Here is a 57,671-nt window from a genome sequence, read left to right as displayed (position 1 = left end):
AAGAAAAAGAAATAAAAGCATTAAGCTCAAAGTTATATGACTTAATGAAGTTAGAAAAAAGAACTAATGAGTAGAAAAAATGTTCAACATATAAAATTAAAAACAAATAGTTTAAAATCTAAAATAGCTTTTAAACACGAAAAATTTGTTGCTGGAATTGCTCCTTTTTTACGTGGTCCCTATTCTACAATGTACGTTAGAAGACCTTGGACAATTAGACAATATGCAGGTTTTTCAACCGCTGAAGAAAGTAACGCTTTTTACAGAAGAAATTTAGAAGCTGGACAGAAAGGATTATCTGTTGCTTTTGATTTGGCTACACATAGAGGGTACGATTCAGATCATGAACGTGTTCAAGGAGATGTTGGTAAAGCTGGTGTTGCAATTGATTCTGTTGAAGATATGAAGATTTTGTTTGACCAAATTCCGTTAGATAAAATGTCTGTTTCTATGACAATGAATGGAGCCGTTTTACCCATTTTAGCTTTTTATATAGTTGCTGCTGAAGAACAAGGAGTATCTCCAGAACAACTTTCTGGAACGATTCAAAATGATATTTTAAAGGAATTTATGGTGCGTAATACGTATATTTATCCACCAAGTCCTTCTATGAAAATTATTGCTGATATATTTCAATATACCAGTAACAATATGCCAAAATACAATTCTATCTCTATCTCTGGCTACCACATGCAAGAAGCCGGTGCCACTGCAGAAATTGAATTAGCATACACACTTGCAGATGGATTAGAATACATTAAAAAAGGGTTAGAAACCGGAATGGATATTGACACGTTTGCGCCTCGTTTATCATTTTTCTGGGCAATTGGAATGGATCATTTTAATGAAATTGCAAAATTGCGAGCAGGAAGAATGTTATGGGCAAAAATTGTGAAAAAATTCAATCCTAAAAACCCAAAATCTTTAGCATTAAGAACCCATTGCCAAACAAGTGGCTGGAGCTTAACAGAACAAGATCCTTTTAACAATGTTGCCAGAACTACTATTGAAGCAATGGCTGCTGTTTTTGGAGGAACACAAAGTTTACACACAAATGCATTGGACGAAGCAATTGCTTTACCCACTGATTTTTCTGCAAGAATTGCCAGAAATACTCAAATATATTTGCAACAAGAAACTCATATTACTAAAACGGTAGACCCCTGGTCTGGAAGCTATTATGTTGAAAAACTGACGGAAGAAATTGCCAACAAAGCGTGGGAACTTATTAAAGAAGTAGATGAACTTGGTGGCATGACAAAGGCTATTGAAAAAGGAATTCCTAAAATGAGAATAGAGGAAGCTGCTGCAAAAAAACAAGCAAGAATAGATAGTGGAAAAGATATTATTGTTGGTGTAAATAAATTTCAACTAAAGAAAGAAGATCCTTTACATATTTTAGAAGTAGATAATGAAGCTGTTCGTTTATCTCAAATAGAAAGGTTGAATGCTGTTAAACTTAAAAGAAATTCTGAAAAAGTTTCTAAAACGTTAACAGATTTAACTGAAGTTGCAAAATCAGGTAATGGAAATTTATTAGATTTGGCAGTAAAAGCAGCAAGAGAAAGAGCTACCTTAGGTGAAATTTCTGATGCTTTAGAAACTGTTTTTGGCAGACATAAAGCAGTTCATAAAACCATTTCTGGCGTGTATAGTAAAGAAATAAAAGACGACAAATTATTTAAAGAAGCAAGTAAATTAGCTGATAAATTTGCAAAATTAGAAGGTAGAAGACCTAGAATTATGATTGCAAAATTAGGGCAAGATGGTCATGATCGTGGAGCAAAAGTTGTTGCTACAGGTTATGCAGATCTTGGTTTTGATGTAGATATTGGTCCGCTTTTTCAAACTCCAAAAGAAGCTGTAAAACAAGCAATAGAAAATGATGTTCACATTTTAGGAATTTCATCTTTAGCTGCAGGACATAAAACATTAGTTCCTCAAGTAATTGAAGAATTAAAAAAATATGGTAGAGAAGATATTATGGTAATTGTTGGTGGGGTAATTCCTGCACAAGATTATCAATTTTTATTTGATACCGGTGCTGTTGGTGTTTTTGGGCCTGGAACTAAAATTGCTCAAGCTGCCATTGATTTGATTACAATTTTAATAGATAGTATTGTAGATTAATCTAATTTTTCAATTTCATAAAAAAAATCCCAAGCTTTAACTTGGGATTTTATTTTATGGATTACAGCAATCTATTTCACTTTTATAGAACAACCAATTGCTCTTGTTGTGGTCTTTTCTATTTTTTTACCACTTAATAATGCATCTAAAGCATTTTCTACATACTTTTCTGTAACAGCATTAGGATTTCTAGAACTGTTATCTATTGCCCCAATATATTCAACTTTCATTGTTGATTTAGTTACAATATATACATGTGGGGTTTTTGTAGCTCCAAATTTTGGATATACCTGCTGTCCTTCATCAAATAAATAAGGAAAGGTAAATTCTTTTTCACTTGCTCTAACTTTCATTTTTTCAAAACTATCTCCAGAAATAGCCGCTAGATCATTTGGATTAATTGCAATTACAGGAAACCCTTTTGATTTATACTTTTGATCTAAAGCAATTATTCTATCTTCATTAGCTACAGAATATGGGCACGTATTACACGTAAAAATGATAACAAATCCTTTTGCTTCATCAAAACTTGATAAAGAAACCATTTTATCATCAATATTTTTCAGACTAAAATCTTCTACTCTGTCTCCAATATTGTACCCAGATGCAACAGTTTTTAATGTAAATGCTGTTGTTAAACCAACAACTACTGCTAATAAAATTATTTTAATTGCTTTCATTGATATGTGTTGTAAATTATAGTTTTAAGAATGTATTTAATTCCGATTCTAGTAAAGAATAACTAAATGATTGCTCATAAAATTTTCTTTTATTTTTATTATAAATTAATGTTGCAGGTATTGCTCCAGACCAATTTTTATCAATTTTCTGAATCCAAACATCTTCATTTACATCATCTAATAAAATAACTTCAGATTGTAGATTTTTCTTTTTGATAAAAGGTTTTAACCGCTTATCAACTTGCTTAGGAAAATCTAAACTCACTAAAATCACTTCAACATTTTTGTCTTTATACGCTTTATTTAATTTTTCAAAAGCAGGCATTTCTTCTACACAAGGTTTACACCACGTGGCCCAAAAATTAATAACATAAATTTTATCATCTTTTTTATTTAACAAAGGTGCTAACTGATTGTAATTATAGGTTTTTACAACAACATCAGAAATATCAATCTGTTGTTCTTTCTTAACTTTTGTTACTGGTTCTGATATTCCATTTGATTTTTTTTCTGATTTACAGCTTAAAGTCAATACTAAAATACACGTTATTAAAAATACTCTTTTAATCATCTTATAAAATTACGAATTAATAAATTTCAAAAACACTGTTTAACGAAATATTAACAATAAAAAGCCTCGTAAAAATAATTTTACGAGGCTTTAAATAGTTGTTATATAATTAATTAAGAAAAAATTTCATTCAATATTTTTGCCAATCTAACCCCTCCTTTTTGCAGTTGAGCTCTTACGGTTCCAAAATGATCATAAGAATATCTGTACTTTAAATTCTCGCCTACTTTTACAGATTTGTAAACTTCTTTTGTAATTTCATGCACTTCATCAACCCACTCTTCAACAGCTCCTTTTTGTAATTCTTTTATTTGATTTTTATTCAAATCTCTTGAATTAGCTGCCAATTCTAAGTAACTCATATTCCACTCTTCAATCATTTTTGTATCCCAAACGGAGTGTAAATTTGTTCCTTTACCAAACCATTGAACTTGTATTGTATTCCCTCCCTTGTCTTCTCTTTGCCCAATATGCATTGGTTGATGCAAGTCTCCAACAAAATGAACCAACATTTTTAGATAAAAAACTTTATCTTCTTCTTTACTATTTTTATCCTTTAAAATAGCAATACATTTATTTATCCCCGTAACTAAATCTCCTTTTGGATTTTTTTCTGCAGTTGCATATTTTTCATCCAAATTCATATTTATATAATGCCAAGAATAGAATTCACTATATTTTCTGTCAGATTTTATTTCATCTGCATACGTAGAAACAAATGCTAAACTTTCACCTTTTAGCAATTTATCAATTTGTCTTTTTGCTTTTTTTGTTAAATGCATTTCTGCAATTTTACCAGTTGTTCTATGGCCATTTTGTCCCCAGAAAAAAGTTTCATCAACACTAGCACTTGTTAAAAAGAATACACTAATCAATAATAGAAGTTTAATTTTCATCCGTTTTAAGTATAAATATTTATTCTGCTAATTTATAAAAATATACGCTATAAAATTTGGATTTATAAAAAATTAACCTATATCTTTGTGATATCATTTTAATATCACTTTAAAATCAATATAATGAAATCAGAAAAAATAATTAAACCAGCAAATGGTTATTTAATGGTGGCTGTTGCTTTAGTATTATTCTTTGGCGGAATTACCATCACTATTATAAAAGAAAACCCAATATTCCTACTAGTAACACTTATAGGTTTTATAGGTTTTTTCGGATTTATTCTAGTAAACCCAAACACTTCTAAGGTAATTTTACTTTTTGGAAAATATGTTGGTACTATAAAAGACAATGGATTGTATTGGGCAAATCCTCTTTTTAGAAAGAAAGCAATTTCTTTAAGAGCTAGTAATTTTGACAGTGAGCGATTAAAAGTAAATGACAAATTAGGGAACCCAGTAATGATTTCTACTATTTTAGTTTGGCGAGTTACAGATACTTATAAAGCTGCTTTTGATGTAGATAATTATGAAAATTTTGTTCGTGTACAAACAGACGCTGCTGTAAGAAAGTTAGCAAGTATGTATCCTTATGATAATTTTGCAGACGAAGGTCACACAGAAGATATTACACTTAGATCTAGTGTAAACGAAGTTAGTGAAGCTTTAGAAAAAGAAATTGACGAGCGTTTATCTATTGCTGGAATTGAAGTTTTAGAAGCTAGAATTGGTTATTTAGCCTACGCACAAGAAATAGCAAGTGCTATGTTAAAGAGACAGCAAGCCACTGCAATTGTTGCTGCAAGACATAAAATTGTAGAAGGTGCAGTAAGTATGGTAGAAATGGCCATTGAGCAGTTAGGCAAAAAGAATATTGTTGAATTAGATGACGAACGTAAAGCTGCAATGGTAAGTAACTTAATGGTTATTTTGTGTGGAGACAAAGAAGCTTCTCCTGTTGTTAATACAGGAACTTTAAGTCATTAAAATAAGAATTGATGAAAGAATATAAAGTAGAAATTCCAAGATTGGGATTGACAAGAAGACAAGAAAAAATGCAAGATCTTTTAAACCAATATGCAAGAGAAGGCTGGGTAGTTAAAGATATTGGTCAAAATTGGTCTAGTATTATTTTTGAAAGAGATAAAAACAGGTAATAATGAAAGTTTTTATAGAGGAACAAAAGTTTACACAAACTTGGTTGATCATCGTATTAGTTATTTGTACAATTATTCCAATAACAACGATTACACAAAAATACTTAAAAGCAAATGAAACTATATCTACCAAAGAGTTTATAGCGACGATTGTAGTTATTATAGTTTCAATTTCAGTACTTTTTTTCTTTAAACTAACAACAAAAATTGATGAAAAAGGAATTCATTATCAATTTTTTCCTTTTCATTTTTCAATGAAATTAATTCCTTGGAATGAAATTTCTAAAGCAGGAATTAGAACGTATTTCCCTATTAGTGAATTTGGTGGATGGGGATTAAGAGGTGGTTTTTTTTTCAATAAAGGAAAGGGAAAAGCAATTAATGTTTCTGGTGATATTGGCATTCAATTAATTCTAAAAAATGGTGACAAATTATTAATAGGAACAAAAAAAAAGGAAGAAGTTATTAGAGTTTTAGAAACCTATAAAAACAAATTAATATGATACGTATTATAACCTATTTAGTAATCTCTATTTTAGGAATTACAGTTTCTTTGGGGCAAGTAAAATCTGAACAAATTTTGTTAAAAAATGAAAATATTTCACTTACTGGTAAATTAACATACACACAAAAGGATTCTCATTATTTAAAAGCAGCGTTTACTTTAACAAAAAAAGGAATAGAAACCATCGTAAATTTTGTGAACCAATAATATATGGCTAAGAAAAAAGCATTTGCATTACGCATTAATGAAGATATGATAAAGTCTATTGAAAAATGGGCTTCAGACGAATTTAGATCTACCAATGGACAGATTGAATGGATGCTTATGCAAGCTCTTAAAAATGCAAACAGAGAACCAAAAAAGAAGGAAGAATAATCTTTTATTCTTTTCAGTCTTACTGTTTTTTATATACTATTTCCTATTCCACAGTTGCGTGTTAACATTTTTTTAAGAATTTTTCTAGTTGATTATTTGTAGTTTTATTGATTACAAATCTCTAATCAAAACCTAATGAAAAAATCACTTTCAATACTATTTATTTTAGCTTCCTCCCTACTCTTTTCGCAAGAATTTTCGATGGATTTAGTAAAGAATATGAAACCAAGAAATATTGGTCCTGGAGGAATGTCTGGACGAGTTACTACTATTGATGTTGTTGAATCAAATTCAGATATTATGTACGTAGGCACTGCTTCTGGTGGAATTTGGAAATCTACTTCTGGTGGAATAAAATGGGAACCACTTTTCGAAAAAGAGTTGACCGCCTCTATTGGTGCAATTGCTATACAGCAATCTAACCCAAGTGTCATTTGGGCCGGAACTGGAGAAGGAAATCCTAGAAATAGTTTAAATGGTGGTTTCGGAATTTACAAATCTCTAGATGCTGGAAAAACTTGGAAAGCAATGGGATTGGAAAAAACACGTCATATTCACAGAGTTATTATAGATCCTACAAACCCAAATACAGTTTATGTTGCCGCAATTGGTTCGCCTTGGGGAGAACATAAAGAACGTGGAGTTTACAAAACCACAGATGGAGGAAAATCTTGGAAACAAATTTTATATAATAATATAAGAACGGGTGCTGCAGATTTAATTATGGATCCATCAAATCCTAATAAATTAATAGCTACTATGTGGGAACACAAACGTGATCCTTGGTTTTTTAAATCTGGAGGAAAAGGGAGTGGACTATATATTACACATGATGGTGGAGAAAACTGGAAAGAAATCACTGAAAAAGAGGGTTTTCCAAAAGGAGAATTAGGAAGAATTGGTGTTGCAATTTCAAATAGCAACCCAGATGTAATTTATGCTTTAGTAGAAGCAAAGAAAAATGCGTTGTATAAAAGTGAAGATGGTGGTTTTAAATGGAACAAAGTAAATGATAAACCTGGTATTGGAAATAGACCTTTTTATTATTCAGAAATTTATGTAGACCCGCAAAATGAGAACAGAGTTTATTCTGTTTATACCTATATAAACGTTTCTCAAGATGGTGGAAAAAACTTTAAACAATTAATGCCTGCTTATGGTGTAGATAATGGAGTTCATCCAGATCATCATGCTTGGTGGATTCATCCAAGCAACGGAAAATTTATGATTGATGGAAATGATGGAGGATTAAACATCACTAAAGATGGAGGAAAAACATGGCGCTTTATTGGTAATTTACCGGTTGCTCAATTTTATCACATAAATGTGGATAATGAGTTTCCATATAATGTGTATGGAGGCATGCAAGACAATGGTTCTTGGAGAGGTCCTGCATATGTTTGGAAAGCTCAAGGAATTAGAAACTCTTATTGGCAAGAAATTAGTTTTGGTGATGGTTTTGACGTAGTTCCAGACAGAGATGATTCTCGCTATGGCTTTACAATGAGCCAACAAGGGTCTGTTTCTCGTTACGATTATTTAACAGGAAATAATTACGGAATAAAACCAACACATTCTGATGCAAATATTAAGTTACGTTTTAATTGGAATGCAGCAATAAACATGGATCCTTTTGACAATGCTACTTTATACTTCGGAAGTCAGTTTGTACATAAATCTACAGATAAAGGGTTGACTTGGAATGTTATTTCACCTGATTTATCAACAAACAATCCAGAAAAATTGAAGCAAGCAGAAAGTGGTGGTTTAACCATGGATGCAACCGGAGCAGAAAATCATTGTACAATTTTAGTTATTGAACCTTCTGTTTTAGAAAAAAACATGTTGTGGGCAGCTACAGATGATGGCCAAGTTCATATAACTCAAAACGGAGGAGCAACTTGGAGAAATGTTGCAAAAAACATAAAAGGTTTACCAGAAAATAGTTGGATTACCCAAATAAAAGCATCCAATAAAAATAAAGGTGAAGCTTTATTAATTGCTAATGATTACAGACGTTTTAATTACACACCTTATGCATACAGAACTAAAAATTATGGATTAACCTGGGAACGTATTGTAGATGAAAAAGATGTTAAAAGTTATGCGCTTTGTATAATTGAAGACCCAGAAAATGAAAATTTGATGTTTTTAGGAACTGATGACGGTTTGTATATTTCTTTAAATGCTGGAGATAAATGGACAAAATGGACAGAAGGTTTCCCTACTGTGCCTGTAAAAGATTTGGTAATTCACCCAAGAGAAAATGATTTAGTTATTGGAACTTTCGGAAGAGCTGCTTGGGTTTTAGATGACATTAGACCTTTAAGAGCAATGGCAAATGGAAATGTGACTTCAAAGAAAATACAACTATTCGAACCTCCAACGGCATATCAAGCGGCGTTTCAACAACCAACTGGAAGTAGATTTGGAGCAGACGCAACATACCATGGAGAAAATAGAGAAAGAGGTGCAATTATTTCTTATTATATTACTAAACCTGAAGTAAAAAAAGATGAAAAGAAAAAAGAGGAGAAAGAAGAAGATGATGAAAATGATGAGAATGATGAAGATGAGAAAGTTGTAAAACACGATTCTATAAAACTAGAAATTTTTGATGGAGCAAGACAAATAAGAACACTAAAAATAAAAACTCCAAAAGAAACCGGAATTCACAAAACTACTTGGTATTTAAGAGAAAAAGGAGTAGAAAGAGCTGCTAGAAAGAGTAGAAAATCTAAAAGTGAACCTGGAGGCGTTTCTGTAAAACCTGGTACGTATCGTTTAAAAATGACTTTTGGCGAAGCAACTTCTGAACAAAACATAAAAGTAGAATTTGATCCTAGATTAGAAATTTCTGAATCTGCAATTAATCAAAAATATAATGCGAGTAAAGAACTTGAAACCTATCAGCAGAAAATTGCTGATGTAATAAAACAATTAGTAGAAAGCAAAAATACGGCAACAAGTTTAAAAACTGATTTATCAAAAGAAGATAAAAAGAAGTTTAAAAATGAAATAAAATCATCTAAAGAAATTATTAAAAAAATTGATGATTTAATAGCTATCTATCTTGGTAAAGTTGATAAAAGACAAGGAATTACAAGAAACCCTGGAGTTACGGTAACTCAACGTTTTGGTCAAGCAAGGAGATATGTTGGCAGTAGGTTTGGAGATCAAACAACTACAGAGATGCAATTGGTAAGTCAGTTTAAAAATGCATTTACTGAAGCTATAAACAAAACAAACTCTTTCTTTAATAAAGAGTGGGTTGAATACAAAAAGGCGACAGAAAACATAAAAATCTCTCTCTTTAAAGAAACTAAGATTTTTTAAGAAAATTAATTAAAAAGTGAAGTCGAAAGGCTTCACTTTTTTTTTATGCATTAAATTTTGATACTTTAGCAGAAACTTAATAGTACACGACTTTTACTTTTAAGATTCTATTTTCACTTTCAAACAAATATTTTTAATTCAATGAAAAATTTAGGTTTTATTCTATGTTTAATACTTTTTTCTTTTAAAATTCAGTCTCAAAATTCTGCTGAAAATAAATTAGGAGCATGGTATATGTATAATGGTTCTCATAAAGTATCAGATAAATTTGCTGTAAAAACTATGGCACATTTTCGTTTTTTTGAAATTGGTAATAATTTACAGCAGCTCATTGTTAGAACGGGTGGAAATTATCAAATTAATAAAAACTTAAGTACCACTTTAGGATATGCTTTTATTAATACTGATGGCACCTATAAAGAAAATGGTGGAGAAATAAACGAGCATCGTATTTATGAAGATTTTAATATAGTCCATAAGGTATCTGCATTAAATTTAGCACATCGTTTTAGAGCAGAGCAAAGATTTTTCAACGCTAATACTGGACATTTTCTTCGATATCAGTTAGGGTTAAGTTACCCAATAAATAATTTAGTATCAACTTATTTATATAATGAAGTCTTTTTCGATTTTAATGGAGAATCATTTAACCAAAATTGGTCTGGAATTGGTTTTAAATACAAACTTTCAAATACAACAAAACTTCAACTAGGGTATCAAAAAATCACTATAAATGGAGGTGGTAATTTCAATAGAATTCAACTTGGTGTTTCTATTAGCACCAATCATAAAAAAAAAACTAAGTAATTTTCATACTTTAGCAAAAACTAATTACTCATGACCCAACCAACTTTTACAAATGATGCCATTGTTTTTGGTATTTTAATGCTTTCCTTAGGATTTGTTTTTTACACAGAAAATATAAAATCTGGATTTTGGCATAAATTCTACAAAATTGTTCCAGGTTTATTTATGGCCTATTTTATTCCTGCAATATTTACAACTGCCGGAATTATATCCCCAGAATGGGAAACTACAAATGCAGTTGGTGAAACTGTAAAAAGTTCATCGCAATTATATTATGTTTCTAGTCGTTTTTTATTACCTGCAGCGTTAGTTTTAATGACGTTAAGTATCGATTTAAAAGCCATTTTTAACTTAGGTTCTAAAGCTTTAATTATGTTTTTTACAGGAACTGTAGGAATTATAATTGGAGGACCAATCGCCATTTTATTAATTTCAATTTTCTCTCCAGAAACAGTTGGAGGCGCAGATTTTGATGCCGTTTGGCGTGGACTTTCTACATTGGCTGGAAGTTGGATTGGTGGTGGCGCAAACCAAACAGCAATGTTAGAAATTTATCAATATAATCCTCAGAAATACGGAGGAATGGTATTTGTAGATATTGTAGTTGCCAATATTTGGATGGCAATTTTATTAATAGGAATTGGTAAAAAAGAGAAGATAGATAAATGGCTTGGAGCAGATACTTCTGCTATTGAAGACTTAAAAAATAAGATTTCTTCTTTTACTCAAAAAGTAAAAAGAAATCCTACTTTAACGGACTTAATGATTATGCTTGCTATTGGTTTTGGAACCGTTGGTTTTGGACATTTTGCTGCAAAATACCTCAGTGAATTTTTCAATAACATTGTAGCATCTATGGATTCTGCAACTTGGCGAAATATTTTTACATTTTTAGGTTCTCAATTCTTTTGGTTAATTAGTATTTCTACTATAATAGCAGTTATTTTATCATTTACAAAAGCTAAAAGTTATGAAGGTGCAGGAGCAAGTAAAATTGGGAGTGTTTTTATTTATATTCTAGTAGCAACAATTGGAATGAAAATGGATTTAGCAATGATTTTTGATAATCTTGGCCTAATTGCAATTGGTGTTGTTTGGATGACAATACACGCAGCATTACTAATTTTAGTAGCAAAATTAATAAAAGCTCCTTATTTCTTTTTAGCAGTTGGTAGTCAAGCAAACGTTGGTGGTGCAGCCTCTGCTCCTATTGTTGCTCAGGCTTTTCATCCTTCTTTAGCAACAGTTGGTGTTTTATTAGCTGTTTTTGGATACGCAATTGGAACCGTTGGTGCAATTGCTTGTACTATTTTATTAGAAATAGCTTCTAAAGTTTAAATAAAAATTAGCATATTTGCATTCGAAAAATCAAGATTAAATGAAGAAAATTATTGCAGTTTTAGCCTTATCAGTTTTAGTATTTGCTTGTAATTCTAAGAAAGAAGGAAATATGATTGTTCAAGGAACAATTAAAGGATTGAAAAAAGGGACACTATACCTTCAGAAAATGGAAGATACGTTATTAGTATCTATAGATTCTGTTTCGTTATTAGGAAATGACACATTTGTTTTAACAGACAATGTAGATTCTCCTGTAATGTATTATTTAACTTTTGATGGAAATACTACAAACAGACGTATATTATTCTTTGGCGAAAAAGGAACTATTACTATAAATGACAAAGTAGATCAATTTGGTTTTAACCCAGAAATTTCTGGTTCTAAAAACCAAGCTTTATTAGATAAATATAATAAAATAAGCAAACAGTTTCAAAATCAACGTTTAGATTTTATTAAAAATGAGTTTGAGGCTAAAAGAGAAAACAACCAAGAATTAGTAAAACAATTAGAACTTGATTATCAAAAAATGGCAAGAAGAAGAGTCTTATTTACTTCAAACTTTGCCATGACAAACTCAGATTTTGAAGTTGCTCCTTATATAGGATTAACAGAATTGTATGACGCAAGTTTAAAAATGTTAGACACCGTTAATAAATCTATGACAGAAAAAGTAAAAAAATCCGTTTACGGAAAACGCTTTAATGACTATGTAAATAATATTAAAACAAAAGAACAGAAATAATTTTTTCTTTTTATAAATACTGAAAACCGAGCAATTTGCTCGGTTTTTATTTGATTTTATCTTTTATTAAAAAACACCTAATCGTATACTTGGTGTTCTAACTTTAATACTTGTTCCTCTAGATCTTCTATTAGGTCTTCTTTCATATCGATAAGATCCATAGTAATAAAATCTTGCATGACTTTGGTAATAATAACCGTGGTTACAATGATTTGTACAATGCTCATGATGTTCTGAATACGCATCTTTTTTTCCTTGCATATAAGCATTATAAGCTATTTCATCTTTTTCTTCTAAATCTTCTTCATAGGCTTTCTGTGCTCTCCAAAACTTTCTCTCTTCAGATTTTTTTCCTTTAAAATTTTGCTCAAATTTAGCATCTTCTTGAGCTCTTTTTTGATAGTAATTATTTTTCTGTTTCCCTGAAGATTCTTTTGCTTCTTGAGAAAAAATAAAGCTAGCTGATAAAAATATAATAATTGTAAAAATTAATTTTAATGTTTTCATAATATTCGTTTTAAAATTCAACAAAATGTAGATACATCTCATATGATTAAAACAATTAGAAAGCAGTTTACCCTACCAAAAAAAATAATTAATAAAAAAAAACAGTTCCTAGGCTACTAAAATAGTTGTCTTGTAAAAAGAATTTAGAAATTGTTTTGGAGAAGAATTGGTTTGTCAATAATTAGAATCAAACGAGAAAATATTTCTTACACAATGCTTCTTTATCATTATAAAAATAAACTTTAATATTTTTAGGAATATTTGCTGGATTTTGTCTTAAATATGTCAAACAAATCTAAAAACGATTATCTCCATCAAGAAGATCTCCAATTCCACCTAAAATACTTCCTTCTCCTCTATCTCCTTTTCCTGTTCTAGGCGCCATTGCTAAAACTCTACCGGCTAACCTACTAAATGGTAACGATTGTATATAAACAGTGCCCGGTCCTTTTAAAATTGCGAAGAACAAACCTTCACCTCCAAAAACAGTATTTTTAATTCCGCCAACAAACTCAATATCATAATTTATATTTTGTGTAAACCCAACAATACAACCTGTGTCAACTTTTAAAACCTCTCCGGGTTGTAAAACTTTTTTCGCCATCGTTCCTCCAGCATGAATAAAGCCTAAACCATCACCTTCTAATTTCTGCATGATAAAACCTTCTCCACCAAATAAGCCTCTCCCTAATTTCTTAGAAAATTCAATACCAATGGAGACTCCTTTTGCTGCACATAAAAAAGCATCTTTCTGACAAATAAACTTTCCACCAAATTCAGTTAAATCGATTGGAATAATTTTTCCTGGATAAGGGGATGCAAATGAGATTTGTTTTTTTCCAACTCCGTCATTTGTAAAAACAGTCATAAAGAGACTTTCTCCAGTTAATATTCTTTTCCCTGCAGAAAATATTTTTCCTAATAATCCTTTTTCTTGATTAGAACCATCGCCTAAAATAGTATTCATTTTAATATGATCATCCATCATCATAAAAGTTCCTGCCTCTGCAACAACTCCTTCTTGAGGGTCCAGTTCTATTTCTACAAATTGCATTTCTTCCCCAAATATTTTATAATCTATTTCGTGCGCATTCATTGTCTTTTCGTTTTAATTAATTTAAACCTTTATAATAAGAGTAATAAAACATTAATTTGTTACAAAATTATTTAAATTTTACATTATAAGAAACTCCAAATGCTGCATATAAAAAGAAATCTCCTTTAGAAAAAGGTTTTTCTTCTCTATATAAATCGGTTGTAAAACCCCAAGCATTTTTCTTATTTTTAGTACTAAAAAAATATCCAAAATTAATTTTTTGAGAAGCTAACTGAAAAATTGTTTGTTGATCAACATTTGCTACAAAACGCTCTACTTCTGGAGAAACTCCAAAACCAAAGCCAATACTAAAATAATTTTCTGCATCACTTCTGTATTTTCTGTATTGCAACGCTCCAGATTTGCTTGTTCCAGGATCTCCTGGAGTAACATAGGATCTAAGAACCCAATAACTATTTCCTGTATACCAACCAATAGAGCCCGTATAAATAATAGTAGTTGTTGTGTATTTTAATCCTCTTATTCCTAAAGAAGCTTCAAAACTTTTTGGCAAAGACTTGTATAATTCTGCACCATACCTTAGGCTAGGATATAAAGAACTGTTAGAAATACCCCCACTTACATACCCATATAAGCCATTTGTAATTCTTGGGTATAAATCGAGTTCATATTGATAGTTATTAGTTGTAAACCTATTAGAATAATTTAATTTCCCTGTGATACTTCCATATTTTGTCTGTCTAGTGTACTGCAGTGTACTATAATGCATTGCGTCTCTTTCATTCTTGTTATATACATCTATAGCATAACTGATTCCTATAGAATTAAAGCTCAGTAAATTGTTTATTGAATTCTTATATTCTTTTGCTTTTTTATTTTCTGGATATAATTTTAAGACACCACTTATTGTTACAAAAGCCTCTTCTTTATTACCTGCATTAAATTCTGATTTTGCTTTTAACTGTAATAAATCTGGATCGTTTTCAAAATGAATTAACCCTTTTCTTATTAATTCCGAAGCTTTAAAAGGTTTTTCTGCCCATAACTCATTATTTACAGCTGCTATCCAATCCGTTTTTCTTTTTGGGTCTGTATTTAAAACCTTAGAAAACGCTATTCTTGCTAGGTTATAATTTCCATCCCAAGAATACGTACTAGCCAAAAAAGAACGAATGTCTAAATAGGCTGGATACTTTGTTAATATAAGTTTTAATGAATCTTGTGCTTGTTTTCTTTTACCATTAAAAGCTAAGTCTCTAGCTGTTTTAAAAGCTGTATCTGGATTTCCTTTAAATATTTTTTCCTGTGAACACAATTGATTCGTAAAAAGTAGAATTACGATCAAGATTGTGATTGATGTTAGTTGTTTTTTAATCATTTTAAAGAATTCTTAAGTTTTATATACTCCTTATTTGTAGGGTTTTTCAATAATATACTGTCTATTAAACTATTCGCTTTCATTTCATCTTCCATTAACAAACTAGCTCTAGCCATCTTATAAGCAACTTCATCATTTTTAATGTTATTCTTTTTTGCCTTTTCAAAAATTAATTCAGCCTTTTCACTTTGAAAAGACCACCAATACATATCTAAAAGAGCCAAATAAATATCATCATAATAAGGAGCTCTTTTTAGTGCATTTAAAAGTTCTTCTTCTGATTCTATATACTTTCCATCCCATGCAAAAGTCCTTCCTTTTAAAACTTTAACATCTATATAATTGGGCTCTTTACTTAAAATATAATTACATAAAAGTCTCGCCGTTTCTCTTTGTTTGTTAAATGCTTTTTCTCTTGCCAATAAAAACACTTGATCTAAAGTTAAATTTGTAGACAAAGAGGCTATAGTTGCCTTTTCTTTAGAAGTGAATTCATGTTTATTTACAGAAACTAGCGTAGCGTCTTTTGGATAAATCTTATCGTTTTGAGTAACGTAAGCGTTTAGTTCTTTAAACTTTTCGAAAGATTGTGAAATCTCATCTAGTAGTATTTGGTCATCAATTTTATTGAGACCAAAATTTTTATTAATCTTAAAAAGGTCTCCTCCAGAATACATATACTCTTTATAAATATAATCAATTACACTTCCTTTATATCTCATTAAAGGAATTTCATGAACATTACTAAACTCTTTTACAGTATCTAAACCAGTTCCTAACCAAGAAGTTTTCTCTGGAATTTTAACACTAAAATTAGCGGCTAATAAAGACAAAACACTAGGAGTTATATCTAAATGTGATGAAATCGATTTTATTGAAGCTGTTTTATTTAACATTGGGCTATAAATAAAAAGCGAAACATTAAATCTACATAATTTATCTTTTTGAGTTATAGGAATTAACCTATGGTCTCCTGTAATTACAAATACTGTATTATTAAAATCGTCTCTCTTTTCAAACGCTTTCATAAACTTTTTAAGACTATGATCTGCGTATAAAATACTTGCAAAAATATCTTTATTTGCTGTGATCTCTTTTTCCGTCATTTTAAATTTCTTACCAGCGTTTAAAGTGCTGTCAACTTTTAATAAAAACAAGTCTTTTGAAGGAAAATTAAAAGGTTCATGAATCGTTTGAGTTGTTATAATGTCTAATCTAGGTGTTTTCCTGTCATCTAAAACACTTAATGTTTTTGTAAAAATTTCATTATCTGAATATCCCCAAGAAAAACCAGTAGCTTCATTTACCGTTTTAGGATAAGAATCATCATATAAATTTTCATCTATTATATTGTCTACATTATTATATTCTAAAAAATTAATTTTCTTATCAAAACTACTTCTATCTCCAGAGTAGAAAGAAGTTGTATATCCGTTCATTTTTAAAATACTTAACAAAGATATATGTGCAGGTGTTTCTGGTATTTCTAAAAACCCTTTTTCTCCAAAAGGTAGAGAACCAAGCAAAGAAGGTAAAGCTCCAAAAGTTCTGCCTGTATTACTCAAAAAATTTTCCCAATGTAAAGATTTAGGCATTAAAGAATCTAAATAAGGTGTAAATCCACCATAATATTTATCGCCCATAAATTCAGCCCCTAAGCCTTCTACAATTATAAAAACAATGTTGGGTTTTTCATTATTTAAGTTAAAAAACGGACTTAAAACATCTTTCGTTTCTTTTGATGATTTTAATAAAGGGTATTCATTATTTCCTATAAAATTTGATGCATTAATTTCTGTCTTATTCATTTTATAATTCAAAACATCAGCAACAAAAAAATAAGTTTTATTTTGATATATCGCTTCTGAAATATCCGTATAAAACAACTTTAACGAAATTGTAAAAGTTATTAAAACTAGTAAACCAATAGCTATAAATTTATGAATAGATTTTTTCCTTATAAAATAAAAAATCATCAAAAATAATAGTGGAAAAATAAAAAAAGCTATAAAATATACAAATGAAATACTTTCTGAAGAAGTTACTGTTAAGTAGATATCATACATAGAATATCCTAATAAATCTGCACCTAAATTTAATAATGTTGTAAGGCTATATTTGGTTAAAGAAAACTCTACAAGAACCAACAAAGCAAAAAATATTTTTATAAATATTATTCCTATTTTTTTATTAAAATAATTAAAAATTAAATACAACGGAAAACAGATTAAAGCAATTAATACACCTGCAAAAAATTGATTTAAGAATTTGAATAAAATATATGTAAAAATAGTTGCTATTTCTTTTCCGCTATAAATAGTAGAAATAATTTCAAACAAACTTATTACCCAAAATGAAAGTATTAGAGATAACGTTAATAGAATATATATAAAGAATTTATTATTTAAAAATTTTAATTTCATCTCTCTTTATTTTTTAGATAAACCTTTTCTGATCATGACGCCCCATTTTTTATTTTTGTTAAAATAATAATCAATATTTCCTTTAATTGCAGCATATAAAACAAAAGGGTGCAAAATAAGTGGTTCAAAAATTATAGTTAAAACCAATACAAGGCCTATTCCTTTTTTCTTGTATTGATGGTAGGTAAACTCTTCAGAAAAAATAGCAATAAAAGAAAATATCAATGAAAAAAGGTATGCCATTAAAAAAATACCTAAAACAAAACTCCAATTTAATTCTCTAAAAATTACCAGTAGAATAAAATAAATAATTCCTGCAACTTCAACTATAGGAGCTAATCTTTCAAAAATAAACCAATAAGGAAAGCTTAACATTCCTAAAATTCCATACTTAGGATTTAAGCCAATTTTTCTATGCGTTTTAAGCGTTTCAATTGTACCTCTTGTCCATCTATTTCTTTGCGAAATAAAAACTTTATAATTATCAGGAGCTTCGGTCCAACATAATGGATCTGGTATATAAGCAATTTTATATTTTTGCTTAGCCTCTTCCATGTACCTTCTCATTCTAACAATAATCTCCATATCTTCTCCAACAGTTTTGGTATCATAACCACCTACTTTTAGTGCTATTTCTCTATCAAACATACCAAAAGCACCAGAAATCACAAGCAAACCATTTAATCTAGCCCAAGCCATTCTACCTAATAAAAATGATCTTAAATATTCTAAAACTTGCGCTCTTTCAATCCATTTTTTGGGGAAATTTATTTCTACTAATTTTCCGTTTTCAATTTTACACGAGTTCGCTATTCTTATAACACCTCCAGAAGCAATTACTTTTCTATCTGTTGCATCTAAAAATGGTTTTACCATTCTTTGAAGTGAATCTTCTAGTAATAAACAATCTACATCAATACATGCCAAATATTTACTCTTACTAATATTTATGCCAAAGTTTAATGCATCAGCTTTGCCTCCATTTTCTTTGTCAATTACAATTAATTTATCAAAAGCAGGATTTTTAGATTTAAAAACGCCCTTTCTTAAAGGTTTTGTATCTATTTCCTGATGGATAAGATATTCTACCTTTTCTAGATTATATGCATTAATTAATCTTTCTAAACTATCATCTTTACTTCCATCATTAACAATAATTACATTATAATTAACGTAATGAATAGACAATAGCGACCTAACATTTTCTACAATATTTAAACTCTCATTATAAGCGGGTGCAATTATAGAAATGGAAGGTGTTACTTTTGAAGATAAAAGATCTTTATACGCTACAAAACTATTTTTCTTCAGGTAGGTTTTTGTTTCTATTGAAGAAAAATATGCTAAAATTATATATGATAATATTATTAAAACCGTAAAAACAAGGAAAAAATAATGTAAGCTTATTAAAACTATTCTAAATACATTTTCAAAGTTCATAATTTGAGTTTAAAAAGTGAATAATTTTATTTGAAGTTATATCTTTAGATTCGTTTGATAATAAATTGTATTCTTTCTGATCTAGCGTCTTTAAAATTTTTAAAGCTTTAAATTTTATTTCAAACATTTCATGATTTACAAAATTTATTACAAAAGAAACATCTTCTTTTGTAGCTGTTTCTTGTATCAAATTTAAAAAAGCAATTTTTTCTTTATTGCTTAAGGCATTAAATTTTTCTTTTAATATAATTTTAGCTTCAATAACTTCAAAAAGACCAAGTAATTCAATCGCTTTAATTCTTATAGTAGAATTAGGATGATCTAACAAATTTAGAAGTTCGTCTGTAGTATCAATTCTATTAAGTATTTTAATAACATTTAAAATAAAAATTACTAGATAGTCATTTTCTAATCTCAGCCAGCTTGATATATCTGGTACTTTTAAACTATCAAAAAGTTTTAATTCATTTAGCAATTGAATCTGATCCCATTCTGATAATGGTAATTTTAATGCTTTTAATTTTTCTAATCCCTTAAGCTCAAATACTTGTATAAAATAAAGATGAGCTTCGCTTCTCACTTCTTTTCTTGGGTGATTAATAAACTTATCTATTATTTTTTCTGCTTTTCTGACTTTAAATTGCCTTAAATCTCTTATACCTAAAGCAATTACGTTCCATTTTTTACTTTTTAATTTTTTCTCAGAATAATGAAACAACCCTATTTCTTGATACAAATCATGCATAGACAAAATTAATTCTCCAGAAACTTCTTGAATTAAATTAATAAAAATAGCTGTAATAATGTTTCTCTTTTGTTTGTTTAAAACATCCTTTTTAAATTTTCTAATTATTTCTAATTGATTTTTACTAAAATCTAATCCGTTTTTTTCTGAATAAATATAATTTATTAAAAGCTGTTCGCTTTTTTTTCGATAAGCAAGTCTTTGGCTTTCTTTTAAATTATTATAATCTCTTAAAGTTTTAAGGAAAAGAATCAGAAATGCAATAGCTATAGCCAGTACAGCTACAATTATCCAAATTATATATTCTAACCAAAAAGTGTTCATACGGTTTACAAAAGATTAAATTAATTTTTAATGCACCTTAAGTAATAACATTTTTACACGAACAACAAGTTCATTAGGTATTAATGGCTTGCTCATAAAATCATTTGCTCCTAATTTAAAAGCATTTAAAATCATTTCTTCCTGACCGGAACTTGAAAAAACTAGAATTGGAGTTGGAATTTTTAATTCATTCCTTACGTAACTTACTAATTCTAAACCACTCACAAATTCCATCATAACATCTGTTAAAATTAAATCTGGTTTATGCTTATCAATAAGTGTTATAGCCTCTTTACCATTAGGTGCTATAAAAATTTTATATCCCTCTTTTTTTAATCTAAGTTTTAAAACAAGAGATAACACTGAATTATCTTCAGCTAGAACTATTCTTTTTCCTTTCATATTAATATTTTAAGGTTTTATAAACCTAAAAGCTTTTTCATTCAACTAAAAAAGTAAAAAATATAGCAAATTTTTACTTTAATTTTTTTTTTAATACTTTTATTTCTTTTAAAAAATAAAAAAAATGACTTTAAAAAAAGAACTTAAAAGTGAGATTGTAAATCTAAGTACTATTAAAGAATATTTCTCTGAAGATACATCTTTTTTAATAGAATTAATTACGGCCTATTTATCAGATACAATTCCGCGAATTGAAATTATAGAAAAAAGCCTAACTGAAGTAGATTACATTGAATTAAAAAATGTTTCTCATTTTTTAAAATCCTCTTTTGGCTTAATGGGAATTAAATGTTTAGAAGAAATTATTGAACTCGAAAATTTAGCTAAAATTGAAGCTCCTAAAAAGATAATTCATGAAAAACTTAACTTTATAATACCCATTTGTAGAGAAAGTATTGTAGAATATGAATGTATTTTAAAAAAAATAAAAAATGAGTTTTATTATAAAAATCAATAGAATAGTAGATACTAATAGAATTAAAACTTCATTAATTGTTATAAATGCTTCTTTTCTATTTACTGAATTAGATTCTGGTTTTGATTTTAATTGCAAAATATCTTAGTCATTTAGAAAATTAATTAGTCCTTTTTTTATGAACGCTAAATCTTTAAAAGGTTTTTGCTGCCCATAACTCATATTAATAGAAGCAATCTAATCTGTTTTTCTTTTTGGGTTATTTTTAAAATCATAAAAAACGCTGTCCTTGCTTGTTTATAATTTCAATCCTTAAAAAAAAGCAGCTATACTTTTGTTTGTGCCTAAAATAAAAAAAATAGAATTTTCTTTCACATGATTTTATGTCTTAACAGTTTTACCCATCATAGAAATTAATAAAAACAACACATACAATGGGGCTGGAATTGGACAGATAGTTAGCTTGTAGAGAAAAGGAAAAGGCGCTCAATAAAATAGTTACAACTATTTTAAAGCGCTACAACAAATTAGCTTTTAAGTCGGTCATTTCTATATAACCTTGGAGATTTCCCTAAATAACTTTTAAACATTCTAGAAAAATATAAAGGATCTTGAAAACCTACTTTAAAGCTAATTTCTTTTACACTTAAATCTGTAAAATTTAGATATTCAGAAGCTTGTTGTATTTTTTTAAAATTAAAAAAATACATTAAAGGATAACCCGTTTCAAACTTAAATCTTTTCTGTAAATGCGATTTTGAATAATTATATTTTGTTGCGATATCATTAAGAGAGAAATTTTTATCTAAATTATTTAATAAAAACAACTTAATTGAATCAATTAAAGTTTCTTCTTTTTTTATAATATCTTGTTTATCAAAATCAGTATAAATAAAAGAACTAATAAAGTTTAAACTTAAGAGCGTAGCGTATTCTAATGAGTCTTCTTGATTTTTTTTATTAAATAAATTAAAAAATTTTTCAAAAAGAAGAATTCGATCAACAGAAAAAGGAATGTTTATATTCTCTTTTAATTCATACCTAGTAAATAGATCTAACGCAATAGAACCGTTAAAGTTAAACCAGTAAATAGTCCACGGATTTGTTTCATGAGATTTACATTCATACTTTTTATTCTTAGGTAGAATAAAAAATTGATTTGGTTTAATAAGGATTTCCTTATTGTTTAATTGAGCCTTACCTTGTCCTTTTATGCAGTATATAAAAGTGTAATGGCTTACTCCTTTTTCTTCAATTTCACAATGGTTTTTTGCCATTGGATAATACCCTAAATTACTAATGTAGAATTTTTCTGTTATCGCATTTTTTTTTAAACCATTAACAACAGATTCTGACAAAATAATTTTTTCTTGTCCTAAAAAGCTTTTACCTGGGGGAGTTTTGCTCATTATTTATTTTTAAAGAAAGATATAAAAAGTGAAATTACATTTTTAAATTAAGAAAAATACATTTAAACAAAAATACTCTTCGATATATTTATATTTAATAAAGTTTTTAATGTTGTGAAAATTAATTAGTTCTTTTAATTGTTTAAGTCCGTTGCAAAGATTCCCTAAAAGAACTTCATAAAATAATAAGTGTGTTTATTTTCTGACTATCCGTTAAGGAGAAGTAGTTAAAATAAATGATCCTGAAGCGCACAGTATTTGACCAATTGGCCTCTAATTTTATTGATTTGGTAAAATAGGTTTGAGTATTTTTATTTGCATTAATTTTAGAAATAAAAACCTATTTAAAGTCGTTAAAACACACTTAATATAAAAATAAAGGTTCCTTTAGTTTCGTTTGTAAATATCTTTGGTAAACCTAAAAACATTACTATAGGTTAGCTTCTTTCAGGTTTCACACGAGGTGAGATTGCAACTTCAACATATCGTGTTTTATACAACCAATTGCTATTTATAATTTGGCTAGGAGTAGCAGAAATATTTATACTATTTAAAATCGTAATGCTTTTAGTGAAATTAAAATCTTATATAAATTAAGTTACCCCTCTTAGGTATAAGATTTATCTTAACAAAAGGAATTAATGAGGTTTAAAAAGTTATCAAGTAATAAATCTAATTAGAAAGTATAATAAGTTTAAGCTAAAAAAACTAACAAATAAATGCAAAATACTTATAACAGGAACCTAAACAGTATAAAGTAGTATCGTCCATATGTTTAATTGTTTTATCCATTCTTTAACATTCAAATATTTCGTTCTTTGTACAAAATCATAATATAACTGCCTCTACACATATATTTCCCCTAAACCCATTATTTTATAAAAAAGAAGACAGCGTAACTGCAATAGGTATTGTTTTGAAATTAATTTCAAAACAATTTAATGATCGTTAAATAAGAAGTTAAACTAAAAATTCAATTGAATATAGTTTTTAGTTTGATAGGTGTATTACTCGTTAAATGTAAACTAATAATTTTATTTTAAGTGAATAAAATTTAATATTAAGAATTGTACTATGAAATTTAAAAATTACTTTAAAATCTTGTTTCTAGCAGGATCCCTTATTTTTTTGAACGGGTTTAAAACCTATTCTCAACAAATTTATGCAACTACTGCAACAGAAGTTTCTGAAGGAGATCTTGTAGAAAATAGTGCCGATGCAGTGACCCTAAATGGCCTTTTTGCAATTGTTAATTCTAACGTTAGTTCTTCGGGAAAATTAAAACTAGAGTTTTCAAGTACAGTTCCTGCTAATTCAACTACATATATTAAGGTAGACGATTTAGAAAAAGGAATGTACGATGCTTTATTAGGGGGCAGTCTAGGAGACTTACTGGCTGATGCAACTGGGACAGCTGCGCTTGGAGATCATTATGTTGAGGTTTCTGCACTAGATACTACAGGAGAAGTTGTTGCTCTAGGTAGTACTAATAATCTTTTTAATGACTCAACAATTCCTACTAATATTACAGTACCGTTAAAAGTAGTAAAAAATAAGGATGGTGACTTATTTATCACCATTACCCCGACAGTAGCGTATAAAGCCATCGTTATTAAAGATATTACCGATACAACATTCATAGCAACGCCCAATTTTACTAATGTATACCATGCATTTTATCTAGATCCTACAGATACTTCTTGTAACTCAGAAGAAATTTTCACTTCTTTTGATGGAACAGGAATTACTTTAGACTTATTAGATTTAGGAGCTACAGGTGTAAAAGACCTAGAATTTGCAATTGATAACGATCCCATTACCTTTTCTACAATAAGTGTGGGGGTTGTAAGTGCATTGGCTTCAATGTCTCAAGACATCTATTTTTCAACGACAGCGACTAATCGAGATATTTTAGAGTTGAGTACGAGACCTAAAGGTGGAGCTATAGTTAATGCAGCTTATGAACAAAATATTACTGTTGAGTTATATAAGGAAGATGCAGTTGTCTTTTCTCAAACCTTAGACGCTGCTGATCAAATAACAATAGATCCAAGTGAAGATGGCGAAATAATTAAAATAACAGTAACTCCAGAAGTTGAATTTGATAGACTTAGAATTACCTTAACATCTCCTGTAGGATTTAATTTAGGCCAACAAGTAGATTTATTTAGTGTAAAAGTATCACCCCCACCTCCAACAGTGTTGGAAGATCCACAATATTTTTGTGTTGTTCCGGAAGCAAAAATATCAGATTTAAAAGCAACTTCAACAGGAACTCTTATTTGGTATGACAAAGCAACTGAAGGAACTGCCTATAAAGATAACACCGCTTTAGAAAACGGAAAAAAATATTATGCTGCAAATTTAACAGGTACTTGTGAAAGTACTGGACGTGCAGAGGTAAAGGTAATACTTAAAGACCCTGCAACAACAGAAGGAGATGAAAATCAAAGCTTCTGTGTTGTTGATGAACCAACAATTGCTGATTTAGCAGCAACTGGATCGGGAACAGTTATTTGGTATGACCAACAATCTGGAGGGACTGCTTATTCAGCTTTAGATGCCTTAGTCAATGGATCTGTCTATTACGCAGCAAATTTTGACGGAACCTGTGAAAGTAGTCAGCGTTTAGAAGTAACTGTAACACTATCAGATACCAATACACCAGAAGGAGATGAAAGTCAAAGCTTCTGTGTTGTTAATGAACAAACAATTGCTGATTTACAAGCAACTGCAACCGGAACAATTATTTGGTACAATCAACCCACTGAAGGCACTGCTTATAACAATACAGATGCCTTAATCAATGAATTAAAGTATTACGCTGCAAATTTTGACGGAACCTGTGAAAGTAGTCAGCGTTTAGAAGTAACTGTAACACTATCAGATACCAATACACCAGAAGGAAATGCAAATCAAAACTTCTGTGTTATTGAGCAACCAACAATTGCTGATTTACAAGCCACTACAACCGGAACAATTATTTGGTACAACCAACCCTCTGAAGGAACTGCTCATAACAATACAGATGCTTTAGAAGACGGATTAAAATATTACGCTGCAAATGCTGATGAAACCTGTGAAAGTAGTGAGCGTTTAGAAGTAACGGTTATTATTAATGATACACTTCCTGTAGAGATAACAAATGCAAATCAAAGCTTCTGTGTTGTTAATGAACCAACAATTGCTGATTTACAAGCAACTGCAACCGGAACAATTATTTGGTACAACAAACCATCTGGAGGGACTGCATATAACAATACAGATACCTTAGTCAATGAATTAAAATATTATGCTGCAAATTCTGATGAAAACTGTGAAAGTAGTCAGCGACTTGAAGTAAGTGTTGTTATTAATGATATAGAACCTGCAACTATAAGGAGTATAACTCAAATTTTTTGTGAGATAGAAAATCCTACAATTGCTGATTTAAAAGCAACAGGAATAGTAACAGGAACAATTAACTGGTACAATCAACTAACTAAAGGGAATGCTTATAACGATACAGATGCATTAGTTAATAATTTAAAATATTATGCTGCAAATTCTGATGGAACCTGCGAAAGTAGTGAGCGTTTAGAAGTAACGGTTTTAATCTCAGATACCAATTCGCCATCTGGAGAAGCCACTCAAACTTTTTGTAGTATTGAAGCTTCAACAATTTTAGATTTAAGAGCAAACACACCAGGTACCATTACTTGGTACGACCAACCTACTGAAGGAACAGTATATGCTAATACGGATGCTTTAGCGAATGGATTCAAATATTATGCTGCAAATTCTGATGGAACCTGTGAAAGTAGTGAGCGTTTAGAAGTAACTGTTGTAATTACAACAGCGCAAGACATAACCATAGAAGGAGAAAATGCAAATGTATGTTTTACTGACATAGAAACGTATAGCGTTTCAGAAGGACATGCCCCATATACTTGGAATATAGCAGGTGGTAATTTAGTTTCTGGTGGAACGGCGGATGATAATGAAATTGAAATTGAATGGATAAACATAACAGACGCCAAAGTTTCTGTATCACTAACAGGAGGTTGTTATTCTTCTAATTCAGCAGAACTAATTGTAGATGTTGTAGTATGTTCTGATTTAACAATTAAAAATGAAGTAGATTTCATCAAACCAAGAGTAGAGGATATCATAACCTTCACAGTAGATGTTAAAAATTCTGACCAAACGATATTCACAGATTTAAACATCTCTGAGGTTTTAACTAGTGGATTTATATATATCTCTAACACAACCACTTTAGGAACTTATAATGCTCTTAACGGAATTTGGAATATCCCATCTTTAGGAGCGATTGAATCCGCTACATTAACTTTAACAGTGAAAGTAAACACCCATGGAGATTATTTAAATACGGCAAGTATTATTAAGTCTACACCAATAGATGCAGACACCTCAAATAACACTGCAGAGGCACTAGTAACTCCTTCATGTCTAGAAATCTACAATATTATAACACCTAATGGAGATGGAATGAATGATAACTTCGTTATATCTTGTATTGACACGTATATTGGCGCTGATATCGAAATATATGATAGATATGGTTCCATTGTTTATAAAAAGAAAAATTATAATAATGATTGGAATGGAGTTGCAAATCAAACTAGTAAATTAATAGGTACAGGGCAAAAGCTTCCTAATGGAACTTATTTCTTTGTAATAAAATTTAATGACGGTAGTACTGAAAATATAAAAAGTTATATCCAAATAAGAAGATAATGATTAGAAAAATAAATAGCTATAGCAAACACCTTTTACTATTACTTTTAATAATTAGTATACACCAAATAAATGCACAACGCGAACCTCAATACACGCAGTATATAAACAACACATTAACTTATAATCCTGCTTATATTAATACGCAAGAAGATGTTACTTTCACAGCACTAGGAAGAGCGCAATGGGCAGGCTTTGAAGGTGCTCCAAACACCTATTCTTTCTCTGCAATTTTCCCGTCAATGAACAAATTAGGCGTAGGGTTAAATATTATACGTGATGAAATAGGTGCAACAAGACAAACTTCGTTTTCCGCAGATTTCGCTTATGAGATTCAGTTATCTTCAACAATTTACACTTCATTTGGTGCAAGCGCTGGAGGCTCTTTTTTAAATACAAACTATAACGATGGAAATGTATTAAATCCCAGTGATCCATTCTTAAATAATAGGAATGACTTTGACCCAAGTTTAGGTTTTGGTGTTATGACCTATGCAGAAAATTGGTATGTTGGAGTATCTATACCTAATTTCTTAAAAAATAGTTATTACTCAGCACAAAACAATACATTAATAGATCGTGCAAATTTACAGTTATTTATACTGGGAGGATATATATTTAACCTTAATGACAATCTAAAATTTAAACCAGCCGTTTTAGCAAGAGTAACCCCAAATCTTCCTTTTGTTATGGACTACTCAGCCAACATGTTAATTAACAACAAAATAACCATTGGTCTTTCCTACAGAACTTCTAAAATTATAACGGGTATGTTTGGAATAAAATTAACAGATTCTTTTTACTTAGGCTACTCATATGACAGTACCATTAGTGGTTTGTCTAGCTCTAATAAAGGTTCTAATGAGATTATGCTAAAATTTACAATTCCTAATAAGATTAGAACCATTAAATCTCCAAGATTTTATTAAAAAAAAAAATATGAAAAGAAACCTAAAACTAATGTTTGTCTTATTAAGCTTTTCGTTTGTAATTCAATCACAAACAAGAATAGAAGTAAGAGCGGCTAAAGCGTATAAACAGAAAAATTATACTGAAGCCATAGAGAAATACAATGCCATTTCAACGGAAAAACAACTAACCAGTAAACAACTGTTAAACCTAGCAAATAGTTATTACAAAATAAGAGATTATAACAATGCCGCTAAAGGGTATATGTCTTGTATAAGCAATGGAAACACTTTAAGTTTACGTTTACCAGCATACAATAATTATTTACAATCTTTAAAGTTATCTAATTCCGATGAAGACTCTATTACATCCGTAATAAACACAATATCAAGCATCCTTTCACAAGAAGTAACCAAAAGATATGATTTTATAAAAGAAGAACGAACAAAAGAAAACCCATTCTCTAAAACAATCACTTCGTATGAAATAAAAAATTTAGATATTAACTCTAAAAAATCTGATTTTGGGGTTGCTATTCTTCCTGACTCTACAGTAATGTTCAGCTCTTCCAGAGAAGACAAGAGCTATAATTATATTTATAAAAAGATTAAACAACCCTTTATAAATATTTACAAAGCGAAATTAAAAAACGACAACAGTATTGATACTTTGACTCTAGACAAATATACAAAAAGTTCTATGATGCATACCTCTTCTCCTTTTTATGACTCTTTATACAATCGTTTTTTTTATACACAATCACACAAAGAAAAAAATAAACTAAAATTTAAAAACTCTAAAAGCAATTTTAGAATTGTGTTTGGTTTTTTAGATGCAAATAAACAACTAAAAAAAGTAAATTATTATCCAGAAAAAACGGACGGCTATTCTTATGGGCACCCCTTTTTTGATAAAAAAACAAAACGCTTGTATTTTACCTCAGATATGCCAGGAGGATTTGGCGGTACTGATATTTATTATATCCTAATGAACAAAGAAGGCTTTATTTCTGACCCTGTAAATTTAGGTGAAAAAGTGAATAGTTTTGCCAATGAAATGTTTCCAAGTACCTTTGATAACCGCTTATATTTTTCATCGGATTTATTTATTGGAAAAGGGGGGCTAGATGTGTATTCTTCAGGAATTAAAAACAATAAATTTGAGTATCCTTTGCGTTTAAATGACTCTATAAACTCTTCTGCAGACGACTTTGATTATAAAATAGTTCCACAGCAGGATCAGGATAAACAGAAAAAAAGAGGATATATTTCCTCTAATAGAAAAGGCGGAAAAGGAAGTGATGATATTTATTCTTTCACAGAATATAAAAAAATTAAACAAGTAAAGGTATCCGGTTTCATTTTACAAAAAATAATAGATTCTATTAAGATACAGAAGACATCTATTACGATACCTAAAGCAACTATTACCATATCAAAAAAAGAAGGAAAAATAATAGATACTATAGCATCCAATAAGCAAGGGAAATACTCCATTGAATTACCAATAGGCAGTGATTATGTTTTTAAAGTAGATAAAAAAGGATATGATGGTACTTTAGACACTGTTAATTTAACAAACAAAGACGATCTTACTCCAGTTTCTAAAGATTTTCATTTGATAAAAATAGGACCTATCACTTTTGAGTATGATGATACAACTATTACCGAACCAGCAAAAAAACTATTAAAGCTTGTTACTGATTATTTAAAGAAGTACCCAGAAGACAAAGTTAAATTAGAATCACATGCAGATGCTAGAGGAAGAACTGCATATAATGACACGCTTTCTATTAAACGTGCTGAATCGGTAAAAGAATATCTAAAATCTGAAAAGGTAAATTCTGATAGAATTGAAATAAAAGGTTTTGGTGAACAAGAGATAAAGAATGACTGTATAGATGGCGTAAAGTGCAGTGATAAGGATCATAAAGAAAATAGAAAAACATATTTTATATTTATACCTAACGACCTAAAATAACAGAGGTCATAGTATTACGAAATTATTAAAATGCAAGAAAGAGAAAGCAAATAGGCTTCCTCTTTCTTGTTTTTTATATCTATTAAAACCTAAATAAACGCTATTATAAGAATAAAATCTATTCCTTTTAAAGGTGTTCTTCAATCTCTGCAATATGATATTGTAATGATTGTGCAGAAATTTGTATTTCTTTTAATAATAAAGCCAAAGAAGTTATCAATAAATTAAGTACAAACACGTATCATAGGAATTCAAACAATATAAAGTAGTATCATCTATAGATTTAACTATTTTTTAATACAATAATTCTTCTTTGTAATTTTTAAGAAGTGAATCAGTAAAACTAAATTAGCCTTTAATTATTTTGCTTATTTTTGAAATTACTTCTAATAAATAAATAAATAACAATGAAATATTTAAGTCCAGAGATAGAAGCTTTTTATAAACAAATTGAAATTACAAAATCGTTAGTACGCACAAATGTGTCTTGCGGTATTTTTCAAGATTGCGATTATAATGAAGAAAGACCTGAACTATACAAAAAGAATAAATAATTTATTGCTTCACTCTCAAACTCCAATGAAATTGAAATCTAGAAACAACAACACCTTCTTTATTTTTTCCTTCTGAAGTTAACACAATAACTTGTCCTTCTCCTGTTTTTATAGATTTTTGAATTGCTTCTCTAATTTGATTTCCTCCTTTACAAGAAAAAAGAATGCTGCCTGTAGCCTTTTTAAAAAAATCTGCTTCTTGATGCGTAACTAACATAGAAACTTTACTCTTAGAATCTTTTATTGCTTTCATAACTAAAACTCCAGTTGGCATTTCTGCCGCCATTCCTTGAGCTGCCCAAAACATACTATTAAACGGATTTTGATTCATCCATCTATGTTTTATAGAAACCACTACTTCTGTATCTGAAATAGATTTTACTCTTACGCCACCTAAAAAGGCCAAAGGCAATTTTATAGCATTAAAAAAATTAATTTTACCTGGAGTAAATATCATTTTTGAGTTTTATAATTGTTAAATAAGTTTTGATTGAGAATTAAAATAGCGGCTCACAAGATAGCTAAAATATATTAAGACTCAACAAAACCAACTACTATCAAGCTTTTAATTCAAAATAGATAAAATTTAAAATGTTAAAAAAACGTTAAATACAGTACTATGTATTGCATAATACCTTCTTAAAGATATATATTTGCATAAGATAGTATTATATATTTATAACATCATGAAACAAAACAACGAAAACACCAACGCATTTTTAATACATATTTCTGCATTTGCAGGGTTTCTATTTCCATTTGGTAATATTATTACACCTTTAATTGCATGGCAAACTTTAAAGGATAGAAGTCCTTTTTTAGATAAACAAGGCAAAGAAGCTGTAAACTTTAACATTAGTTACTCGCTATATATTTTTATTCTTACCCTATCTGTTGTTCCTTTTTTTGTAGGTTCAATTTTTAGAAACTTCGATAATTTCGACAACTTTAATCACATTAACATCAATTTTAATTCTGGAAACATATTTGGTTTTGTTGGCTTAGCTTCAATTGCAGGAATTGTAGGACTTATAAAAATAGCATTAATAATTATTGCCGCTTTAAAAGCAAAAGAAGGAGAGAATTACAAATATCCTTTTACTATAAAATTTATAAAATAACAATATAAACCACTTTACATGAAGATAGAAAACACAAAAGCACAAATGCGAAAAGGTGTTTTAGAGTATTGTATTTTATCCATATTAAAACATGGAGATGCATATACTTCTGAAATTCTTTCAACGCTAAAAAGTGCAGAAATGATTGTGGTTGAAGGAACCATATATCCGTTATTAACTCGTTTAAAAAATGCGGGTTTATTAACCTATAGATGGGAAGAATCAACTTCTGGACCACCAAGAAAATATTATGTTTTAACAGAAAACGGAGGCCTATTTTTAAAAGAGTTAGATAAAACATGGGGCAATTTAATAAACTCAGTAAACCAAGTAATTAGTAAAAAACCAACTACAAATGAATAAGACAATAAACATAAATTTAGGCGGATTTTTCTTCCATATAGATGAAATTGCCTATCAGAAACTAAAAAGGTATCTAGAATCTATTTCTAGATCATTAAGTGATGATCCTCAAGGAAAAAACGAAATCATTGCAGACATTGAAGCACGTATTAGTGAACTTTTATCAGAAAAAATTACAGATGCTAGACAAGTTGTAAATGAAGGTGATATTGATGAAATCATCAAAATTATGGGGCAACCAGAAGATTATGCAGGAGCAGAAGAACCTTATAATGAATCTAGCTATTCTTACAAAAGAAATAGTACTTCTGGAAAAAAATTATTTAGAGATGGTGATGATAAATTTTTAGGTGGTGTTGCATCTGGAATTGGACATTATTTTAACATCGATGTAATTTGGGTACGTTTAGCTTTTATCATTTTACTATTTAGTGGGGTTTCTCCATTAATATATATTATTCTTTGGGTTTTGCTTCCTGAGGCAAAAACAACTGCCGAGAAATTACAAATGGAAGGAGAACCTGTAAATATTGATAATATTGAAAAGAAAATTCGTGAAGAGTTTAGCAATGTATCAGAAAATGTAAGAACCGTTGCCAACCAAGCATCAGAAAAAATAAAAGGTGGCGCTAGTGAGTTTTCAGAAAAAATAAGTCAGACTTTTAGCAAGGGAAAGACAAAAAAAAATAACGGCTTAGAAGATTTTCTAAACACTATAGGTAGTATTATTCTTGTCTTCTTTAAAGTGATTGGAAAATTTATCGGAATAATTTTAGTCTTTGTTGCAGCAGCAGTTATTTTATCTCTAATTATTGGAGGGTTTTCTATAGGAAGTTTAGAATGGTTAAATGTTGATGGAGAGTTTTTACAATATCCACCATTTTTCTATGATTCAGTTTTACCAAAATGGCTATTAACATTGTTTAGTTTCACATTAATAGGAATTCCGTTTTTAATCTTACTTGTATTAGGTTTAAGAATACTTTCTAGCAATGTTAAACAATTTACAAAAGCCACTTCATTAACACTTTTAGGAATTTGGATTGTTGCTTTATTAGGATTAATTTTTACAGGTATAGAGTTTGGAACATCTCATGCTAATTATGGTAAATCTATAGAAAAAAGTACAATAACACTTTCTCAAAATGATACGATTACCTTAAAAATGGTAAATGATGATACCATTTATTATCAACATAACTTAAGAAGAAGCTCTCACAAACAAGAGATTGAAATTGGAGACCATAAAAAAGTCTATACAAACAACGTAAAAGTTGATGTAAAGAAGAGTAATTCTGATGATACTTATTTTGTAATTCAGAAAGAATCTCGTGGAAAAAGCAAAGGAAAAGCGAACAAAAATGCACAACAAATTGAGTATACATATGAAATTATTGACAATACAATTGTTTTAGATGCTTTCTTTTTATCAGCATATAAAAATATGTGGAAAGATGAAGAGATTAAAGTCACTTTTTATCTTCCAGAAAACAGAACAGTATACTTTGATAATTCGATAAAAAACTTCCTATATCATGTAGATAACAAAGGAGATATTTATGATAAAGACATGGCAAATCATCATTTTAAAATGACAGATAAAACCCTGAAATGCACAGATTGTATAGAAGATGATTTTGATGAAGATGAAATTGGTAAAGAAACAATTTAATACAATTCAACCAAAAAAAACAACAATTGAGTAACCTTACTTAGATTTTAAGCGTCTATTATAAGACTTTTAACATCTAAAAAAACCAAACATCATGAAAAATTCAATTACAAAACTAATAGCAATTCTATTTATAACAACAATTTTCAGCTCTTGTGCTGTAGATATGTTTAACAAAGTAACAGGTAACAGAAACGTAATAAGTCAAGATAGAAAAGCAACAGATAATTTTACTGGTGTAAAGATAAGTACAGGTTTAGACTTGTATATAAGTCAGGGTTCTAAAAACACAATTACGGTAGAAGCTGATGAAAACTTACACGATATTATTATTACTGAAGTTGAAAATGGGATTTTAAAAATTTATTCGGAAAAAGGTATTTGGAAAGCAAAATCTAGAAAAATTTATGTAACCGTAAAAACACTAACGTCTTTAAAAGCTACAAGTGGAAGTGATATTTATGGACAGGATATTATTAAAACAGCTGAAATTTCTATTAGCGCAACAAGTGGTGCAGATATTAGAGTTTCTATAGATGCGCAAAGTATTGAAACAAGTGCTACAAGTGGTGCTGGTATAAGAATTTCTGGAATTGCAGTAAATCATGCTTCAAGTGCAACAAGTGGTAGTTCTATTGATGCTTATGAATTAAAAAGTAGAAATGCAATTGCAAAAGCTACAAGTGGTGCAGATATAAACATTTATGCTTCAGAAAGACTTGAAGCTAAAGCTACAAGTGGTGGAGATATCGATTTTATGGGAAACCCGAAAGAAATTAATAAGAAATCTAATTCTGGAGGAAGTGTTTCTGCAAAGTAAGTTCTGAATTAAATCAACACAAACGATCCAAAATATGAATTCATTCTTCGCGCCTTTTAAAGACGCTATACTTATAAAAATTCTTTTAGCAATTTTAATGTTTTTGTTTTCTCTTATAATGAATGCGCAGGTAAATGAAATACAAAAATATAAAGCTCCAAATTTAGAACTGCACAATGAAATTATAAAAATGGATAGTATTTATTTTGCAGCTTATAATAATTGTGACATGAAAACACAAGCTCATCTTTATGATGAAAAAATTGAATTCTTTCATGACAAAGGTGGTTTCGCTAATGATAAAACAGCCCTTTTAAAATCTTTAAAAGACAACATTTGTAATAAAGTTACAAGAACATTAATTAATGGAAGTGTAGAAGTATATCCTATAAAAGACTATGGAGCAATACAAATAGGGTATCATAAATTTTACAATAAGGAAGAACCTAATGCAAAATCTAAGCCTAGTAAGTTTATTGTAGTTTGGAAAAAAGAAAATAAAAATTGGAAAATGACTAAAGTAATTAGTCTTCATTAAAAACATTAAAAAACTGTAAATTATTAGAAAGCTAACTTCTAATATTAGTACTAATACTTGGTTTTATTAGTTTACTTGGTAAGTCGTCGTTTTGTAAAAAACGGCGCTTACTTTTTTTATACTAAAAATATTTTATGAAATTAGATAGCCCTAACTTCGCGTTGTAAATATAGAATCTAAAAATACTTATGAATTGTCTATTAACAGGTGGAACAGGAATTGTTGGAAGTCATATTCTTTTTGAATGGTTGCAGAAAGCGATAGTAGACAAAACAGTAAATCATCTTTTTGTTGTTATTAGAGACAATAACAAAACGGCTAAAAAGCGTTTGTTAGCCATTTTACAAGATGCATCTCGACCAGAATTTTTAAATAATTTTTCATTAGAAACTTGTTTAGAAAAAATAACTTTAATTTCTAGTGATTTATCATCAATAACCAAAAAAACTCTTAATAACTATAATTTTGATACCGTTATTCACTGTGCTGGATCTACAAATTTAGCAAACACCAATAATTCTAAAGAGAACGTTCATAGTCAGAATTATTTAGTAACTAAAAACCTATTAGCAGAACTACCCGATGCTGTAAAACGTTTTTTATATATCAGTACAGCCTATTCTTTCGGAATTCAAAATACAAAGGTAGATGATGTAATTAATAAATATAAAGTTACAAAATTTAGAAACCCTTATGAGCAATCTAAGTACGAAAGTGAAATATACGTTAAAGAAACTTGCCAATTAAAGGGTATCGATTCTCAAATTTTAAGACCTAGTATTATTTGCGGTCGTTTAATAGACAAACCTTTTTATGAAACTCCCAAGTTTGATGTTTTTTATTCTTGGGCAATATTTTTAGATAAATATGCGAAAAATGCTTCAGAAAACTTTAGAATTTGGATTGACAAAAAAAGTGGTTTAAACATTGTTCCTGTAGATTTTGTCTCGAAAGCCGTTTTGTATGCTTTTCTAAATCCAGAAATTAAAGAATTAAATATTGTAAATCCAAAACAAATTCTACATAAAGACTATGTGGGTCACGTTTTAGAATCTTTTAATATTAGTTCGTATGAATATGTAGAAGAAAAACCAGAAAATTTAAACGATTTTGAACAATTGTATTACAAAACTATTGGCGTAGTTTTTGAAAACTATATTTCTATTCCCGATTTACAATTTAAATCAGATTTAATTTTAAAATTGATAACACAATTAAAGTTAGACAATACATTAGGCGTTCATGAGAATTTTATGAACTTAATTAATTTCTCTGTTGAAAAGAAGTTTAGGAAGAGTTATTAATTAAAGGTTTATTTTATTTAACTAAATGCTACAAATTTACTATGGTTTATTTATAAACCTAAAAAATAGTTAACACTACAATTAATAATATAAAAGACGACTATTTATTTTCTAAATGCTCTTCAATATCTGCAATATGATATTGTAATGCTTGTGCAGAAATCTGAATTTCTTTTATTAATAAAAGCAAAGAAACAATCAATAGAATTAAGGCACAACCAAATACCCAAACGGCTATAGTTTGTTGATGAATGTAAATTAAAAGCATTGTTAAAACACAGAAAAGCAAACTTGAAATTCCAAAAATCTGCATCCATCTAGTTAAGTTTAATCGTAATTTTAAATTTTTTATTTGTCGTAATAAAGAATCCTCTTTACGCTCAAGATAAATATCATGTAAGTTTCTAATTACAGATGCATACGCTAAAAAACGATTTGTATAGGCTAACATTATCAATGAAATTGCCGAAAATAAAAGTGCGGGTGTTGTAAGTGTAAGTTCTTCCATAATTAAATTCAAAATTAATTAATAATATTTAAATTGTGTATTTTTGAAGTATGAAAATTATAATAATCTTATTATTTGTTTTAGCTAATTTTTCTGTAAACGCTCAAAAGTTAACTACTGGCTTTGTTTACTTATCTGATGTTGATAAAACTATAAAATCTGAATTAAGGTATTTAACTAATAATAATTTTATAGGAAAACCAATTGATGGTTATAATAAGAACTGTGTAATTGTTAGTCTTGAAACTGCCAATGCGTTAAAAAATATTCAACAAATTTTATTAAAAAAGAATTTAAGTCTTAAAATTTTTGATACCTATAGACCTCAACAAGCAGTAGATCATTTTGTGCGTTGGGCAAAGAATTTAAGTGATACATTAATGAAGAAACAATACTATCCAAACGTACCAAAAAGTCAGCTTTTTAACCAAGGCTATATTGCTTCAAAGTCTGGTCACACAAGAGGTAGCACAGTTGATTTAACAATTGTAAATATTAAAACTGAAGAAGAATTAGACATGGGGAATCCTTATGATTTCTTTGGTAAAGAATCGCATCCGTTTTATAATAAAATAACAACAATTCAGAAAAGAAATAGATTTTTTTTACGTGAAATAATGTTAGAAAATGGCTTTACACCTTATGACAATGAATGGTGGCATTTTACATTAAAGAATGAACCTTTTCCTAAAACGTATTTTAATTTTCCTATAGAATAATAAGTTTTAACGAAATTTAAAGAATATCATTTTAAATCGGCATTATATTTGCAAACAAATTGTCAGCAATAAAACTATAAATGAATCAATCTATTAAAATTTTAACTTTTATAATTTTTGCACTTTCAACTACGCAGCTGTTAGCACAATTAGATAATAGTAGAGGCAACAAAAAGAATGGAGAGATTAAAGCAGTTGTTAAAAACAATGCTAAAATTGCAGAAAAACCTAAATCTATTGAACTAAATGGAAGTGATGGTTTTAAAAGTGCTTTCGATAAAGAACAAGAAAAATATAAAAATAAACAAGCTGAGCAAAGTATAAATAATAAAGGCATTATTACGCAAGAAAAATTGAGTGAAGAGCGTTTTTTAAAAGCTTTTAAGAAAATAAACGGACAATATATTTACCCTAAAATAGATCAAGATTTAGGAAGTTTTAGAACCAACTCCAAAAGTGTAAATATTATTTGTAGAGATTTTCAATATCCAGATGGAGATAGAGTTACCATTTTTGTAAATGATATTCCTGTTATTTCAAATATTATTTTAAAACAAAATTACCAAAAATTCACGCTTCCACTAGAAGTTGGAATAAATAAAATTGCCTTTAAAGCCTTAAATCAAGGCTCTTCAGGACCAAATACAGCTGCATTTAAAGTGTACAATGATGCAGGTATGTTACTGTCCTCTAATGAATGGAATTTAGCAACAGGAGCAAAAGCTACTTTAGTCATTGCAAAAGACAAATAAACCCTTAACTACATCGTTTGAGTTAAATTCTTTTAATCTCTTTTTTTTATTCTATTTAAAACAGTTATTTTTGTCCTTCAGACTGTACAATATAACATCTGATTAAACAAACAAGAATTCATCAGAATGAAAAAAATTACCAAACAAACCTATTTAGACTGGTACAAAGACATGCTTTTCTGGCGTAAGTTCGAAGACAAATTAGCTTCTGTTTACATACAGCAGAAAGTTAGAGGCTTTTTACACTTATATAACGGTCAAGAAGCTATTTTAGCTGGCGCATTGCATGCAATGGATTTATCGAAAGATAAAATGATTACTGCTTATAGAAATCACGTTCAGCCAATAGGTATGGGAGAAGATCCTAAAAAGGTAATGGCAGAATTATTTGGAAAAGTAACTGGAACCTCTAAAGGAATGGGTGGTTCTATGCATATTTTCTCTAAAGAATTTCGTTTTTATGGTGGTCACGGAATTGTTGGTGGACAAATACCTTTAGGTGCTGGTCTAGCTTTTGGAGATAAATACAAAGGAAGTGATGCTGTTACTTTAACTTGTTTTGGTGATGGTGCAGCAAGACAAGGATCTTTACACGAAGCTTTTAATATGGCAATGTTATGGAAATTACCAGTAATTTTTATTGTAGAAAATAATGGTTACGCAATGGGAACTTCTGTAAATAGAACGGCAAATCATGAAGATATTTGGAAATTAGGTTTAGGTTATGAAATGCCTTGTGGACCTGTAGATGCCATGAATCCTATTAAGGTTGCTGAAGCTGTAGATGAAGCAATACAAAGAGCAAGACGTGGTGATGGTCCTACTTTTTTAGAAATGAAAACGTACAGATATAGAGGTCACTCAATGTCTGATGCACAGCATTATAGAACAAAAGACGAAGTAGAAGAATACAAAAAAATAGATCCTATTACACAGGTTTTAGACATAATTAAAGAGAAGAATTATGCAACTGAAGAAGAAATTGCTGCAATTGTAAAGGATGTAAAAGAGAGAGTAAATGAATGTGAGAAATTCGCAGAAGAATCTCCTTATCCAGAAGTTCAACAAATGTATGATATGGTGTATGAACAAGAAGATTATCCTTTTATAAGTTAAGATATGGCTACAATTATAAATATGCCCCGATTAAGTGACACCATGGAAGAAGGTGTTGTGGCAAAATGGTTAAAAAATGTTGGTGATAAAATTGAAGAAGGCGATATTTTAGCTGAAATTGAAACCGATAAAGCCACAATGGAATTCGAATCTTTCTATGAAGGAACGTTACTATATATTGGTATTCAAGAAGGAGAAACATCTCCAGTAGATGTTTTACTTGCCATTATTGGTGAAGAAGATGAAGATATTTCTGCAATTATTAGCGGAAGTTCAGAATCTGAAAAAACAGCGGCTAAAGAAGAAGTAAAAGAAGAGACTACTGCCGAAGTTGATGCTACTGATGCTGTTGTAATTCCTGAGGGAGTGCAAGTAATTATGATGCCTCGTTTAAGTGATACAATGACAGATGGAACTGTGGCAACATGGTTAAAGAAAGTTGGAGACGCTGTTGAAGAAGGTGATATGCTTGCTGAAATTGAAACAGATAAAGCTACAATGGAGTTTGAATGTTTCTATGAAGGAACAATACTATACATTGGCGTTCAAGAAGGAGAAACTGCTCCTGTAGATAGTTTGTTAACTATTATTGGTCCTGCTGGAACAGATGTTTCTGCAATAGTTGCCAATGGAGGTAACTCTATGGATGCAGAAAAACCGACTTCTGACAAAAAGGAAACAAAAATAGCTGATAAAGTAGAAGAAAAAAAGCCAGTTGCTACAACTAGTACTACTTCTAACAGACGTATTTTTGCTTCACCTTTAGCTAAGAAGATTGCTAGTGATAAAGGAATTAATTTAGCTGATGTTACTGGTTCTGGTGAAAACGGAAGAATCATTAAAAAAGATGTAGAAAACTATACTCCTGCTGCAAAAGTAGTTGAAGTTGAAGTTGCATCTGATACAAACTTAGTTGCTGCAGGTCAAGAAAAATCTAAAGAAGTTAAGAATTCTCAAATGCGTAAAGCAATTGCAAAATCTTTAGGTAACTCTAAATTTTCTGCTCCTGATTTCAGTTTAAATATTGAAGTTGATATGGACAGTGCTATGGCTTCTAGAAAAACAATCAATGCAATTCCAGATACAAAGGTATCTTTTAATGATATGGTTGTAAAAGCTTGTGCAATGGCTTTGCAAAAACACCCACAAGTAAATACATCTTGGACAGACAATAATACTGTTTACCATAGTCATATTCATGTTGGTGTTGCAGTTGCTGTAGATGACGGGTTATTAGTTCCTGTTGTAAAACATACAAACCAAATGAGTTTAACTCAAATTGGCGCAACTGTTAGAGATTTAGCAGGAAAAGCAAGACATAAGAAAATTTCTCCTGCAGAAATGCAAGGAAGCACTTTTACAGTTTCTAATTTAGGAATGTTTGGTATCGAAAACTTTACGTCTATTATTAATCAACCAAATTCTGCCATTTTATCTGTAGGTGCAATTGTTGAAAAACCAGTTGTTAAAAACGGACAAATTGTTGTTGGAAATACAATGAAATTAACTTTAACTTGCGATCACAGAACTGTTGATGGCGCTGTTGGAGCTCAATTTTTACAAACATTAAAAACGTTTATTGAAAACCCAGTTACAATGTTAGCTTAGGTTTTTTAGAAACAATATTTCATTAAAAAACTCGCAAGTATTGCGAGTTTTTTTTATATTTATTTTTGATGAAAAAAATAGAAGAAAAATTAAAAAATCCGGTTTGGTATTCTCTAAATGAAACTCATAAAAAGTTTCTTATAGAATATGATGGGGTTCAATTTTACCAACCAGATGTATGTATATTTGGTGCTTTCTTTGATGAAACTAAAACAGCAAAAGCATTAAATGAATACGCTAAAATAGCTAAGCGTTTCTTTTTGGTTTCAGAAAACCAAACACCTATAATAGACACTAATAATATTATTCTAGAGAAAAAAATTAATGGATGTCAAATGATTTTAGATAGCTTTGTTGATATTGAAATAACAGAAGAAATTGTTTTATTAACAGATAAAAACAGTAATGAAGTTTATGATTTAATATGGTTAGTAATGCCTGGATTTTATCAGAAAAGAGGTTTTGAAATGGGGAAATTTTTTGGTATTTTTAAGGACGGTAAATTAGTCTCAATTTCTGGTCAAAGAATGCAAAATGATGATTTTATAGAAGTAAGCTCAGTTGTTACACATCCTGATTACACCAGAAAAGGATTAGCAAAACAATTAATTTCACACACAACAAAAGAAATTTTAAAAGAAAAAAAACTTCCTATTTTACATACTAACAAAGGAAACCCAGCTATACAAATTTATGAAAAACTAGGCTACAAACTTACTAGAGATATGAATTGGTGGTTGTATCGTAAAAAATAAGAGCATAAAAAAACCTTGAGAAATTCTCAAGGTTTTTTTATGCTCTTATTTTATTTTAAAAATCTTGATTTACATCCCAAGCTTCTAATGTTTCTTTTAAAGTTTTAATAAACATACCTCCTAAAGCACCATTTACAACTCTATGATCATAGGAATGAGAAACAAACATCTTTTGTCTAATACCAATAAAATCTCCTTCAGGAGTTTCAATTACAGAAGGCATTTTTCTAATTGCTCCTAAAGCTAAAATTGCAACTTGAGGCTGGTTTATAATTGGTGTTCCCATTACAGAACCAAAACTACCAACATTTGTTACTGTGTAAGTTCCTCCTTGAATGTCATCAGGTTTTAATGCATTGTTTCTTGCTCTATTTGCCAAATCATTTACAGATTTTGTCATACCAACAAGGTTCAATTGATCTGCATTTTTTATAACAGGAACTATTAAGTTTCCATCTGGTAAAGCTGCAGCCATTCCAAGGTTAATATTTTTCTTTTTAATGATAGTATCACCATTTATAGCAATATTTACCATTGGATATTTCTTAATTGTACTTGCAACTGCATGCATTAAAATTGGGGTAAAAGTAAGTTTTTCACCTTCTCTTTTAAAGAAAGCATCTTTTACTTTATTTCTCCATATTACAATATTAGTTACATCAATTTCTATAAATGACTGTACATGAGCAGCAACGTGTAAAGAATCTACCATATGTTTGGAGATCAATTTCCCCATTCTAGTCATTTCTATAATTTCATCTCCTCCAACAATAGAAACTGGCGCAACTTTTTGTTGCTCTTTTTTAATTGACTTAACCGTAGTTTTTTCTTCTGATTTTACTTCTTTGGTCTTTTTTGGTTCAGAAGTTCTATCTTTAATAAATAATAAAATATCATCTTTAGTAACTCTTCCATCTTTTCCACTTCCAGTGATTGCTTCTAACTCTTGCATAGAAACTTTTTCTGTTTTTGCAATATTTCTAACTAGTGGCGAATAGAACTTTCCAGACTCAGATGTTTTAGTAATAGGAGTTGTAGATACATCAACAACTTTTTCAATAGATTCTTCTATTTCTGCTACTGCTTTAGGCACCTCATTCTTAGGTTCTTTTTTTACAGAAGTATCATTTCCTCCCGCAGTTTCAATTATAGCAATTGTTTCTCCAACTTCTACGACAGAGTCTTTGTCAAATAAGATTTCTACTAACGTACCCTCTACTTCACTTGGTACCTCAGAATCTACTTTATCTGTAGCAATTTCTACAACAGCTTCATCTAACTCAATAGAATCTCCAATTTCCTTTAACCAAGAAGTAATTGTTGCTTCTGCAACACTTTCTCCCATTTTTGGTAACTTTAATTCGAATCTTGCCATTTATATCATTTTTTCAGAATGCAAAAATACTAAAAAACAATGTTTTCTCAGTAAAAAAGATGAAAAAATAAAATATGTATTAAATTTTAATTTTACATTATTAATAATGATAATCATACTTTACTAACTATTTCACTAAATACATTTAATTAAGCATTGTAATTTTATTCTATTTATAAAAAAAATAGGGTTCATGATATTTATCATGTATTAAAATTTATATCCTATATAAATTTGCCTTATAAATAATATTAGTCATGAAAAAAGTGATCAGCTCAATTATTATGTTACTAATTGTAACAACTACAATTCAAAGTCAAGAAGCTTTAAAAAACGTACTACTTGACATCAAACTACCAAGTAGTGTATTAGTTAACGGAACTTCTACCCTGCATGATTGGGTAAGCAAAGTAGAGAAGACAGCTGCAAAAATTGAGATAAATAATTATTATGATATCGCTATAGAAACCTTAGAAGTTAAAATAGAAGCTACAAGTATTAAAAGTGGAAAGAAATTAATGGATAAGCTTACTTATAAAGCCTTAAAAGCTGAAGAGTTTCCACTAATAACTTTCATTTTTAAAAAAGGTGAAATTATTTCTGAAAATACAGATTCCATAAATATTAAACTTAAAGGCAATTTAACTATTGCTGGAATCACTAAAAATGTAGCTGTACTTACTACTATTAACAAATTAGGAAATGAAATTACGCTCATTGGAAAGCATAAATTAAAAATGACTGACTTTGGCATAAAACCACCAACAGCATTACTAGGCACAATAAAAACTGGTAATGAAATAACAATTGAATTCAACCTAAAATTTTAATATAAACAGAAGCAATCATGAAAACAATAAAAAAATTAGCACTAATTGCAATGGTTACTCTTTTTGGAGTGAACACATTCTCCCAAGAAGTTCAATATCTTAGACAAGCAGGATATGATGGGTTAAATGTTTTTGAAACTAAAAAAACAAATGATATCGAATTTGAAAAACTAGTAGTTAAAATAGGTGCAGATTTTGCTATCCAATTTCAGGCATTAGATCACTCTAATGATTTGGGTAACCTAACTACAATTGGAGATAATGTTAACTTACCTACAGCTAACTTAAATTTTGATGTACAATTATCAGATGGCTTTAGAATGCATTTAAGAACTTTTCTTTCTGCTAAACACCACAATGAAACATGGGTAAAAGGTGGTTATGTTCAAATGGATAAACTAGATTTTATAAAAAAAGACTTCTTAAAAAACGTTATGAATATAACATCAATAAGAGTTGGTGTAGATCAACTAAACTATGGTGATGCGCATTTTAGAAGATCTGATAATGCAATGGCTATTTACAATCCTTTTGTTGGTAATTATATTATGGATGCTTATACAGTAGAACCTTTTATAGAAATTACGCTACAACCTAAAGATTATTTATTTGTATTAGGTGTCTCTAACGGTCTATTAAACTCTACTGTAGAAAATTCTGTAACCGGTTATGGTTCTACTACTATTGTAGGAGAGAAAGACCTTAAAACTACTTTCTATGCTAAAGCAGGTATTGACCGTGAAGTAAATGAAGCATTAAGAGTTCGTTTAACAGGGTCTTTTATTAGTGAGAGCGGATATAACAATGGTGATCACCTGTACAGTGGAGATAGAGCTGGTGGAAGATATTATAACATATTTAACGCAAATATTGGAGGTAATTTAAAAGAGGGTGGTGACTTTGCAGCAAGATTTACTCCTGGATTTAAAAATAATACTTCTTACCAAATAAATCCTTTTATACAATACAAAGGTTTAGAGTTCTTTGGAATTTATGAGGTAAGTAAAGGAAATAGAAAAGAAGGAGAAGAAAAAGGGTCTTTCACTCAACTAGGAACTGAATTATTATACAGATTTGGAGAACAAGGCCAATTTTATGTTGCAGGAAGATATAACGCTGTAAATGGAAATAAACAATATGCTTCTGGAGGAACAAAACCGAACGATCAAGAGATTACTAGAACCAATATTGGTGCAGGTTGGTTTATGACAAAAAACATTTTAATGAAAGCAGAATATGTAAAGCAATCTTATAATTCTGATCCATTATGGTCTAATTTATCTGGTGCAGAAATGCATGATGTTGTACTTGAAGTTGTAATTTCTTTCTAAAAATTATATTTAAATTAGTTGAAAAAGCAGGAACAATGTTCCTGCTTTTTTTATTTTAAATTAGTTTTAACCATAAATAGCTTGGTCATTAACCTCACATTAATTTAATAATTAAACCCAATCTTTAGGTTTCATCAAAACCGTTAAAAGTTTTTCTTCTTCAGAATTCTCTTCTGGTTGATGATTGTATTTCCATTGAACAATTGGCGGTAAACTCATTAAAATGCTTTCTATTCTTCCGTTTGTTTTTAATCCAAAAAGAGTTCCTCTATCATGCACTAAATTAAATTCTACATAACGTCCACGTCTAATTTCTTGCCAATCTTTATGTGTTGTTGTAAATGGAGTTTCTTTTCTTTTTTCAACAATAGGAACATAGCTTTCTAAAAAACTATTTCCAACTTGGGTAACAAAATTGAATCTATCTTCTATAGAAAATTCTTCATTTTCTTTTTGATAATCAAAAAACAAACCTCCAATTCCGCGTGCTTCATTTCTGTGAGTATTCCAGAAATAGTCATCACATGTTTTTTTAAACTTCGGATAAAATGCTGAATGATGCTTATCACAAGCTGATTTACAAACGGTGTGAAAATGAATTGCATCTTCATCAAATAAATAATAAGGTGTTAAATCTTGACCTCCACCAAACCATTGCGTAACAATATTTCCAACGTCATCATACATTTCAAAATAACGCCAATTTGCATGTACAGTTGGCACAAAAGGATTTATAGGATGCATGACTAAACTTAATCCACAAGCAAAGAAATTTCCTTCTTTTACGCCAAATTGCTTTCTTAATGCTTCTGGTAATTCTCCAAAAACTTTAGAAATATTTACACCTCCTTTTTCAAAAACGGCTCCGTTTTCTATAACACGCGTTTTACCTCCACCACCTTCTTTTCTTTCCCAAATATCTTCTTGAAATTTTGCCAATCCATCAACCTCTTCTAATTTAGAAGTAATTGTATTTTGTAAATTTTCTATGTACTTATAAAACTGATCTTTCATTTTCTTTATTTAACAAGGCAACTGTTTTTACTGATGCTGCAGTTACTGATAATGGTAAAACGATTATAATTCCTAAAACAGGAATTAATAAACACAACATAAAAACGATTCCATTTCCTATAGAAACACCTTTATTTTTACCCACAAAATTGATACTTTCTTTATAATTTAAATGCCTTTCTAGTGTATAATCCATATTCCCAAAACCAGCATAATAAGCTTGTACTGAAAACAATAAAATAGTTGAAAAAATATTTACTAAAGGAATAAATTTTAACAATAGGATCGGAATTGTAATCAATAATTCTTTTCCTAAATTTCTGACATTAATTCTAATTCCTCTCCACAATTGTTCTTGAAAAGTAGTTTTTCTATAAAGGTGTTTTAAACTTCCATTAATATGAATTTCTATCTTCTCAGAAACAATACTCATAAATGGTGCTGATAATGCTAAAACAATATGCTTATATAAAATTAAACCAATGGCTAAAACAAAAATTCCACCAACAATTGAAGTAATTGTAGTTACTGTTTCTTTGCCCCAATCCCAAATCCAAATTTTTGCTAAAAAAAGACCAATATTGTCTGATAAACTATACGCAGTAAAACCAATAATTGTAGCAGTAAACACACTAATAAGAATTGGTATTGCAAAATATTTCCAGAGTTTTAGTTTAGAAATTAAACTAAAAGTACCAACATAAGCTTTTATTCCTGAAAGTATATTTTTAATCATTAGCGTTGGCTTGCGTTAGCGATTGTAATGGCATCCTTTTTTATGCTGAACTAGATTCAGTATAAAAAAGATAAAATGAAAAGCGCGACTTTATGCTGATTTTTCATCAGCACAAAGTAACGCCCAAAATATTTTTATTTTAGTTTGCTTTATATTCTTTTACAGCATCTACAAATGCTTTCGCATTTTCTAACGGAATATTAGGCAAAATTCCGTGACCTAAATTTACAATATATCTGTCTTTACCAAACTCGTTAATCATTTGAGTTACCATTTTTTTAATTTCTGCTGGTGGAGAAAATAAACGAGATGGATCAAAATTACCTTGCAAAGTAATTTTTCCACCAGATAAATAACGTGCATTTCTTGCAGAACAAGTCCAATCTACACCCAAAGCAGAAGCACCAGATTTTGCCATATCATTTAAAGCAAACCAACAACCTTTACCAAAAGCTATTACTGGAGTTTCGTCTTTTAATGCATCTATAATTTGCTGCATATATTGCCATGAAAATTCTTGATAATCTACAGGAGATAACATTCCGCCCCAAGAATCAAAAATTTGAACTGCATCTACTCCAGCAGCAACTTTTGCTTTTAAATATGCAATCGTTGTGTCTGTAATTTTTTGCAATAATGAATGTGCTATAACGGGGCTTGTAAAACATAATTCTTTTGCTTTATCAAAGTTTTTAGAACCTTGACCTTGCACACAATAACACAAAATGGTCCAAGGCGAACCTGCAAAACCAATTAATGGAACTTCATCATTTAGCTTTTCTTTGGTTGCTTTTATTGCTTCCATCACATATCCTAAAGATTCATGAACATCTGGAACAATTACACGATCTAAATCTTTTTGAGTACGAATTGGATTAGGCAAATAAGGACCAAAATCTGGTTTCATTTGCACTTCAATATTCATTGCTTGCGGAATTACCAAAATATCTGAAAACAAGATTGCAGCATCCATACCATATCTTCTAATAGGCTGCACGGTAATTTCTGATGCTAGTTCTGGAGTTTGACAACGTGTAAAGAAATCATATTTCTTTTTGATTACTTGAAATTCTGGCAAATACCTTCCTGCTTGACGCATCATCCAAACTGGTGGACGATCTACTATTTCTCCTTTTAATGCTCTTAAAAATAAATCGTTTTTTATCATAAGTTTAAACGCAAAGGCGCTATGTTTTTTCGCAAAGTTCGCAAAGGTTTTATAAATTTTTCTTAGCGAATTTTGCGCTTTCCTTTGTCTCTTTGCAGTTCTTTTAATTACAAATTATTTACTACTCTTTTAATTCCGTATTTTATTAAAGAAACGTTGAAATTAATTAACAACCCTAATTTACATTCAGAAAGTTTTAAATAAGTTAAAACTTGAGCTAAATGAACATCATTTATGGTTTCCACTGATTTTAATTCAACAATTACTTTATCTTCAATAATTAAATCTATTCTATATCCTATTTCGAGTTTTACTTCCTCATAAATTAAAGGCAATGCTTTTTGTTTTTCTACTTTTAAGTTTCTTTTTTTTAACTCATAAAACAAACACTCTTCATAAGAACTTTCTAAAAGACCAGGACCTAAAGCTCTATGAACTTTTAATGCACAATCGACAATAATTTTAGAAATCTCGTTTTCGGTCATTTTATAAATTTAAACTCAAAAGCGCTAAATATTTTAGCAAAGGGCACAAAGGTTTTGTAAATATTACTTAGCGAACTTTGCGCTTTCCTTTGTGTCTTTGCGGTTACTTCTTTTTACATTTTTGAAACTGCTAACATCCCTTTGTCAACTGCTTCTGCTATTATTTTAATATCCTTGTCTTTTAAAGCGGATGATAAAAACCAAGCTTCAAATTGTGATGGAGGTAAAAACACGCCGTTTTTTATCATTTCCCAAAAGAAGATTGCAAACTTTTTGGTATCAGAAGTTTGTGCTTCATCGAAATTGGTGACTTTTCCTTTTGTAAAGAAAGGGTTCATCATAGAACCAAAACGATTTACAACTAAATCTACATTATATTTTTTAGCAGTTTCAAGTAGAATCACTTCTAAAATACTTGCTGTTTCTTCAAACTTTTTATAAGGGTTTTGCTTTTTCAGTTCTGTTAAAGTAGCAATTCCTCCTGCCATGGCAATAGGGTTTCCACTTAACGTTCCTGCTTGATACATTCCTCCTAAAGGTGCAACTTCTTGCATAATTTCATTTCTTGCTCCATAAGCTCCAACAGGAAAACCACCACCAATTACTTTTCCTAAACAAGTAATATCTGCAGTAACACCTAATAGTTCTTGCGCTCCACCAAATTTAGAACGAAAACCCGTCATAACTTCATCCGCAATTAATAAAGCTCCTTTGGTTTCTAAATATTCTTTTAATTCTTTCAAGAAGTTATTCTGCGGAATTACAACCCCCATATTACCACAAATTGGCTCAATAATTACAGCTGCAATATCAGTATGTTCTTCAAAGTGTTTTTTTACACTTTCTAAATCATTATAGGTCGCGATTAAAGTATTTTTAACGGCTCCGTCCGGAACCCCTTTAGAGCCTGGTAAACTTAAAGTTGCTAAGCCTGAACCAGCTGCCACTAACAATGAATCTTGATGCCCGTGGTAACAACCCGAAAATTTTATTATTTTATCTTTTCCTGTAAATGCTCTTGCCAAACGAACTCCGCTTATAACAGCTTCTGTTCCTGAGTTTACAAAACGAACTTTGTCCATTTCTGGAAAAGCATCACAAACAATTTTTGCTAATTTTATTTCATTTTCTGTAGATGCTCCAAAAGAATATCCATTCTTCAAAGCTTTCTCTACACCTTTTTGCACCTTTTTATGACGATGACCTAAAATCATTGGCCCATAAGAAAGTACTAAATCTACATATTCATTTCCATCAACATCAGTAATTTTACTTGCTTTTGCTTTTTTAATAAACAACGGATTTCCACCAACTGATGAAAAGGCTCTAACTGGAGAGTTTACTGCTCCAACTAAGTTTACTAATCCTTTTTTATATAATTTTTCTGATTTCTTAAACATAATGTGTAATTGTGTATTTGTTTAATCGTGTAAATGTTAAACGATTTAACGCTTCAACAGAATTCTTGCAGCTTCTTTAGCAAAATAAGTAATAATAATGTCTGCTCCTGCTCTTTTCATCGACAGTAAACTTTCCATCATTACTTTTTCTCCATCAATCCAACCTTTCTCTGCAGCAGCTTTTACCATTGCGTACTCTCCACTTACATTATAACATGCAATTGGTCTATCAAAATTATTTTTTAAATCTCTAATGATATCCAAATAAGACAGTGCTGGTTTTACCATTAAAATATCGGCTCCTTCTTGATCATCAAAAGTAGCTTCACGCATTCCTTCATCTCTGTTTGATGGATCCATTTGATACGTTCTTCTGTCTCCAAAAGTTGGGGCAGAATCTGCAGCATCTCTAAAAGGGCCATAAAAGGCCGATGCATATTTTACAGAATATGCCATAATTGGCAAATTTACAAAACCGGTATTATCTAAAGATTGACGCACCATATCTATCGTTCCATCCATCATTCCTGAAGGTGCAACCATATCTACTCCTGCTTTTGCATGCGAAATAACTTGTTTTGCAATATTTACTAAAGTTGCATCATTATCTACATCATTATCATGTATAATTCCGCAATGACCATGAGAAGTATATTCACAAAAACAAACATCTGTAATTACATATAAACTTGGATAGTTCTTTTTTATAAAACGAATTGCTTGTTGCATAATTCCGTTCTCATTCCAAGTTTCTGTTCCTTCATCATCTTTGTGAGATGGAATTCCGAATAATAAAACAGCAGGTATATTTAATGCAACAACCTCATCTAATTCTTTAGAAATACGATCCAAAGAAAAACGTTTGATTCCCGGCATAGAAACAATTTCTGTTTCTATATTTTCCCCTTCTTCAATAAAAAGAGGATATACAAAATCATCTACAGAAAGTCTAGTTTCTTTAACTAATCTTCTAATTCCTTCTGATTTTCTAAGTCTTCTTGTTCTAAACATAATAAACCCCTGTTTCCCCAAAGGGGAGCACAATGCAATTTGTGCGGTTAATATTCTTTATATTTTCACAGCGGAACATGCTCCGTTGTTTTATTGTTGCTTCCACAAACTATTCCTTTTCCCTTTGGGAAGGTTAGGATGGGCTTGTAAAATGAGTATTTACCATTTCTAACACACTATCAACACTTGGTAAATTTGCAACTTCTACATTTTTAAAATGTTTTCTAGCTTCTACTGCTGTAGTTTCTCCAATACAAAAAGCAACTTTATCTGTTGTATTTTCTTTTAAGTAACTTTCAATTCCTGATGGACTATAAAACAAAACTCCAGAAACTGAATCATCAAGTTTAATAGGACTTAACATTGTTTTATATGCTTCAACTTCATTAACAGTAATATTCTGAGCCTTTAAAGAAGCTGGTAAAACATCTAATCTTACATTACTACAGAAATAGGTAACTTGTTTACTCTCTAATTCTTTTGATAAATATTCTGCTAGTACTTTTGCATTCTTTGCAACGTGCGTAACTTTACCAATTCTATTTTCAATCAGTTTTTTTGTTCTTCTACCAACACAATAAATATTCTTGAAATTCATTTCATTTTTGGTGAAAGAATTTAAAAGTGATTCCACTCCATTCTGACTTGTAATGATTACATTTTCAATCTCATTTTTCATCACTTTAGCAGGGATTCTATTAAAACGTATTTTAATAAAATCGCTGTCTTCAATACCAATTGTATTTGATAATGTTTCTTTTTGAAGTTCTGAAAGTTTTTTTGTTGAATAGACCGTTTGTAAATTAGCAGAAACCTCTTCATCTTCTAACATCAGCTCTTTACCACCTCTATTAATTACGTAATCTGCACAATCTTTTGCTAAAAATTCATGACTTCCTACTTTGGCGTTTTTATTAACTGTAATTTTTTTAGAACCGTCTTTTTTTAATAAAACTCCTTTAAAATTAACTTCTTCTGTTTTTCCATCTATATAAGCCAAAGCTCCTATTGGTGCAGTACAACCACCTTCTAATAAATTTAAAAACTCACGTTCTACAGTGGTACAAATTTCTGTTTCTTTATGATTTAATTGCTCACATGCATCTAAAGAATAATCATCATTATCTAAACATGTTACCATAATTGCACCTTGTCCTGGTGCAGGAATCATCCAAGAAAGACTAATTGCATCTTCTGGTTTTTTTCCTATTCTATATAATCCAGCTGCAGCAAAAATGGCTCCATTCCAATCACTGTTTTCTAGTTTATCTAAACGTGTATTTACATTTCCTCTTAAACCTACTACTGTATGTGTTGGATACCTATTTAACCACATCGCTTTTCTTCTTAAACTTCCAGTAGCAATAACTCCATTTTGTTCTCCAAAAAACTCTTCAGTCCCTTTAAATATTAAAACATCAGAATAATCATCACGTCTTAGCACGGCAGCTTGTATAATTCCTTCTGGTAAAACGGTAGGCACATCTTTTAACGAATGTACAGCAATATCAATATCACCCTTTAACATAGCAACATCTAAAATTTTCGTAAAAATTCCTGTAACTCCCATTTCATACAAAGGCTTGTCTAAAACAATATCTCCTGTAGATTTCATAGGAACTAATACGGATTCATAGCCTAACTCTTTTAATTCTTTACGCACTTTGTTTGCTTGCCAAAGCGCTAATTGGCTATCGCGAGTTCCTATTCTTATTATTTTCTGCATGGAGTTTAGTTTAAGATTGAAAAACCTTATTTATTACTTGAAGGCTTTGTGAAACAGATGTTTCTTCATCTTTTAAATGTTTCACAAATTGTGTTGTTATTTTTTGGATAAAACGTGAAGTTAATATTTCTGCTTGACTTTCATCAAAATCAACAATTTTTTTCTTCTGAAAATTAATTTCGTTGTTTTTTATATTTTCTAAAGATTTTTTTAACGCAGCAATTGCTGGCGTAAATCTTCTATGATTTAACCAATCGTTAAATTCTGCTTTATGCGTTTCTATAATTGCTTCTGCAAAAGGAACTTCTTGTTGACGAACAACTAAAGTTTCATCAGTAATTTTAGAAAGTTCATCTATATTAACCAAAGAAATACCCTCTAAATTAGCAACAGATTTAGCTACATTTTCTGGCATTGATAAGTCTAAAATTAATAATTCTTTGTTTTTAGAAATATGTTCTTTTGTAATTGTTGGAGTATCTGCTCCTGTAGAAACAATTAAAACATCTGCCTTTTCAACTTCTTCTGATAAATTTTCTATGACAGCTTTTCTAATAGAAGTATGTTCTTTTACAAATTCTGTAGTTTTTTCTTCCGTTCTATTTATTAAACAAACAGTTTTGTTTTGTGTGTATTCAGCTAAATTTTTACAAGTATACTTACCCATTTTACCTAAACCAAAAACTAAAATGTTTTTAGAATTATAATCTGGTAAATTTTTAATAATAAATTGAACAGCTGCATAAGAAACAGATGTTGTTCCAGAACTTAATTTTGTTTCGTTCTTTACGCGTTTACTTGCCTGCAAAACACTATTTATTAACCTCTCTAAATAAGCATTTGTAGTTTTTAGAGATTTAGCTAATTTAAAAGATTGTCTTAATTGACCTACAATTTCATAATCTCCTAAAATCTGACTTTCCAATCCTGTACCAATTCTAAACAATTGCTGAATAGCTTCTTGGTTTTTGTAAACATTAGAAATTTTAGCAAATTCTTGAATTGTACCTTCAGAAAACTCACATAGAAGTTCTATTAATTGACAAGGACGTTCTGCAAAACCACTTATTTCAGTTCTATTACATGTAGATATGATAAAGACACCGTCAAAACCTCTCTCTTTAGAAAGCTCTAACAACGAAATCTGGTTTTCTTTAGATAAAGAAAATTTACCACGCGTGTTTGCATCAGCTTTTTTATAACTAACGCCAATATTGTAAAAATGTTCTTGCTTATCCTCTTGCATCTATTTGTAAAAGTTAGACAAAAGTATAAACTTAACTTAGAAAAAAATGTCGCTGCAAGTACTTTTTATATCGTTAAATGTTTTTTATCAACATTTTAATAGAAAAAATGTCTAAAAGCACTATTTTTGCTAACAAATCAAGCTTTTTATTCATTTCTATATAGAATGAATCTAAATAAAAACACTTGAATTAAAGAAATAGGTATGTTTAAAAATGTCGGAGAAAGTACTTTTGAAGAAATCAACTTAGAAAAAGGTTTTTATGTACTTCATTTTCAGAACGAAAGCAAAGAAGTACTTAATTTTGAAAGAGAAATAAATAGCACTTTTATACAAATTCACTTTTGTTTAAGAGGAAAATCAAAATTCATCTTTAACAACAGTTCTTACACTTTTGATGTTTTAGACAATAGGTCTATTCTGCTATACAATCCGCAAAGAACTTTACCTATTAATTTAGAAATTCAACCTAAAACAACCTTACTTTCTTTATTAATTTCAATAGAAAAATTTCATTCATTATTCTCTAAAGAATCTGGTTATATTCCTTTTTTAAGTGATGAAAATAGCCACAAAAAATATTATGATGATAGTGAGATAAAACCAATGGTTTCTATTGTTTTACAGCAAATTATCAACTCAAATATAAATAGTTCTATTAGAGATCTGTATGTAAAAGGAAAAGTATACGAATTATTAAGTCTTCATTTTCAGCAAGAAGAAAATAATAATGGTGAATATTGTCCTTTTTTAGTTGATGAACAGAATGTTCTTAAAATTAGAAAAGCGAAAGAAATTATTATTTCTAGAATGGCAGAACCACCAAGTTTACAAGAACTAGCAAATGAAATTGGTTTAAACTTAAAGAAATTAAAAGAAGGTTTTAAACAAATTTATGGAGATACCGTTTATAGTTTTTTGTTTGATTACAAAATGGAACATGCCAGAAAACTATTAGAAAGCAATCAATATAACGTAAATGAAGTTGGCACAAAAGTAGGTTATAGTACAGCGAGTCATTTTATTGCTGCTTTTAAGAAAAAGTTTGGCACAACGCCAAAAAAATATGTAATGAGCCTTAATAAGTAATGAAGTAGCCGTTAGCACAAATTAAAGTTTGTAACAAATGTTATTTTAAAATGCGCTTTTTTAAGTATTTCTACTTGGTTTAAGATAACTAATTAGAAATCTCAACTTTGAAACAAAAACAAATTGAAACAATTAACACATTACGACATAGAAAATAAGCAACAACAATTTCCAATTACAATTGTTTGTGATGCCATCAGAACTCCAGAAAATATAGGAATGTGTTTCAGGATTTCTGAAAGTTTTGGTGTTGAAAAAATTTATTTTCATGAAAATTCACCGTCATTAGAAAACAGAAAAGTTATAAAAACGGCAAGAAACACTATTGCCGAAATAAAACATGAATTTTACAACAATTTTGAGCAAACAATTCATCAATTAAAAGCAGAAGGAAATACAATAGTAGGTATAGAAATTACTGATAAAAGTATCAATATTCAAGATTTTAATTTTAAAAAACATAAAAAAATCGTCTTACTTTTGGGAAGTGAAAGAAACGGAATTGAAAACATTAATTTAACAGATGAAACTATTGCAATACCAATGTATGGTAGAAACTCATCTATGAATGTAGTACATAGTTTAGCTATAACTCTGTATGAGGTTACAAATCAATTGAATACTAAATAAAAAGAAATTGAAATAAATTCAGCATAAAAATGAAAGGAATTTTACTAAACAATTTAGGATCGCCAGATTCTACAGAAACAAAAGACGTTAAAAGATATTTAGGTGAATTTTTAATGGATGAACGCGTTATTGACATTCCGTTTTGGAAACGCTGGATACTTATTAAAGGAATCATATTAAATGTGAGACCAAAAAAATCTGGTGCTGCTTACAAAAAAATCTGGTGGAAAGAAGGTTCTCCATTAGTGGTAATTTCAGAGCGGTTTACAAAAAAGATAAAACAAAAAGTAGACATTCCTGTTACTTTAGCAATGCGTTACGGCTCTATGAGCATGGAAAAAGGCATCAAAGAATTGGTTGATAAAGGTGTAACAGAAATCTTTTTAGCGCCTTTATACCCTCATTACGCAATGTCTTCTTATGAAACTGTGGTTACGCAAGCAGAAGAAATTTTGGCAGCTAAATATCCGCAAGTAAAACTAGATACTTTACCTCCTTTTTATAACAAACCAGATTATATAAAAGCGATGAGCGATAATATTGCGAATCACTTAAAAGGATTTGACTACGATCATATATTATTTTCTTATCACGGAATTCCAGAACGTCACATTAAAAAATCAGATCCTACAAAAAGTCACTGTAAACTAGACGGTTCTTGTTGCGAACGTAATTCTGTAGCACATTATACATGTTACAGACACCAATGTTTTGAAACAACAAAAGAAATTGCAAAATTCTTAAATTTGAAAGAAGGAACTTGGAGCAATTCATTTCAGTCTCGCTTATTAAAAGATCCTTGGTTAAAACCATATACAGATTTTGAGTTAGAAAAATTTCCATCAGAAGGAAAGAAAAAATTAGCAGTTATTACTCCTGCTTTTGTTTCTGATTGTTTAGAAACTTTAGAGGAAATTGCCATGGAAGGAAAAGAAGAATTCTTAAAATTTGGCGGAACAGAGTACAAACATATACCTTGTATGAATGACAATGATGACTGGGTAGATGTTATGGTAAACTGGATTAATGATTGGAAAAATAATTAAAAATATAAGAAGCTATTTCCTGCTTTTCTTTATATCTTTTTTATGCTAAATTTACTTTAGTACAAAAAAAGATGTCATTTCAATCAGGGCTAAACTTGTTTGCAAACGAATAGCAAAATTTAGAAACTAAAATTATAAAACTATGGATTTCTTATACGTAAAAGCATTACACATTATTTTTGTTGTTACTTGGTTTGCTGGTTTATTCTATATAATTCGTTTATTTATTTATCATGTAGAAGCAGAAAAAAAACCAGAACCTGCAAAAGAAATTTTACAAACTCAGTATAAGTTAATGAGTAAAAGATTGTGGTACATTATTACATGGCCCTCCGCAATTTTAGCAAGTTTCTTTGCTTTTTGGATGCTCTATAAAAATCCTTATTATTTAGAAATGCCTTGGATGCATGTAAAACTCGCTTTTGTTT

56 protein-coding genes (2 of these 56 cut by a window edge) are annotated in these 57,671 nt (G+C 29.7%); 34 read left to right on the top strand and 22 right to left on the bottom strand.

What is annotated here, in order from left to right:
• Together BTO04_RS14645 and scpA are read left to right on the top strand one after the other, a co-directional pair.
• A protein-coding gene (locus BTO04_RS14645; RefSeq protein WP_087565208.1) for a hypothetical protein crosses the window boundary here: on the top strand, nucleotides 1-74 show its 3' portion. Its footprint begins 259 nt before the window's first position; the window shows 74 of its 333 coding nt (coding positions 260-333); its start codon lies beyond the left edge, outside the window; it ends in the stop codon at nucleotides 72-74.
• Nucleotides 67-2,130: a methylmalonyl-CoA mutase gene (scpA, locus tag BTO04_RS14640; RefSeq protein WP_087565207.1), complete on the top strand. Its 2,064-nt coding sequence runs from the start codon at nucleotides 67-69 to the stop codon at nucleotides 2,128-2,130. Before BTO04_RS14645 ends, scpA begins: the two co-directional genes overlap by 8 nt.
• 71 nt (nucleotides 2,131-2,201) lie before the next feature.
• Here scpA and BTO04_RS14635 read toward each other — a convergent pair whose 3' ends face one another.
• The 3 genes from BTO04_RS14635 to BTO04_RS14625 form a co-directional block, all read right to left on the bottom strand.
• Nucleotides 2,202-2,810: a thioredoxin family protein gene (locus BTO04_RS14635; RefSeq protein WP_087565206.1), complete on the bottom strand. Its 609-nt coding sequence runs from the start codon at nucleotides 2,808-2,810 to the stop codon at nucleotides 2,202-2,204.
• A 16-nt stretch (nucleotides 2,811-2,826) separates the two neighbouring features.
• On the bottom strand, nucleotides 2,827-3,381 hold the full coding sequence (locus BTO04_RS14630; protein ID WP_087565205.1) for a TlpA disulfide reductase family protein: 555 nt from the start codon (nucleotides 3,379-3,381) through the stop codon (nucleotides 2,827-2,829).
• Between the two features lie 113 nt (nucleotides 3,382-3,494).
• The gene (locus tag BTO04_RS14625; protein WP_087565204.1) at nucleotides 3,495-4,277 is read right to left on the bottom strand and encodes a S1/P1 nuclease; all 783 of its coding nucleotides are present in this window, start codon (nucleotides 4,275-4,277) and stop codon (nucleotides 3,495-3,497) included.
• Nucleotides 4,278-4,400: 123 nt separating this feature from the next.
• Between BTO04_RS14625 and BTO04_RS14620 the strand changes: the two genes are divergently transcribed.
• The 9 genes from BTO04_RS14620 to BTO04_RS14585 all read left to right on the top strand — a co-directional run bounded on the left by BTO04_RS14620 (nucleotide 4,401) and on the right by BTO04_RS14585 (nucleotide 12,537).
• On the top strand, nucleotides 4,401-5,261 hold the full coding sequence (locus BTO04_RS14620) for an SPFH domain-containing protein (protein ID WP_087565203.1): 861 nt from the start codon (nucleotides 4,401-4,403) through the stop codon (nucleotides 5,259-5,261).
• 11 nt (nucleotides 5,262-5,272) lie between these two features.
• Complete coding sequence (locus BTO04_RS15410; protein WP_198342076.1) at nucleotides 5,273-5,431, top strand: hypothetical protein; 159 nt, start codon at nucleotides 5,273-5,275, stop codon at nucleotides 5,429-5,431.
• A gap of 2 nt (nucleotides 5,432-5,433) precedes the next feature.
• Complete coding sequence (locus BTO04_RS15405; protein WP_198342075.1) at nucleotides 5,434-5,934, top strand: hypothetical protein; 501 nt, start codon at nucleotides 5,434-5,436, stop codon at nucleotides 5,932-5,934.
• Nucleotides 5,931-6,143: a hypothetical protein gene (locus tag BTO04_RS14610; RefSeq protein ID WP_087565202.1), complete on the top strand. Its 213-nt coding sequence runs from the start codon at nucleotides 5,931-5,933 to the stop codon at nucleotides 6,141-6,143. The genes BTO04_RS15405 and BTO04_RS14610 overlap by 4 nt, the downstream gene beginning before the upstream one ends.
• A gap of 3 nt (nucleotides 6,144-6,146) precedes the next feature.
• On the top strand, nucleotides 6,147-6,311 hold the full coding sequence (locus BTO04_RS14605) for an Arc family DNA binding domain-containing protein (RefSeq protein WP_087565201.1): 165 nt from the start codon (nucleotides 6,147-6,149) through the stop codon (nucleotides 6,309-6,311).
• A gap of 135 nt (nucleotides 6,312-6,446) precedes the next feature.
• Nucleotides 6,447-9,647 carry a hypothetical protein gene (locus tag BTO04_RS14600; RefSeq protein WP_087565200.1) on the top strand — a complete coding sequence of 1,067 codons (3,201 nt, stop codon included), beginning with the start codon at nucleotides 6,447-6,449 and terminating at the stop codon, nucleotides 9,645-9,647.
• Nucleotides 9,648-9,788: 141 nt separating this feature from the next.
• Nucleotides 9,789-10,454: a DUF2490 domain-containing protein gene (locus BTO04_RS14595; RefSeq protein WP_087565199.1), complete on the top strand. Its 666-nt coding sequence runs from the start codon at nucleotides 9,789-9,791 to the stop codon at nucleotides 10,452-10,454.
• Nucleotides 10,455-10,484: 30 nt separating this feature from the next.
• Entirely contained in the window at nucleotides 10,485-11,792 is a 1,308-nt protein-coding gene (locus BTO04_RS14590; protein ID WP_087565198.1) for a DUF819 domain-containing protein, read from the top strand.
• Nucleotides 11,793-11,832: 40 nt separating this feature from the next.
• Nucleotides 11,833-12,537: a DUF4369 domain-containing protein gene (locus tag BTO04_RS14585; RefSeq protein ID WP_087565197.1), complete on the top strand. Its 705-nt coding sequence runs from the start codon at nucleotides 11,833-11,835 to the stop codon at nucleotides 12,535-12,537.
• Nucleotides 12,538-12,603: 66 nt separating this feature from the next.
• Here BTO04_RS14585 and BTO04_RS14580 read toward each other — a convergent pair whose 3' ends face one another.
• The 7 genes from BTO04_RS14580 to BTO04_RS14550 all read right to left on the bottom strand — a co-directional run bounded on the left by BTO04_RS14580 (nucleotide 12,604) and on the right by BTO04_RS14550 (nucleotide 20,813).
• Nucleotides 12,604-13,044 (bottom strand): hypothetical protein, encoded by a 441-nt coding sequence (locus tag BTO04_RS14580; RefSeq protein WP_087565196.1) that lies wholly within the window; start codon nucleotides 13,042-13,044, stop codon nucleotides 12,604-12,606.
• 295 nt (nucleotides 13,045-13,339) lie between these two features.
• The gene (locus BTO04_RS14575; protein WP_087565195.1) at nucleotides 13,340-14,140 is read right to left on the bottom strand and encodes a TIGR00266 family protein; all 801 of its coding nucleotides are present in this window, start codon (nucleotides 14,138-14,140) and stop codon (nucleotides 13,340-13,342) included.
• A gap of 67 nt (nucleotides 14,141-14,207) precedes the next feature.
• Nucleotides 14,208-15,479 carry a YaiO family outer membrane beta-barrel protein gene (locus BTO04_RS14570; RefSeq protein ID WP_087565194.1) on the bottom strand — a complete coding sequence of 424 codons (1,272 nt, stop codon included), beginning with the start codon at nucleotides 15,477-15,479 and terminating at the stop codon, nucleotides 14,208-14,210.
• On the bottom strand, nucleotides 15,476-17,902 hold the full coding sequence (locus BTO04_RS14565; RefSeq protein WP_087565193.1) for an alkaline phosphatase family protein: 2,427 nt from the start codon (nucleotides 17,900-17,902) through the stop codon (nucleotides 15,476-15,478). Before BTO04_RS14565 ends, BTO04_RS14570 begins: the two co-directional genes overlap by 4 nt.
• A gap of 6 nt (nucleotides 17,903-17,908) precedes the next feature.
• Entirely contained in the window at nucleotides 17,909-19,342 is a 1,434-nt protein-coding gene (locus BTO04_RS14560) for a glycosyltransferase (protein WP_087565192.1), read from the bottom strand.
• Nucleotides 19,332-20,411: a hypothetical protein gene (locus tag BTO04_RS14555; RefSeq protein ID WP_087565191.1), complete on the bottom strand. Its 1,080-nt coding sequence runs from the start codon at nucleotides 20,409-20,411 to the stop codon at nucleotides 19,332-19,334. Before BTO04_RS14555 ends, BTO04_RS14560 begins: the two co-directional genes overlap by 11 nt.
• Before the next feature lie 27 nt (nucleotides 20,412-20,438).
• On the bottom strand, nucleotides 20,439-20,813 hold the full coding sequence (locus tag BTO04_RS14550) for a PleD family two-component system response regulator (RefSeq protein WP_087565190.1): 375 nt from the start codon (nucleotides 20,811-20,813) through the stop codon (nucleotides 20,439-20,441).
• Nucleotides 20,814-20,937: 124 nt separating this feature from the next.
• Here BTO04_RS14550 and BTO04_RS14545 point away from each other — a divergent pair, with 124 nt between their 5' ends.
• The gene (locus BTO04_RS14545; protein WP_087565189.1) at nucleotides 20,938-21,330 is read left to right on the top strand and encodes an Hpt domain-containing protein; all 393 of its coding nucleotides are present in this window, start codon (nucleotides 20,938-20,940) and stop codon (nucleotides 21,328-21,330) included.
• Nucleotides 21,305-21,436: a hypothetical protein gene (locus BTO04_RS15665; RefSeq protein ID WP_302849199.1), complete on the top strand. Its 132-nt coding sequence runs from the start codon at nucleotides 21,305-21,307 to the stop codon at nucleotides 21,434-21,436. Before BTO04_RS14545 ends, BTO04_RS15665 begins: the two co-directional genes overlap by 26 nt.
• 379 nt (nucleotides 21,437-21,815) lie before the next feature.
• On the opposite strand, the gene BTO04_RS14540 is transcribed toward BTO04_RS15665, so the two are convergent.
• Complete coding sequence (locus BTO04_RS14540; RefSeq protein ID WP_087565188.1) at nucleotides 21,816-22,697, bottom strand: AraC family transcriptional regulator; 882 nt, start codon at nucleotides 22,695-22,697, stop codon at nucleotides 21,816-21,818.
• Between the two features lie 1,128 nt (nucleotides 22,698-23,825).
• Here BTO04_RS14540 and BTO04_RS14535 point away from each other — a divergent pair.
• The 4 genes from BTO04_RS14535 (at nucleotide 23,826) to BTO04_RS15400 (ending at nucleotide 30,880) form a co-directional block, all read left to right on the top strand.
• Nucleotides 23,826-27,437, top strand: coding sequence for a gliding motility-associated C-terminal domain-containing protein (locus BTO04_RS14535; protein WP_198342074.1), 3,612 nt, complete (start codon nucleotides 23,826-23,828; stop codon nucleotides 27,435-27,437).
• Nucleotides 27,437-28,366 carry a type IX secretion system membrane protein PorP/SprF gene (locus tag BTO04_RS14530; RefSeq protein WP_087565186.1) on the top strand — a complete coding sequence of 310 codons (930 nt, stop codon included), beginning with the start codon at nucleotides 27,437-27,439 and terminating at the stop codon, nucleotides 28,364-28,366. The genes BTO04_RS14535 and BTO04_RS14530 overlap by 1 nt, the downstream gene beginning before the upstream one ends.
• Nucleotides 28,367-28,376: 10 nt before the next feature.
• The gene (locus tag BTO04_RS14525) at nucleotides 28,377-30,326 is read left to right on the top strand and encodes an OmpA family protein (protein ID WP_087565185.1); all 1,950 of its coding nucleotides are present in this window, start codon (nucleotides 28,377-28,379) and stop codon (nucleotides 30,324-30,326) included.
• Nucleotides 30,327-30,733: 407 nt separating this feature from the next.
• Nucleotides 30,734-30,880: a hypothetical protein gene (locus BTO04_RS15400; RefSeq protein WP_198342073.1), complete on the top strand. Its 147-nt coding sequence runs from the start codon at nucleotides 30,734-30,736 to the stop codon at nucleotides 30,878-30,880.
• Between the two features lies 1 nt (nucleotide 30,881).
• On the opposite strand, the gene BTO04_RS14520 is transcribed toward BTO04_RS15400, so the two are convergent.
• Entirely contained in the window at nucleotides 30,882-31,337 is a 456-nt protein-coding gene (locus BTO04_RS14520) for a DUF4442 domain-containing protein (protein WP_087565184.1), read from the bottom strand.
• A 229-nt stretch (nucleotides 31,338-31,566) separates the two neighbouring features.
• Between BTO04_RS14520 and BTO04_RS14515 the strand changes: the two genes are divergently transcribed.
• The 6 genes from BTO04_RS14515 (at nucleotide 31,567) to BTO04_RS14490 (ending at nucleotide 36,698) form a co-directional block, all read left to right on the top strand.
• Nucleotides 31,567-32,001: a DUF4870 domain-containing protein gene (locus tag BTO04_RS14515; RefSeq protein ID WP_087565183.1), complete on the top strand. Its 435-nt coding sequence runs from the start codon at nucleotides 31,567-31,569 to the stop codon at nucleotides 31,999-32,001.
• Between the two features lie 18 nt (nucleotides 32,002-32,019).
• Nucleotides 32,020-32,364 (top strand): PadR family transcriptional regulator, encoded by a 345-nt coding sequence (locus BTO04_RS14510; RefSeq protein WP_087565182.1) that lies wholly within the window; start codon nucleotides 32,020-32,022, stop codon nucleotides 32,362-32,364.
• Entirely contained in the window at nucleotides 32,357-34,036 is a 1,680-nt protein-coding gene (locus tag BTO04_RS14505; RefSeq protein ID WP_087565181.1) for a PspC domain-containing protein, read from the top strand. The genes BTO04_RS14510 and BTO04_RS14505 overlap by 8 nt, the downstream gene beginning before the upstream one ends.
• 94 nt (nucleotides 34,037-34,130) lie before the next feature.
• On the top strand, nucleotides 34,131-34,856 hold the full coding sequence (locus tag BTO04_RS14500) for a head GIN domain-containing protein (RefSeq protein ID WP_232455913.1): 726 nt from the start codon (nucleotides 34,131-34,133) through the stop codon (nucleotides 34,854-34,856).
• 34 nt (nucleotides 34,857-34,890) lie between these two features.
• Complete coding sequence (locus BTO04_RS14495; protein ID WP_232455912.1) at nucleotides 34,891-35,394, top strand: nuclear transport factor 2 family protein; 504 nt, start codon at nucleotides 34,891-34,893, stop codon at nucleotides 35,392-35,394.
• Nucleotides 35,395-35,582: 188 nt separating this feature from the next.
• On the top strand, nucleotides 35,583-36,698 hold the full coding sequence (locus tag BTO04_RS14490) for an SDR family oxidoreductase (RefSeq protein WP_087565180.1): 1,116 nt from the start codon (nucleotides 35,583-35,585) through the stop codon (nucleotides 36,696-36,698).
• A 100-nt stretch (nucleotides 36,699-36,798) separates the two neighbouring features.
• Here the strand turns inward: BTO04_RS14490 and BTO04_RS14485 are convergent, their stop codons facing one another.
• Entirely contained in the window at nucleotides 36,799-37,206 is a 408-nt protein-coding gene (locus BTO04_RS14485; protein WP_087565179.1) for a DUF2721 domain-containing protein, read from the bottom strand.
• A 50-nt stretch (nucleotides 37,207-37,256) separates the two neighbouring features.
• Here BTO04_RS14485 and BTO04_RS14480 point away from each other — a divergent pair, with 50 nt between their 5' ends.
• The 5 genes from BTO04_RS14480 (at nucleotide 37,257) to BTO04_RS14460 (ending at nucleotide 42,156) form a co-directional block, all read left to right on the top strand.
• A complete protein-coding gene (locus BTO04_RS14480; RefSeq protein ID WP_087565178.1) occupies nucleotides 37,257-37,925 on the top strand; it encodes a M15 family metallopeptidase in 669 nt (222 codons plus the stop codon).
• An 80-nt stretch (nucleotides 37,926-38,005) separates the two neighbouring features.
• Complete coding sequence (locus BTO04_RS14475) at nucleotides 38,006-38,677, top strand: hypothetical protein (protein WP_087565177.1); 672 nt, start codon at nucleotides 38,006-38,008, stop codon at nucleotides 38,675-38,677.
• A gap of 126 nt (nucleotides 38,678-38,803) precedes the next feature.
• Nucleotides 38,804-39,793: a pyruvate dehydrogenase (acetyl-transferring) E1 component subunit alpha gene (pdhA, locus tag BTO04_RS14470; protein WP_087565176.1), complete on the top strand. Its 990-nt coding sequence runs from the start codon at nucleotides 38,804-38,806 to the stop codon at nucleotides 39,791-39,793.
• A 3-nt stretch (nucleotides 39,794-39,796) separates the two neighbouring features.
• A complete protein-coding gene (locus BTO04_RS14465) occupies nucleotides 39,797-41,401 on the top strand; it encodes a pyruvate dehydrogenase complex dihydrolipoamide acetyltransferase (RefSeq protein WP_087565175.1) in 1,605 nt (534 codons plus the stop codon).
• A 68-nt stretch (nucleotides 41,402-41,469) separates the two neighbouring features.
• The gene (locus tag BTO04_RS14460; RefSeq protein WP_087565174.1) at nucleotides 41,470-42,156 is read left to right on the top strand and encodes a GNAT family N-acetyltransferase; all 687 of its coding nucleotides are present in this window, start codon (nucleotides 41,470-41,472) and stop codon (nucleotides 42,154-42,156) included.
• 55 nt (nucleotides 42,157-42,211) lie between these two features.
• Here BTO04_RS14460 and BTO04_RS14455 read toward each other — a convergent pair whose 3' ends face one another.
• Nucleotides 42,212-43,531 carry a dihydrolipoamide acetyltransferase family protein gene (locus tag BTO04_RS14455; RefSeq protein ID WP_087565173.1) on the bottom strand — a complete coding sequence of 440 codons (1,320 nt, stop codon included), beginning with the start codon at nucleotides 43,529-43,531 and terminating at the stop codon, nucleotides 42,212-42,214.
• A gap of 257 nt (nucleotides 43,532-43,788) precedes the next feature.
• Between BTO04_RS14455 and BTO04_RS14450 the strand changes: the two genes are divergently transcribed.
• Both BTO04_RS14450 and BTO04_RS14445 read left to right on the top strand, forming a co-directional pair.
• Nucleotides 43,789-44,361, top strand: coding sequence for a YceI family protein (locus BTO04_RS14450; RefSeq protein WP_087565172.1), 573 nt, complete (start codon nucleotides 43,789-43,791; stop codon nucleotides 44,359-44,361).
• Between the two features lie 17 nt (nucleotides 44,362-44,378).
• Nucleotides 44,379-45,692 (top strand): hypothetical protein, encoded by a 1,314-nt coding sequence (locus tag BTO04_RS14445; RefSeq protein ID WP_087565171.1) that lies wholly within the window; start codon nucleotides 44,379-44,381, stop codon nucleotides 45,690-45,692.
• A 111-nt stretch (nucleotides 45,693-45,803) separates the two neighbouring features.
• Here the strand turns inward: BTO04_RS14445 and hemF are convergent, their stop codons facing one another.
• From hemF to hemA, 8 genes are all read right to left on the bottom strand, one after another.
• Nucleotides 45,804-46,706 (bottom strand): oxygen-dependent coproporphyrinogen oxidase, encoded by a 903-nt coding sequence (gene hemF / locus BTO04_RS14440; RefSeq protein ID WP_087565170.1) that lies wholly within the window; start codon nucleotides 46,704-46,706, stop codon nucleotides 45,804-45,806.
• Nucleotides 46,687-47,442 carry an EI24 domain-containing protein gene (locus BTO04_RS14435; protein WP_087565169.1) on the bottom strand — a complete coding sequence of 252 codons (756 nt, stop codon included), beginning with the start codon at nucleotides 47,440-47,442 and terminating at the stop codon, nucleotides 46,687-46,689. Before BTO04_RS14435 ends, hemF begins: the two co-directional genes overlap by 20 nt.
• A gap of 139 nt (nucleotides 47,443-47,581) precedes the next feature.
• On the bottom strand, nucleotides 47,582-48,610 hold the full coding sequence (gene hemE, locus BTO04_RS14430) for a uroporphyrinogen decarboxylase (RefSeq protein WP_087565168.1): 1,029 nt from the start codon (nucleotides 48,608-48,610) through the stop codon (nucleotides 47,582-47,584).
• A 107-nt stretch (nucleotides 48,611-48,717) separates the two neighbouring features.
• Complete coding sequence (locus BTO04_RS14425; protein ID WP_087565167.1) at nucleotides 48,718-49,095, bottom strand: GxxExxY protein; 378 nt, start codon at nucleotides 49,093-49,095, stop codon at nucleotides 48,718-48,720.
• 113 nt (nucleotides 49,096-49,208) lie between these two features.
• A complete protein-coding gene (hemL, locus tag BTO04_RS14420) occupies nucleotides 49,209-50,498 on the bottom strand; it encodes a glutamate-1-semialdehyde 2,1-aminomutase (protein WP_087565166.1) in 1,290 nt (429 codons plus the stop codon).
• Between the two features lie 42 nt (nucleotides 50,499-50,540).
• On the bottom strand, nucleotides 50,541-51,506 hold the full coding sequence (hemB, locus tag BTO04_RS14415) for a porphobilinogen synthase (protein ID WP_087565165.1): 966 nt from the start codon (nucleotides 51,504-51,506) through the stop codon (nucleotides 50,541-50,543).
• Between the two features lie 133 nt (nucleotides 51,507-51,639).
• On the bottom strand, nucleotides 51,640-53,232 hold the full coding sequence (hemC, locus tag BTO04_RS14410; protein ID WP_087565164.1) for a hydroxymethylbilane synthase: 1,593 nt from the start codon (nucleotides 53,230-53,232) through the stop codon (nucleotides 51,640-51,642).
• Between the two features lie 10 nt (nucleotides 53,233-53,242).
• On the bottom strand, nucleotides 53,243-54,478 hold the full coding sequence (gene hemA, locus BTO04_RS14405) for a glutamyl-tRNA reductase (protein WP_087565163.1): 1,236 nt from the start codon (nucleotides 54,476-54,478) through the stop codon (nucleotides 53,243-53,245).
• A gap of 204 nt (nucleotides 54,479-54,682) precedes the next feature.
• On the opposite strand from hemA, the gene BTO04_RS14400 reads away from it, so the two are divergent.
• The 4 genes from BTO04_RS14400 to BTO04_RS14385 all read left to right on the top strand — a co-directional run.
• Nucleotides 54,683-55,567: a helix-turn-helix transcriptional regulator gene (locus BTO04_RS14400; protein ID WP_087565162.1), complete on the top strand. Its 885-nt coding sequence runs from the start codon at nucleotides 54,683-54,685 to the stop codon at nucleotides 55,565-55,567.
• 123 nt (nucleotides 55,568-55,690) lie between these two features.
• On the top strand, nucleotides 55,691-56,197 hold the full coding sequence (locus tag BTO04_RS14395; RefSeq protein WP_087565161.1) for a TrmH family RNA methyltransferase: 507 nt from the start codon (nucleotides 55,691-55,693) through the stop codon (nucleotides 56,195-56,197).
• A gap of 29 nt (nucleotides 56,198-56,226) precedes the next feature.
• A complete protein-coding gene (gene hemH, locus BTO04_RS14390; protein ID WP_087565160.1) occupies nucleotides 56,227-57,243 on the top strand; it encodes a ferrochelatase in 1,017 nt (338 codons plus the stop codon).
• Between the two features lie 142 nt (nucleotides 57,244-57,385).
• Nucleotides 57,386-57,671, top strand: the 5' end (the start) of a protein-coding gene (locus BTO04_RS14385) for a CopD family protein (RefSeq protein ID WP_087565159.1). 290 nt of this gene lie beyond the right edge of the window; the window shows 286 of its 576 coding nt (coding positions 1-286); it begins with the start codon at nucleotides 57,386-57,388; the stop codon falls past the right edge of the window.

Source organism: Polaribacter sp. SA4-10 (assembly GCF_002163835.1).
Taxonomy (GTDB): Bacteria; Bacteroidota; Bacteroidia; order Flavobacteriales; family Flavobacteriaceae; genus Polaribacter.
Note: the sequence above shows the minus strand (reverse complement) of the source record. Positions and strands in the feature narration are given on the sequence as shown.

Coding starts and splice junctions, on each gene's coding strand:
- BTO04_RS14445 (WP_087565171.1), top strand. CDS start 44,379: ATGAAAACAATAAAAAAATTAGCACTAATTGCAATGGTTACTCTTTTT.
- BTO04_RS14435 (WP_087565169.1), bottom strand. CDS start 47,442: ATGATTAAAAATATACTTTCAGGAATAAAAGCTTATGTTGGTACTTTT.
- BTO04_RS14545 (WP_087565189.1), top strand. CDS start 20,938: ATGACTTTAAAAAAAGAACTTAAAAGTGAGATTGTAAATCTAAGTACT.
- BTO04_RS14425 (WP_087565167.1), bottom strand. CDS start 49,095: ATGACCGAAAACGAGATTTCTAAAATTATTGTCGATTGTGCATTAAAA.
- BTO04_RS14565 (WP_087565193.1), bottom strand. CDS start 17,902: ATGAAATTAAAATTTTTAAATAATAAATTCTTTATATATATTCTATTA.
- hemH (WP_087565160.1), top strand. CDS start 56,227: ATGAAAGGAATTTTACTAAACAATTTAGGATCGCCAGATTCTACAGAA.
- BTO04_RS14455 (WP_087565173.1), bottom strand. CDS start 43,531: ATGGCAAGATTCGAATTAAAGTTACCAAAAATGGGAGAAAGTGTTGCA.
- hemE (WP_087565168.1), bottom strand. CDS start 48,610: ATGATAAAAAACGATTTATTTTTAAGAGCATTAAAAGGAGAAATAGTA.
- BTO04_RS14530 (WP_087565186.1), top strand. CDS start 27,437: ATGATTAGAAAAATAAATAGCTATAGCAAACACCTTTTACTATTACTT.
- BTO04_RS14520 (WP_087565184.1), bottom strand. CDS start 31,337: ATGATATTTACTCCAGGTAAAATTAATTTTTTTAATGCTATAAAATTG.
- BTO04_RS14450 (WP_087565172.1), top strand. CDS start 43,789: ATGAAAAAAGTGATCAGCTCAATTATTATGTTACTAATTGTAACAACT.
- BTO04_RS14490 (WP_087565180.1), top strand. CDS start 35,583: ATGAATTGTCTATTAACAGGTGGAACAGGAATTGTTGGAAGTCATATT.
- BTO04_RS14525 (WP_087565185.1), top strand. CDS start 28,377: ATGAAAAGAAACCTAAAACTAATGTTTGTCTTATTAAGCTTTTCGTTT.
- BTO04_RS14635 (WP_087565206.1), bottom strand. CDS start 2,810: ATGAAAGCAATTAAAATAATTTTATTAGCAGTAGTTGTTGGTTTAACA.
- BTO04_RS14595 (WP_087565199.1), top strand. CDS start 9,789: ATGAAAAATTTAGGTTTTATTCTATGTTTAATACTTTTTTCTTTTAAA.
- BTO04_RS14460 (WP_087565174.1), top strand. CDS start 41,470: ATGAAAAAAATAGAAGAAAAATTAAAAAATCCGGTTTGGTATTCTCTA.
- BTO04_RS14560 (WP_087565192.1), bottom strand. CDS start 19,342: ATGAACTTTGAAAATGTATTTAGAATAGTTTTAATAAGCTTACATTAT.
- BTO04_RS14510 (WP_087565182.1), top strand. CDS start 32,020: ATGAAGATAGAAAACACAAAAGCACAAATGCGAAAAGGTGTTTTAGAG.
- hemF (WP_087565170.1), bottom strand. CDS start 46,706: ATGAAAGATCAGTTTTATAAGTACATAGAAAATTTACAAAATACAATT.
- BTO04_RS14500 (WP_232455913.1), top strand. CDS start 34,131: ATGAAAAATTCAATTACAAAACTAATAGCAATTCTATTTATAACAACA.
- BTO04_RS14570 (WP_087565194.1), bottom strand. CDS start 15,479: ATGATTAAAAAACAACTAACATCAATCACAATCTTGATCGTAATTCTA.
- BTO04_RS15410 (WP_198342076.1), top strand. CDS start 5,273: ATGAAAGAATATAAAGTAGAAATTCCAAGATTGGGATTGACAAGAAGA.
- BTO04_RS14575 (WP_087565195.1), bottom strand. CDS start 14,140: ATGAATGCGCACGAAATAGATTATAAAATATTTGGGGAAGAAATGCAA.
- BTO04_RS14555 (WP_087565191.1), bottom strand. CDS start 20,411: ATGAACACTTTTTGGTTAGAATATATAATTTGGATAATTGTAGCTGTA.
- BTO04_RS14580 (WP_087565196.1), bottom strand. CDS start 13,044: ATGAAAACATTAAAATTAATTTTTACAATTATTATATTTTTATCAGCT.
- hemB (WP_087565165.1), bottom strand. CDS start 51,506: ATGTTTAGAACAAGAAGACTTAGAAAATCAGAAGGAATTAGAAGATTA.
- BTO04_RS14485 (WP_087565179.1), bottom strand. CDS start 37,206: ATGGAAGAACTTACACTTACAACACCCGCACTTTTATTTTCGGCAATT.
- BTO04_RS14585 (WP_087565197.1), top strand. CDS start 11,833: ATGAAGAAAATTATTGCAGTTTTAGCCTTATCAGTTTTAGTATTTGCT.
- BTO04_RS14620 (WP_087565203.1), top strand. CDS start 4,401: ATGAAATCAGAAAAAATAATTAAACCAGCAAATGGTTATTTAATGGTG.
- BTO04_RS14600 (WP_087565200.1), top strand. CDS start 6,447: ATGAAAAAATCACTTTCAATACTATTTATTTTAGCTTCCTCCCTACTC.
- hemA (WP_087565163.1), bottom strand. CDS start 54,478: ATGCAAGAGGATAAGCAAGAACATTTTTACAATATTGGCGTTAGTTAT.
- hemC (WP_087565164.1), bottom strand. CDS start 53,232: ATGCAGAAAATAATAAGAATAGGAACTCGCGATAGCCAATTAGCGCTT.
- BTO04_RS14495 (WP_232455912.1), top strand. CDS start 34,891: ATGAATTCATTCTTCGCGCCTTTTAAAGACGCTATACTTATAAAAATT.
- BTO04_RS14505 (WP_087565181.1), top strand. CDS start 32,357: ATGAATAAGACAATAAACATAAATTTAGGCGGATTTTTCTTCCATATA.
- BTO04_RS14625 (WP_087565204.1), bottom strand. CDS start 4,277: ATGAAAATTAAACTTCTATTATTGATTAGTGTATTCTTTTTAACAAGT.
- BTO04_RS14465 (WP_087565175.1), top strand. CDS start 39,797: ATGGCTACAATTATAAATATGCCCCGATTAAGTGACACCATGGAAGAA.
- BTO04_RS14480 (WP_087565178.1), top strand. CDS start 37,257: ATGAAAATTATAATAATCTTATTATTTGTTTTAGCTAATTTTTCTGTA.
- BTO04_RS14540 (WP_087565188.1), bottom strand. CDS start 22,697: ATGAGCAAAACTCCCCCAGGTAAAAGCTTTTTAGGACAAGAAAAAATT.
- BTO04_RS14610 (WP_087565202.1), top strand. CDS start 5,931: ATGATACGTATTATAACCTATTTAGTAATCTCTATTTTAGGAATTACA.
- BTO04_RS14630 (WP_087565205.1), bottom strand. CDS start 3,381: ATGATTAAAAGAGTATTTTTAATAACGTGTATTTTAGTATTGACTTTA.
- BTO04_RS14550 (WP_087565190.1), bottom strand. CDS start 20,813: ATGAAAGGAAAAAGAATAGTTCTAGCTGAAGATAATTCAGTGTTATCT.
- BTO04_RS14400 (WP_087565162.1), top strand. CDS start 54,683: ATGTTTAAAAATGTCGGAGAAAGTACTTTTGAAGAAATCAACTTAGAA.
- BTO04_RS14590 (WP_087565198.1), top strand. CDS start 10,485: ATGACCCAACCAACTTTTACAAATGATGCCATTGTTTTTGGTATTTTA.
- BTO04_RS14475 (WP_087565177.1), top strand. CDS start 38,006: ATGAATCAATCTATTAAAATTTTAACTTTTATAATTTTTGCACTTTCA.
- scpA (WP_087565207.1), top strand. CDS start 67: ATGAGTAGAAAAAATGTTCAACATATAAAATTAAAAACAAATAGTTTA.
- BTO04_RS15665 (WP_302849199.1), top strand. CDS start 21,305: ATGAGTTTTATTATAAAAATCAATAGAATAGTAGATACTAATAGAATT.
- BTO04_RS15400 (WP_198342073.1), top strand. CDS start 30,734: ATGAAATATTTAAGTCCAGAGATAGAAGCTTTTTATAAACAAATTGAA.
- pdhA (WP_087565176.1), top strand. CDS start 38,804: ATGAAAAAAATTACCAAACAAACCTATTTAGACTGGTACAAAGACATG.
- BTO04_RS14515 (WP_087565183.1), top strand. CDS start 31,567: ATGAAACAAAACAACGAAAACACCAACGCATTTTTAATACATATTTCT.
- BTO04_RS15405 (WP_198342075.1), top strand. CDS start 5,434: ATGAAAGTTTTTATAGAGGAACAAAAGTTTACACAAACTTGGTTGATC.
- BTO04_RS14605 (WP_087565201.1), top strand. CDS start 6,147: ATGGCTAAGAAAAAAGCATTTGCATTACGCATTAATGAAGATATGATA.